64 protein-coding genes, 2 tRNA genes and 2 pseudogenes (1 of these 68 cut by a window edge) are annotated in these 54,931 nt (G+C 59.2%); 56 read left to right on the forward strand and 12 right to left on the reverse strand.

Features of this window, described 5'->3' with window-relative positions; all coding sequences use genetic code 11:
- The 3 genes from N2601_RS05265 to N2601_RS05275 all read left to right on the forward strand — a co-directional run.
- Positions 1-3 (forward strand) — tRNA-Gly (locus tag N2601_RS05265); it begins 71 nt to the left of the window's first position.
- A gap of 451 nt (positions 4-454) precedes the next feature.
- On the forward strand, positions 455-1,630 hold the full coding sequence (gene tuf, locus N2601_RS05270; protein WP_104822771.1) for an elongation factor Tu: 1,176 nt from the start codon (positions 455-457) through the stop codon (positions 1,628-1,630).
- Between the two features lie 77 nt (positions 1,631-1,707).
- Complete coding sequence (locus N2601_RS05275) at positions 1,708-2,226, forward strand: AAA family ATPase (protein WP_104822772.1); 519 nt, start codon at positions 1,708-1,710, stop codon at positions 2,224-2,226.
- A 31-nt stretch (positions 2,227-2,257) separates the two neighbouring features.
- Here the strand turns inward: N2601_RS05275 and N2601_RS05280 are convergent, their stop codons facing one another.
- On the reverse strand, positions 2,258-2,761 hold the full coding sequence (locus N2601_RS05280; RefSeq protein WP_104822773.1) for a GrpB family protein: 504 nt from the start codon (positions 2,759-2,761) through the stop codon (positions 2,258-2,260).
- Positions 2,762-2,905: 144 nt separating this feature from the next.
- Between N2601_RS05280 and N2601_RS05285 the strand changes: the two genes are divergently transcribed.
- The 12 genes from N2601_RS05285 to rpoC all read left to right on the forward strand — a co-directional run bounded on the left by N2601_RS05285 (position 2,906) and on the right by rpoC (position 18,374).
- Entirely contained in the window at positions 2,906-3,799 is an 894-nt protein-coding gene (locus N2601_RS05285) for an NAD-dependent epimerase/dehydratase family protein (RefSeq protein WP_104822774.1), read from the forward strand.
- 335 nt (positions 3,800-4,134) lie between these two features.
- Complete coding sequence (locus N2601_RS05290; RefSeq protein ID WP_104822775.1) at positions 4,135-4,821, forward strand: glycosyltransferase; 687 nt, start codon at positions 4,135-4,137, stop codon at positions 4,819-4,821.
- Between the two features lie 44 nt (positions 4,822-4,865).
- Positions 4,866-5,723: a 3-deoxy-manno-octulosonate cytidylyltransferase gene (locus N2601_RS05295; protein ID WP_199773568.1), complete on the forward strand. Its 858-nt coding sequence runs from the start codon at positions 4,866-4,868 to the stop codon at positions 5,721-5,723.
- 214 nt (positions 5,724-5,937) lie between these two features.
- Positions 5,938-6,013, forward strand: a tRNA-Trp gene (locus tag N2601_RS05300).
- Between the two features lie 197 nt (positions 6,014-6,210).
- Positions 6,211-6,411, forward strand: a complete 201-nt coding sequence (gene secE, locus N2601_RS05305; protein ID WP_028755225.1) for a preprotein translocase subunit SecE — start codon at positions 6,211-6,213, stop codon at positions 6,409-6,411.
- Between the two features lie 18 nt (positions 6,412-6,429).
- The gene (nusG, locus tag N2601_RS05310) at positions 6,430-6,960 is read left to right on the forward strand and encodes a transcription termination/antitermination protein NusG (protein WP_028755226.1); all 531 of its coding nucleotides are present in this window, start codon (positions 6,430-6,432) and stop codon (positions 6,958-6,960) included.
- Between the two features lie 178 nt (positions 6,961-7,138).
- Positions 7,139-7,570, forward strand: a complete 432-nt coding sequence (gene rplK, locus N2601_RS05315; protein ID WP_104822776.1) for a 50S ribosomal protein L11 — start codon at positions 7,139-7,141, stop codon at positions 7,568-7,570.
- A gap of 4 nt (positions 7,571-7,574) precedes the next feature.
- Complete coding sequence (gene rplA, locus N2601_RS05320) at positions 7,575-8,273, forward strand: 50S ribosomal protein L1 (RefSeq protein WP_104822777.1); 699 nt, start codon at positions 7,575-7,577, stop codon at positions 8,271-8,273.
- Positions 8,274-8,605: 332 nt separating this feature from the next.
- Positions 8,606-9,124 carry a 50S ribosomal protein L10 gene (gene rplJ, locus N2601_RS05325; protein ID WP_104822778.1) on the forward strand — a complete coding sequence of 173 codons (519 nt, stop codon included), beginning with the start codon at positions 8,606-8,608 and terminating at the stop codon, positions 9,122-9,124.
- A gap of 58 nt (positions 9,125-9,182) precedes the next feature.
- Positions 9,183-9,566, forward strand: a complete 384-nt coding sequence (gene rplL, locus N2601_RS05330; RefSeq protein ID WP_104822779.1) for a 50S ribosomal protein L7/L12 — start codon at positions 9,183-9,185, stop codon at positions 9,564-9,566.
- A gap of 263 nt (positions 9,567-9,829) precedes the next feature.
- The gene (gene rpoB, locus N2601_RS05335; RefSeq protein WP_104822780.1) at positions 9,830-13,972 is read left to right on the forward strand and encodes a DNA-directed RNA polymerase subunit beta; all 4,143 of its coding nucleotides are present in this window, start codon (positions 9,830-9,832) and stop codon (positions 13,970-13,972) included.
- Between the two features lie 190 nt (positions 13,973-14,162).
- Positions 14,163-18,374 carry a DNA-directed RNA polymerase subunit beta' gene (rpoC, locus tag N2601_RS05340; RefSeq protein ID WP_104822781.1) on the forward strand — a complete coding sequence of 1,404 codons (4,212 nt, stop codon included), beginning with the start codon at positions 14,163-14,165 and terminating at the stop codon, positions 18,372-18,374.
- Between the two features lie 106 nt (positions 18,375-18,480).
- On the opposite strand, the gene N2601_RS05345 is transcribed toward rpoC, so the two are convergent.
- Complete coding sequence (locus N2601_RS05345; RefSeq protein WP_104822782.1) at positions 18,481-18,774, reverse strand: transcriptional regulator; 294 nt, start codon at positions 18,772-18,774, stop codon at positions 18,481-18,483.
- A gap of 507 nt (positions 18,775-19,281) precedes the next feature.
- Between N2601_RS05345 and rpsL the strand changes: the two genes are divergently transcribed.
- The 31 genes from rpsL to rplQ all read left to right on the forward strand — a co-directional run bounded on the left by rpsL (position 19,282) and on the right by rplQ (position 38,455).
- Positions 19,282-19,653: a 30S ribosomal protein S12 gene (gene rpsL / locus N2601_RS05350; RefSeq protein ID WP_003507760.1), complete on the forward strand. Its 372-nt coding sequence runs from the start codon at positions 19,282-19,284 to the stop codon at positions 19,651-19,653.
- A gap of 77 nt (positions 19,654-19,730) precedes the next feature.
- The gene (gene rpsG / locus N2601_RS05355; protein ID WP_028755233.1) at positions 19,731-20,201 is read left to right on the forward strand and encodes a 30S ribosomal protein S7; all 471 of its coding nucleotides are present in this window, start codon (positions 19,731-19,733) and stop codon (positions 20,199-20,201) included.
- A gap of 30 nt (positions 20,202-20,231) precedes the next feature.
- The gene (fusA, locus tag N2601_RS05360; RefSeq protein ID WP_104822783.1) at positions 20,232-22,331 is read left to right on the forward strand and encodes an elongation factor G; all 2,100 of its coding nucleotides are present in this window, start codon (positions 20,232-20,234) and stop codon (positions 22,329-22,331) included.
- A 67-nt stretch (positions 22,332-22,398) separates the two neighbouring features.
- The gene (tuf, locus tag N2601_RS05365; protein ID WP_104822771.1) at positions 22,399-23,574 is read left to right on the forward strand and encodes an elongation factor Tu; all 1,176 of its coding nucleotides are present in this window, start codon (positions 22,399-22,401) and stop codon (positions 23,572-23,574) included.
- A 311-nt stretch (positions 23,575-23,885) separates the two neighbouring features.
- On the forward strand, positions 23,886-24,194 hold the full coding sequence (rpsJ, locus tag N2601_RS05370; RefSeq protein WP_003547547.1) for a 30S ribosomal protein S10: 309 nt from the start codon (positions 23,886-23,888) through the stop codon (positions 24,192-24,194).
- Between the two features lie 39 nt (positions 24,195-24,233).
- Entirely contained in the window at positions 24,234-24,875 is a 642-nt protein-coding gene (gene rplC / locus N2601_RS05375) for a 50S ribosomal protein L3 (RefSeq protein ID WP_028753974.1), read from the forward strand.
- 14 nt (positions 24,876-24,889) lie between these two features.
- Entirely contained in the window at positions 24,890-25,510 is a 621-nt protein-coding gene (gene rplD, locus N2601_RS05380) for a 50S ribosomal protein L4 (RefSeq protein ID WP_104822784.1), read from the forward strand.
- Positions 25,507-25,800 (forward strand): 50S ribosomal protein L23, encoded by a 294-nt coding sequence (locus N2601_RS05385; protein WP_015339600.1) that lies wholly within the window; start codon positions 25,507-25,509, stop codon positions 25,798-25,800. The genes rplD and N2601_RS05385 overlap by 4 nt, the downstream gene beginning before the upstream one ends.
- Before the next feature lie 11 nt (positions 25,801-25,811).
- Positions 25,812-26,648, forward strand: coding sequence for a 50S ribosomal protein L2 (gene rplB / locus N2601_RS05390; RefSeq protein ID WP_104822785.1), 837 nt, complete (start codon positions 25,812-25,814; stop codon positions 26,646-26,648).
- A gap of 15 nt (positions 26,649-26,663) precedes the next feature.
- Positions 26,664-26,942 (forward strand): 30S ribosomal protein S19, encoded by a 279-nt coding sequence (gene rpsS / locus N2601_RS05395; RefSeq protein ID WP_004118389.1) that lies wholly within the window; start codon positions 26,664-26,666, stop codon positions 26,940-26,942.
- Between the two features lie 2 nt (positions 26,943-26,944).
- Positions 26,945-27,334, forward strand: a complete 390-nt coding sequence (gene rplV, locus N2601_RS05400) for a 50S ribosomal protein L22 (RefSeq protein WP_004118391.1) — start codon at positions 26,945-26,947, stop codon at positions 27,332-27,334.
- Complete coding sequence (gene rpsC, locus N2601_RS05405) at positions 27,334-28,059, forward strand: 30S ribosomal protein S3 (RefSeq protein ID WP_104822786.1); 726 nt, start codon at positions 27,334-27,336, stop codon at positions 28,057-28,059. The genes rplV and rpsC overlap by 1 nt, the downstream gene beginning before the upstream one ends.
- Before the next feature lie 36 nt (positions 28,060-28,095).
- The gene (gene rplP / locus N2601_RS05410; protein ID WP_004118395.1) at positions 28,096-28,509 is read left to right on the forward strand and encodes a 50S ribosomal protein L16; all 414 of its coding nucleotides are present in this window, start codon (positions 28,096-28,098) and stop codon (positions 28,507-28,509) included.
- Positions 28,510-28,520: 11 nt separating this feature from the next.
- Complete coding sequence (rpmC, locus tag N2601_RS05415; RefSeq protein WP_007690763.1) at positions 28,521-28,721, forward strand: 50S ribosomal protein L29; 201 nt, start codon at positions 28,521-28,523, stop codon at positions 28,719-28,721.
- 12 nt (positions 28,722-28,733) lie between these two features.
- Complete coding sequence (rpsQ, locus tag N2601_RS05420; RefSeq protein WP_028753969.1) at positions 28,734-28,973, forward strand: 30S ribosomal protein S17; 240 nt, start codon at positions 28,734-28,736, stop codon at positions 28,971-28,973.
- A gap of 225 nt (positions 28,974-29,198) precedes the next feature.
- A complete protein-coding gene (gene rplN, locus N2601_RS05425; protein ID WP_003573790.1) occupies positions 29,199-29,567 on the forward strand; it encodes a 50S ribosomal protein L14 in 369 nt (122 codons plus the stop codon).
- Between the two features lie 11 nt (positions 29,568-29,578).
- Positions 29,579-29,887 (forward strand): 50S ribosomal protein L24, encoded by a 309-nt coding sequence (gene rplX / locus N2601_RS05430; protein ID WP_104822787.1) that lies wholly within the window; start codon positions 29,579-29,581, stop codon positions 29,885-29,887.
- Complete coding sequence (gene rplE, locus N2601_RS05435) at positions 29,880-30,437, forward strand: 50S ribosomal protein L5 (protein ID WP_004118404.1); 558 nt, start codon at positions 29,880-29,882, stop codon at positions 30,435-30,437. The genes rplX and rplE overlap by 8 nt, the downstream gene beginning before the upstream one ends.
- 33 nt (positions 30,438-30,470) lie before the next feature.
- Positions 30,471-30,776, forward strand: coding sequence for a 30S ribosomal protein S14 (rpsN, locus tag N2601_RS05440; RefSeq protein ID WP_028753966.1), 306 nt, complete (start codon positions 30,471-30,473; stop codon positions 30,774-30,776).
- Positions 30,777-30,788: 12 nt separating this feature from the next.
- Complete coding sequence (gene rpsH, locus N2601_RS05445) at positions 30,789-31,187, forward strand: 30S ribosomal protein S8 (RefSeq protein ID WP_104822788.1); 399 nt, start codon at positions 30,789-30,791, stop codon at positions 31,185-31,187.
- A 42-nt stretch (positions 31,188-31,229) separates the two neighbouring features.
- A complete protein-coding gene (rplF, locus tag N2601_RS05450; RefSeq protein WP_104822789.1) occupies positions 31,230-31,763 on the forward strand; it encodes a 50S ribosomal protein L6 in 534 nt (177 codons plus the stop codon).
- 12 nt (positions 31,764-31,775) lie between these two features.
- Positions 31,776-32,138, forward strand: a complete 363-nt coding sequence (gene rplR, locus N2601_RS05455) for a 50S ribosomal protein L18 (RefSeq protein ID WP_104822790.1) — start codon at positions 31,776-31,778, stop codon at positions 32,136-32,138.
- A 128-nt stretch (positions 32,139-32,266) separates the two neighbouring features.
- Entirely contained in the window at positions 32,267-32,836 is a 570-nt protein-coding gene (rpsE, locus tag N2601_RS05460) for a 30S ribosomal protein S5 (protein WP_104822791.1), read from the forward strand.
- Between the two features lie 13 nt (positions 32,837-32,849).
- A complete protein-coding gene (gene rpmD, locus N2601_RS05465; protein WP_007690786.1) occupies positions 32,850-33,062 on the forward strand; it encodes a 50S ribosomal protein L30 in 213 nt (70 codons plus the stop codon).
- A 16-nt stretch (positions 33,063-33,078) separates the two neighbouring features.
- Complete coding sequence (gene rplO / locus N2601_RS05470) at positions 33,079-33,549, forward strand: 50S ribosomal protein L15 (RefSeq protein ID WP_104822792.1); 471 nt, start codon at positions 33,079-33,081, stop codon at positions 33,547-33,549.
- Positions 33,550-33,773: 224 nt separating this feature from the next.
- Entirely contained in the window at positions 33,774-35,114 is a 1,341-nt protein-coding gene (secY, locus tag N2601_RS05475) for a preprotein translocase subunit SecY (RefSeq protein WP_260303841.1), read from the forward strand.
- Positions 35,111-35,770, forward strand: coding sequence for an adenylate kinase (locus N2601_RS05480; protein ID WP_104822794.1), 660 nt, complete (start codon positions 35,111-35,113; stop codon positions 35,768-35,770). The genes secY and N2601_RS05480 overlap by 4 nt, the downstream gene beginning before the upstream one ends.
- Positions 35,771-35,979: 209 nt before the next feature.
- On the forward strand, positions 35,980-36,348 hold the full coding sequence (rpsM, locus tag N2601_RS05485; RefSeq protein WP_004118424.1) for a 30S ribosomal protein S13: 369 nt from the start codon (positions 35,980-35,982) through the stop codon (positions 36,346-36,348).
- A 133-nt stretch (positions 36,349-36,481) separates the two neighbouring features.
- A complete protein-coding gene (gene rpsK, locus N2601_RS05490; RefSeq protein WP_004118426.1) occupies positions 36,482-36,871 on the forward strand; it encodes a 30S ribosomal protein S11 in 390 nt (129 codons plus the stop codon).
- A gap of 103 nt (positions 36,872-36,974) precedes the next feature.
- Entirely contained in the window at positions 36,975-37,985 is a 1,011-nt protein-coding gene (locus N2601_RS05495) for a DNA-directed RNA polymerase subunit alpha (RefSeq protein ID WP_028753958.1), read from the forward strand.
- 47 nt (positions 37,986-38,032) lie between these two features.
- Positions 38,033-38,455, forward strand: a complete 423-nt coding sequence (rplQ, locus tag N2601_RS05500; protein ID WP_104822795.1) for a 50S ribosomal protein L17 — start codon at positions 38,033-38,035, stop codon at positions 38,453-38,455.
- A 94-nt stretch (positions 38,456-38,549) separates the two neighbouring features.
- On the opposite strand, the pseudogene N2601_RS05505 reads toward rplQ, so the two are convergent.
- Positions 38,550-39,128, reverse strand: a pseudogene (locus tag N2601_RS05505) (DUF817 domain-containing protein); the annotation flags it as partial.
- A gap of 87 nt (positions 39,129-39,215) precedes the next feature.
- Here N2601_RS05505 and N2601_RS05510 point away from each other — a divergent pair.
- Positions 39,216-40,159 (forward strand): IS630 family transposase gene (locus tag N2601_RS05510; RefSeq protein WP_260303969.1). Its coding sequence is split into 2 segments (ribosomal slippage): positions 39,216-39,552 and positions 39,552-40,159, totalling 945 coding nucleotides; the frame shifts between segments, so codons are not numbered across the junction.
- Between the two features lies 1 nt (position 40,160).
- On the opposite strand, the pseudogene N2601_RS05515 reads toward N2601_RS05510, so the two are convergent.
- Positions 40,161-40,463, reverse strand: a pseudogene (locus N2601_RS05515) (DUF817 family protein); the annotation flags it as partial.
- 194 nt (positions 40,464-40,657) lie between these two features.
- Between N2601_RS05515 and N2601_RS05520 the strand changes: the two are divergent.
- The gene (locus N2601_RS05520) at positions 40,658-41,071 is read left to right on the forward strand and encodes a ribosomal maturation YjgA family protein (RefSeq protein WP_245463945.1); all 414 of its coding nucleotides are present in this window, start codon (positions 40,658-40,660) and stop codon (positions 41,069-41,071) included.
- A gap of 11 nt (positions 41,072-41,082) precedes the next feature.
- Here N2601_RS05520 and N2601_RS05525 read toward each other — a convergent pair whose 3' ends face one another.
- The gene (locus N2601_RS05525; protein ID WP_158704434.1) at positions 41,083-41,259 is read right to left on the reverse strand and encodes a hypothetical protein; all 177 of its coding nucleotides are present in this window, start codon (positions 41,257-41,259) and stop codon (positions 41,083-41,085) included.
- Positions 41,260-41,329: 70 nt separating this feature from the next.
- Between N2601_RS05525 and N2601_RS05530 the strand changes: the two genes are divergently transcribed.
- The 5 genes from N2601_RS05530 to N2601_RS05550 all read left to right on the forward strand — a co-directional run bounded on the left by N2601_RS05530 (position 41,330) and on the right by N2601_RS05550 (position 45,752).
- Positions 41,330-41,956, forward strand: coding sequence for a TetR/AcrR family transcriptional regulator (locus tag N2601_RS05530; RefSeq protein ID WP_245463946.1), 627 nt, complete (start codon positions 41,330-41,332; stop codon positions 41,954-41,956).
- 146 nt (positions 41,957-42,102) lie between these two features.
- Positions 42,103-42,579 carry a MarR family winged helix-turn-helix transcriptional regulator gene (locus tag N2601_RS05535; RefSeq protein ID WP_104822798.1) on the forward strand — a complete coding sequence of 159 codons (477 nt, stop codon included), beginning with the start codon at positions 42,103-42,105 and terminating at the stop codon, positions 42,577-42,579.
- Positions 42,576-44,648: an FUSC family protein gene (locus tag N2601_RS05540; protein ID WP_104822799.1), complete on the forward strand. Its 2,073-nt coding sequence runs from the start codon at positions 42,576-42,578 to the stop codon at positions 44,646-44,648. The genes N2601_RS05535 and N2601_RS05540 overlap by 4 nt, the downstream gene beginning before the upstream one ends.
- Positions 44,649-44,652: 4 nt before the next feature.
- Positions 44,653-44,862 (forward strand): DUF1656 domain-containing protein, encoded by a 210-nt coding sequence (locus N2601_RS05545; RefSeq protein ID WP_092844950.1) that lies wholly within the window; start codon positions 44,653-44,655, stop codon positions 44,860-44,862.
- The gene (locus N2601_RS05550; protein WP_260303842.1) at positions 44,859-45,752 is read left to right on the forward strand and encodes an efflux RND transporter periplasmic adaptor subunit; all 894 of its coding nucleotides are present in this window, start codon (positions 44,859-44,861) and stop codon (positions 45,750-45,752) included. Before N2601_RS05545 ends, N2601_RS05550 begins: the two co-directional genes overlap by 4 nt.
- Positions 45,753-45,804: 52 nt before the next feature.
- Here N2601_RS05550 and msrQ read toward each other — a convergent pair whose 3' ends face one another.
- Entirely contained in the window at positions 45,805-46,458 is a 654-nt protein-coding gene (msrQ, locus tag N2601_RS05555; RefSeq protein ID WP_445944985.1) for a protein-methionine-sulfoxide reductase heme-binding subunit MsrQ, read from the reverse strand.
- Positions 46,458-47,408, reverse strand: a complete 951-nt coding sequence (gene msrP / locus N2601_RS05560; protein ID WP_104822801.1) for a protein-methionine-sulfoxide reductase catalytic subunit MsrP — start codon at positions 47,406-47,408, stop codon at positions 46,458-46,460. The genes msrQ and msrP overlap by 1 nt, the downstream gene beginning before the upstream one ends.
- Before the next feature lie 343 nt (positions 47,409-47,751).
- Between msrP and ilvD the strand changes: the two genes are divergently transcribed.
- A complete protein-coding gene (gene ilvD, locus N2601_RS05565; protein ID WP_104822802.1) occupies positions 47,752-49,590 on the forward strand; it encodes a dihydroxy-acid dehydratase in 1,839 nt (612 codons plus the stop codon).
- Between the two features lie 60 nt (positions 49,591-49,650).
- Here ilvD and N2601_RS05570 read toward each other — a convergent pair whose 3' ends face one another.
- The gene (locus N2601_RS05570; protein ID WP_104825068.1) at positions 49,651-49,998 is read right to left on the reverse strand and encodes a lysozyme inhibitor LprI family protein; all 348 of its coding nucleotides are present in this window, start codon (positions 49,996-49,998) and stop codon (positions 49,651-49,653) included.
- 175 nt (positions 49,999-50,173) lie between these two features.
- Between N2601_RS05570 and N2601_RS05575 the strand changes: the two genes are divergently transcribed.
- Complete coding sequence (locus N2601_RS05575) at positions 50,174-51,577, forward strand: DegQ family serine endoprotease (protein WP_104822803.1); 1,404 nt, start codon at positions 50,174-50,176, stop codon at positions 51,575-51,577.
- Entirely contained in the window at positions 51,574-52,890 is a 1,317-nt protein-coding gene (locus tag N2601_RS05580; protein ID WP_260303843.1) for a replication-associated recombination protein A, read from the forward strand. Before N2601_RS05575 ends, N2601_RS05580 begins: the two co-directional genes overlap by 4 nt.
- Before the next feature lie 8 nt (positions 52,891-52,898).
- On the opposite strand, the gene N2601_RS05585 is transcribed toward N2601_RS05580, so the two are convergent.
- From N2601_RS05585 to dapA, 4 genes are all read right to left on the reverse strand, one after another.
- Entirely contained in the window at positions 52,899-53,231 is a 333-nt protein-coding gene (locus N2601_RS05585) for a DUF1883 domain-containing protein (RefSeq protein WP_104822805.1), read from the reverse strand.
- Between the two features lie 110 nt (positions 53,232-53,341).
- Complete coding sequence (locus tag N2601_RS05590) at positions 53,342-53,611, reverse strand: hypothetical protein (RefSeq protein ID WP_260303844.1); 270 nt, start codon at positions 53,609-53,611, stop codon at positions 53,342-53,344.
- 30 nt (positions 53,612-53,641) lie between these two features.
- Entirely contained in the window at positions 53,642-53,839 is a 198-nt protein-coding gene (locus tag N2601_RS05595) for a hypothetical protein (RefSeq protein ID WP_104822806.1), read from the reverse strand.
- Between the two features lie 141 nt (positions 53,840-53,980).
- The gene (gene dapA / locus N2601_RS05600; RefSeq protein ID WP_445944986.1) at positions 53,981-54,922 is read right to left on the reverse strand and encodes a 4-hydroxy-tetrahydrodipicolinate synthase; all 942 of its coding nucleotides are present in this window, start codon (positions 54,920-54,922) and stop codon (positions 53,981-53,983) included.
- Positions 54,923-54,931 lie beyond the last annotated feature (9 nt).

A 54,931-nucleotide genomic window follows, 5' to 3' on the forward strand; every position in this document is an offset into this window, starting at 1 on the left:
CCAAGATTTTCAGTCCTTCATCTCCGTCAGGCAGGTCTTGCGACAGACCTGCTGCCCTGAATCCCAGCTTTCCTCTCCGCCATATTCGATTCACATCCTCCGCGTGAGGAATGGCTTATATTCTGGCGGGCGATACATACCTATTCGCGAACCTCTGCAAGATCGGTCTCTGCAGACCTAGTCAATTCCGAGAAGCGGCTTCGGACACCTGGATTATTTCCTCAGCGTGCCTATCTAAGCGTCTGAACCGGCAAATGCTTTTACATCTTTCCGGATCGGCCGGCGAAACCTGCGGGGCGAATCAAAGCCGACGGCGCGCATTGTCCGTCATCGGCTACACTTCGCCAAGAATAGGGCCTGCAATTAAGTCTTGCGCAAATGCGACGAAAGCCTTAAACGGCGGCACTAAACCGGTTCGCCGGGGCCACCATTTACGTTCACAGGAAGCATTCAAATGGCAAAGAGTAAGTTTGAGCGCAATAAGCCGCACGTTAACATCGGCACGATCGGCCACGTTGACCACGGCAAGACGTCTCTGACGGCAGCGATCACGAAGTTCTTCGGTGAGTTCAAGGCGTATGACCAGATCGACGCGGCACCGGAAGAAAAGGCGCGTGGTATCACGATCTCGACGGCACACGTTGAATATGAGACGGCTGCTCGTCACTATGCGCACGTCGACTGCCCCGGCCACGCTGACTATGTGAAGAACATGATCACGGGTGCTGCGCAGATGGACGGCGCGATCCTGGTTTGCTCGGCTGCCGACGGCCCGATGCCGCAGACGCGCGAGCACATCCTGCTCGCCCGCCAGGTTGGCGTTCCGGCGATCGTAGTGTTCCTGAACAAGGTCGACCAGGTTGACGACGCCGAGCTTCTGGAGCTTGTTGAGCTTGAAGTTCGTGAACTGCTGTCGTCCTACGACTTCCCGGGCGACGACATTCCGGTTGTCAAGGGTTCGGCGCTTGCTGCTCTGGAAGACAGCAACAAGGAAATCGGCGAAAACGCGATCCGCGAGCTGATGGCCCAGGTTGACGCCTACATCCCGACGCCAGAGCGTCCGATCGACCAGCCGTTCCTGATGCCGATCGAAGACGTGTTCTCGATCTCCGGCCGTGGTACGGTTGTGACGGGCCGCGTCGAGCGTGGTATCGTCAAGGTTGGTGAAGAAGTCGAAATCGTCGGCATTCGTCCGACGTCGAAGACGACGGTTACCGGCGTTGAAATGTTCCGCAAGCTGCTCGACCAGGGCCAGGCCGGCGACAACATCGGCGCGCTGGTCCGCGGTGTGAACCGTGACGGCGTCGAGCGTGGCCAGATCCTGTGCAAGCCGGGTTCTGTGAAGCCGCACAAGAAGTTCATGGCCGAAGCCTACATCCTGACGAAGGAAGAGGGTGGCCGTCATACGCCGTTCTTCACGAACTACCGTCCGCAGTTCTACTTCCGCACGACGGACGTGACGGGCATCGTGACGCTTCCGGAAGGCACGGAAATGGTTATGCCAGGCGACAACGTCACGGTTGCCGTTGAGCTGATCGTTCCGATCGCGATGGAAGAAAAGCTGCGCTTCGCTATCCGCGAAGGCGGCCGCACCGTCGGCGCCGGCATCGTCGCCTCCATCGTCGAGTAATCCCCGGATTATTCGTGGTTACGAAGGCCCCGCTGGAAACAGCGGGGCCTTTCGCATTTCGGCATGGAGGAGACTGAGTGGATCTGATCATTCTGACAGGCGCATCCGGCTCTGGAAAAACGGCAATCGCCGACGCCATCGCCGAGAGATGTCCGGACGAGTTCGCGATCTATCGGTTCGATAGCATCGGCGTGCCGACGGTGGATACGATGATCAGGGATCACGGTTCGCCGGAGGCCTGGCAGCGGGACAAGACCATCGAATGGATGGCGCGTCTTGCAAAAGTTGCGCAGAGTGGAAAGTCGGTCCTGTTCGAAGGGCAGATGCGGATTTCCTTCATCGCTGAAGCGGCCGCGGCGGCAAATGTCGATAGCTACAGGCTGCTGTTGGTCGATTGCAACGACACAACGAGGGCGCGGCGCTTGACGGTCGGAAGACGCCAGCCGGAGCTCGCGGATCAAAATATGATGGATTGGGCGGCCTATCTGCGCGGGGAGGCCGTTCAGCACGGTTGCGAGATCTTCGATACCAGCGAGCTTTCGCTCGATCAATGCGTTGCGCATGTGCTGGAGCATTTGCGAGAGCAGTCGAGGTGAAGCAATCCATCGACAGTCCCCGGCTGGTGACTTAGCTCCGCTCGGCTAGGGCGCAGCGCAGGACATCGGCAACGAAATCGCTTTTGCCGCCGGTATAGTGATCCCAATTGCCGTTCGCTTCGATGACCAGTCGTCGCTTCAATGCTGCATAATCCCTGGCCGCTTCTGGATGGGCACGAAGATAGTCGCGAAAGAGGATGCGGTCGCGGTGAGCGGGATTGTCGAGGAGGCATAGATAAAGACGAGTTCCGTAAGGTGTTTCGTCTTTGGTGAATATCCATCTGTCCGCGCCATACGGATCGCCATGGAAGGTATAACCGGCCTCCATCAAGCGTTCGGTCGCGAAGAGCCTGTCATCAGCCGTCGTCAGCACTGCGTCGATATCGAGCTTAGGCTTGGCACAGAGCCCGAGGATGGATGTACTGCCTATATGATGGATATCGGCGGGACGGCACAAGAAGGCGGCGATGGCCGTACGGCGGCGCAGGAAGAGAGTGGGCCAGCCCGGATCGTAGTCAACGAGCCTGATCGGCATGGCGCTCTTCAACCTTTCTTTGACGCCCCTGTCTCCAGCAGATCATTCATTTGTGACCGACTGAGGCAATCCGTCCCTGTCGACCGCCTTGCGGAACTGAGGAAAGGGTCTATCTATCGCTCGATTTTACCAGGAGGAGATTGCATGAAAAAGCGCATATTGTTCACGGGTGGCAGCGGCAAGGCCGGGCGTCATACCGTTCCCTGGCTGATCAATGCCGGCTATGAGGTCCACAATGTCGATCTGGTGCCGCTGGACAGCCCCGGCGTCACCAATTTGGTGGCCGATGTCACTGATGCGGGACAAGTCTACAACGTGCTGACCATGCATCGGGATTTCCCGGATCTCGATCAGGGGAAGGGCGTGCAGCCTTACGACGCCGTCGTGCATTTCGCTGCCATTCCGCGCATCCTGATCAAGCCTGATAACGAGACCTTCCGCATCAATACGATGAGCACCTACAATGTCATCGAAGCGGCGGCAAAGCTCGGCGTCAAGAAGATCATTGTCGCCTCCAGCGAAACGACTTATGGCGTTTGCTTTGCCGAGGGCCATCGCGATTTTCATCAGTTTCCGCTGGAGGAAGATTACGATGTCAATCCCATGGATTCCTACGGCCTCTCCAAGGTCCTGAACGAGAAGACGGCGCGCGCCTTCGCCGAGCGTTTCGGCATCGACGTCTATGCGCTGCGCATCGGCAACGTCATCGAGCCTTACGAATATGAGCGCTTCCCGGAATATTTCGCTGACACCGACATCCGTAAGCGCATAGCCTGGAGCTATATCGATGCCCGCGATCTCGGCCAGATCGTCCATCTCTGCATCGAAAAAGGCGGTCTCGGTTTTCAGGTCTTCAACGCGGCCAACGACACGGTATCGGCCAACACGCCGTCCCGGGAACTTGCCGCCAAATACTACCCGAACGTGCCCTTCACCCGCGAGATCGGCGAGTATGAAGGCCTGCTCTCCAACCGGAAGATTCGCGAAGTCCTGGGCTTCAAGGAAGAGCATAACTGGCGCCGTTATGTGAAGGTTTGAGGCTGCGCTGCCAAAAGAACTGAAAGCTGGGCGCCGTCGCGACGCCCGGCCGAAACCCTGCCAAGAGCAGGGATGCCTCTCCATTTGTTACGGAAGAAAACCAAAAATGCTTCCGCAAACACTCGACAAATATCTGGGTTGAAGTAAGTAGGCTTGCGTTTCGCGAGGCGTATCATGGAAATTGCAGTCGCTTTCCACGATACAGTCGGGATTCATTTTGGAATGAGCATCATATCGCCTACGAGCCGGCGGGATGTTCGGCAGCGTAATTTGCGTTGCAATAGAAAGCTATTCAACCGGCTGATCTCTTGAGGGTCAGCCGCTTCGGAGGGACTATGAACGACGGTGTTGCACGTATTTTTGTCGGCTTCGATTCCAAGGAAGTCGTCGCCTATCACGTTCTCGCACAAAGCATAATCGAGCGCTCTTCGATCCCGGTGGTGTTTTCGCCGATCGTTCTCAGCAATCTCGACGGCGTTTTCACGCGCGAGCGCAATCCGCTGCAATCGACCGAATTTTCCTTCTCCCGCTTTCTGGTTCCCTACCTCAGCGATTACGAGGGCTGGAGCATCTTCATGGATTGCGACATGCTCGCCCGCGCCGATATTGCCGAGCTCTGGAAGCTGCGCGACGACCGTTATGCCGCAATGTGCGTCAAGCACGACTACCAGCCGAAGATCGAGACGAAATTCCTCGGCCAGACCCAGACCAAATATGAAAAGAAGAATTGGTCGAGCATGATCCTCTTCAACAATGCCAAATGCCGGGCATTGACGAAGGATTACGTCAATACCGCCACGGGCCTGCAGCTTCACCAGTTTAAGTGGCTGGAGAGCGACGATCAGATCGGGGAGATCCCCGTGACCTGGAATTACCTCGTCAATGAATATGACTACCGGCCGGATGCGCAACTCGTGCATTTCACCGATGGCGGCCCGTATTTCGACGAATATCGCAACGACGACTACGCCGAGGAATGGTTCGCCATGCGTGATCGCATGCTGCACGTCCAGCAGAAGTGACGGGGCTGGATCAGAGCGTGACTTCCGAAACAGGAACCGGCAAGATTGGCTTTCCGGCTGCAGGGGCCGCCGCAGGTTTGACGACCGCCGAAGAATGGCGGTCCATACTGGCGGCCTTCTCCCATATCGTTCTTGTCGCAAACAGCGATGCGGTCGATATCGCCAGCCTTCAGGCGCAGTTTCCGTCCACAGCGCTCTTCATCTTCTTCAATAAGGTCTACAAGGTCCTGGATCGTCCGTTCCACGGCCATTCGCTACTGATTTCGCGCGGACAGCCGCGCGGCGCCAACATCGTCTATCGGGGCGAGGTGGGCGATGTCGTCAAGTTCTTCCCGAAGGACTATTTCCTCGGGATCATGAACATCCGCCTCGGGCCCGAGGAAAAACTGAATCCGGCCGCCGATTTCCAGGGCGCGCCGACCGGCCATCTCGATCTCGTCGGCTTCTGCGGCGATTTCTACACGGAGGCCAAGACGCCGACCAGCGGCTTTGCCATGGCGCTTTGGCTGAGCGACTTGAAATTGCCCGGCGCCATCGTGCTTGCCGGCTTCTCGGCCAAGCGCAGCGAAAAATGGAGGGTGGTGTCGGTTCACGACTGGACCTTCGAGCAGACTTTCCTGCGCCTCTTCGCCCGCTTGGGGAAGATCACCATCCATGGCGGGGTATCGCTAAATCCCTACATCAGGCTCGCCGAGCGCTTCTCTGAGGTTCCCCCGGCCGAAATCGCGCTGGCTGCGGCAGAGGTACTCTCCGAGCGGCTCGGCAATGCTGACGCCGAAGTGGACAAGCTGATCTCCTTGACCAATGTGATTCGCTCGACAGACAATTTCCTGCGTCGTCTCAAACCGAAATTCCTCAAACGGAAGCCCAAGGGAACGCCGGGGGAGCCGAAGGAAGGCTGAGAAGCGCCGGCGCGATGCATTCGGGAGGCGCTGCGAAGCCCGCAATCCCTGTGGTCGGCGGTCTCGTCAATTGCCCGGGGCGCTCGAAGCTGCGGACTCTCTTGGGAAAAAACAAAAAACGCACTTGCCAATCGTTTCGTCCCGTCTTAAAGGAGCGCCATGTTTTCGGAAGGCGCTGGCAGGCAACCGCACGGCGCGGATGATCGAAGCATAAAGGGGTATAGCTCAGTTGGTAGAGCGGCGGTCTCCAAAACCGCAGGTCGTAGGTTCGAGCCCTGCTGCCCCTGCCATTTTCCTTGATTTGACTGGCGCGTCGGTTTCGCTGCTTCTTGGGTTAGGGATTATGCCGGAATGGCAGGCAAATTTTCGAAGGCACCGAATTCCCTCTTGTTAAATTGGGAATCGATGTTTATGTAGGGTTCAACAGACACGCGGTGCGTGGGGCTGATATGTTCAGCTTTACGCGCCGTAATTGCGTGGGCAGTCAATGGCATCCAAAACGAATCCACTTGCGTTTCTGCAGCAGGTCCGCTCCGAGACGTCGAAAATCACTTGGCCGTCCCGCCGCGAGACGATGATCTCGACGGTGATGGTGCTTGTCATGGTCATTTTCGCTTCGTTGTTTTTCTTTGCTGCTGACCAGCTCATAGGCTGGATTCTCGGCTACGTGCTGAATACCGGCAATTGATATCGGGTGGAGATGAACATGGCGGCACGTTGGTACATCGTCCACGCTTATTCTAATTTCGAAAAGAAGGTGGCTGAATCCATCGAGGAGAAGGCCAAGCAGAAGGGTCTCGATCATCTGTTCGAGAAGATCCTTGTGCCGACCGAGAAGGTGGTTGAAGTGCGCCGCGGCCGTAAGGTTGACAGCGAGCGCAAGTTCTTCCCGGGTTACGTGCTGGTGCGCGCCAATCTGACGGATGAAGCCTATCACCTGATCAAGAATACGCCGAAGGTCACTGGCTTTCTCGGCTCCGACAATAAGCCCGTTCCGATTCCGGATTATGAAGCCGAGCGCATTCTCGGTCAGGTCCAGGAAGGTGTCGAGCGGCCGAAGGCTTCTGTATCCTTCGAGATTGGTGAGCAGGTCCGCGTTTCCGACGGCCCGTTCGCATCGTTCAACGGCACGGTTCAGGATGTGGACGAGGAGCGTTCGCGCCTGAAGGTGGAAGTGTCGATCTTCGGCCGCGCTACGCCGGTCGAGCTGGAATACAGTCAGGTCGAGAAGGTCTGATCTTCGTTTGAGTTTGGATGCAAGCAAGTGTTTGCTTGCATCTCGCGGCCATGCCGCAATCCGCGTGGAAGGGCAGGGGTCTTAGCCGGACCTTTTGATCCGCACCACGCAACCGCAGCCGCCGGAGCGATCTGGCATAGTAGACTGGGCAACCGGTCGTGTAGAAAGGCAGAGAGAAATGGCTAAGAAAGTTGCAGGCCAGCTCAAGCTGCAGGTTAAGGCCGGCTCGGCGAATCCGTCGCCGCCGATCGGTCCTGCGCTTGGTCAGCGTGGCATTAACATCATGGAATTCTGCAAGGCGTTCAATGCCGCCACGCAGGAAATGGAAAAGGGTATGCCGATCCCGGTCGTCATCACCTACTACCAGGACAAGTCCTTCACCTTCGCAATGAAGCAGCCGCCGGTCAGCTACTTCCTCAAGAAGGAAGCGAAGATCCAGTCCGGCTCGAAGACCCCGGGCAAGGGTGCCAAGGCTGGCACGCTCACCAAGGCTCAGGTCAAGTCGATTGCCGAAGCCAAGATGAAGGATCTGAACGCCGCCGATATCGAAGGCGCAATGGCCATGATCGAGGGCTCCGCCCGCGCCATGGGCCTGGAAGTGGTAGGTTAAGACCATGGTTGCAAAGCGTATTCAGAAGATCCGCGAAGGCGTTGATCCCACCAAGCTCTATGCTCTGACCCAGGCTATCGGCATGGTCAAGGAGCGGGCCGTCGCCAAGTTCGACGAAACCGTCGAAATCGCCATGAACCTCGGCGTTGACCCGCGTCACGCTGACCAGATGGTCCGCGGCGTCGTCAATCTGCCGAACGGCACCGGCCGTACGGTTCGCGTTGCCGTTTTCGCTCGTGGCGCCAAGGCTGACGAAGCCAAGGCTGCCGGTGCTGACGTCGTTGGCGCGGAAGACCTGGTTGAAATCGTTCAGGGCGGCAAGATCGACTTCGATCGTTGCATCGCTACCCCGGACATGATGCCGCTCGTCGGCCGTCTCGGTAAGGTTCTCGGCCCGCGCGGCATGATGCCGAACCCGAAGGTCGGCACCGTCACCATGGACGTCAAGGGTGCTGTCGAAGCCTCCAAGGGCGGCGCAGTCGAGTTCCGCGTCGAGAAGGCTGGTATCGTCCATGCCGGTATCGGCAAGGCCTCCTTCGATGCCAAGGCTCTGGAAGAAAACATCCGCGCCTTCGCTGACGCCGTCATCAAGGCGAAGCCGGCCGGTGCAAAGGGCAACTACGTCAAGCGCGTAGCCATCTCTTCGACCATGGGCCCGGGCGTCAAGATCGAGCCGTCGACGGTTACGGCGCCGAGCGCCTAATGGTTCTGTCGGGCCTGCTGCCCGGCATTTAAGAATTCCTGGCCCTTCGGGGCCAGGATACCGGAGAAATCCGGAATTCCTGTCCGAGATTGCAGGTGGTTGAGACCTTAATCACTTTGCCTGCATGAGACGGGTAAGACCCGAATTTTGAAGAAGTTCTGCTTCGATAAACTCGGTTCGAGCCTTGGATGCCTTGTGCCTTGGAGCCTTAGGGCTCGAGCGCGAGGGGACAGGATCCTCAAGCGTCGCTTGGGATCTCTTAGCTGATCCCAGGAGGCAAAAGGCAACCCGGCAGGTCCGTTTATCGCGGTCCTGTCAACTGGAGAAAAGCAGTGGAAAGAGCGGAAAAACGCGAATTCGTCACGGAACTGAACGAAGTCTTCAAGGCTTCGGGCTCGGTTGTCGTGGCCCACTATGCTGGTGCCACAGTCGCACAGATGAACGATTTTCGTTCCAAGATGCGCGCTGCTGGCGGCACCGTCAAAGTCGCGAAGAACCGCCTGGCCAAGATTGCTCTTCAGGGCACGGATGCGGAAGGGATTTCCAATCTCTTCACCGGGCAGACGCTGATCGCATACAGCACTGATCCGATTACCGCTCCGAAGGTCGTCGTGGATTTCGCCAAGACCAACGATAAGATCGTTGTTCTGGGCGGCGCCATGGGAACAACCACGCTCAACCCCGAAGGTGTTAAGTCGCTCGCGACCCTGCCTTCGCTGGACGAGCTGCGTGCGAAGCTGCTGGGCATGATCCAGACGCCGGCTACCCGCATCGCAGGTGTGGTTGCAGCACCGGCAAGCCAGCTTGCTCGCGTGTTCTCGGCCTACGCCAAGAAGGACGAAGCCGCGTAAGGCGGTTTTTCGCTGTTCATAATCAACCAGTTCGAACCGAACAAAAGGAACTACAAAAATGGCTGATCTCGCAAAGATCGTTGAAGACCTCTCCTCGCTGACCGTTCTCGAAGCCGCAGAACTGTCCAAGCTTCTCGAAGAAAAGTGGGGCGTTTCCGCCGCTGCTCCGGTAGCTGTTGCTGCCGTTGCCGGTGGTGCTGGCGGCGCTGCTGCTGCTGTTGAAGAAGAAAAGACCGAGTTCGACGTCATCCTCGCGGATGCCGGCGCGAACAAGATCAACGTCATCAAGGAAGTCCGCGCCATCACCGGTCTCGGCCTCAAGGAAGCCAAGGACCTCGTTGAGGCTGCTCCGAAGGCTGTCAAGGAAGGCGTTTCCAAGGCTGAAGCCGCTGACATCAAGAAGAAGCTCGAAGACGCTGGCGCAAAGGCCGACGTCAAGTAAGCTTGAAACTGCTTTGGGAGGTGGCATTTTGCCGCCTCCCATTTGCCGTTTTTCTGAACAAATTACCCAAAAGCCGCGGCTAAAACGGCTTTTGGGTAATGGGTTCTTCAAGAGGATGGTCTGAGACTGAACCGCGACGCAATCCGTGCCGAGCGGTTTTCGGTCAGTTAGACGAGATTGAACTACTCATTGATTGATGGGATCGCCTGGCCAGCGGTTCCCATCCGTTGCAGGCCCGGGTGCAGGATTTTAAAGGAGCGACGATGGCTCAGACCCTTTCGTTCAACGGTCGCAGGCGCGTACGCAAGTTTTTTGGTAAGATTCCGGAAGTCGCAGAGATGCCGAACCTCATCGAGGTTCAGAAGGCGTCCTACGATCAGTTCCTCATGGTCGAAGAGCCCAAGGGCGGCCGCCCTGACGAGGGTCTCCAGGCCGTTTTCAAGTCGGTTTTCCCGATCACCGATTTCTCCGGCGCTTCCATGCTGGAGTTCGTGTCCTATGAATTCGAACCGCCGAAGTTCGACGTCGACGAGTGCCGCCAGCGCGACCTGACCTATGCCGCGCCGCTGAAGGTCACTCTCCGTCTGATCGTGTTCGATATCGATGAGGACACCGGCGCGAAGTCCATCAAGGACATCAAGGAACAGAGCGTTTACATGGGCGACATGCCGCTCATGACGAACAACGGTACCTTCATCGTGAACGGCACCGAACGCGTTATCGTGTCCCAGATGCACCGTTCGCCGGGTGTCTTCTTCGACCACGACAAGGGCAAGAGCCACTCCTCCGGCAAGCTGCTCTTCGCTGCTCGCGTCATTCCGTATCGCGGCTCCTGGCTCGACATCGAATTCGACGCCAAGGACATCGTCTACGCCCGTATCGACCGCCGCCGCAAGATTCCGGTGACGTCGCTTCTGATGGCGCTCGGCATGGACGGCGAAGAAATCCTGTCGACGTTCTACACGAAATCGCTCTACCAGCGCGACGGCCAGGGCTGGCGCATTCCCTTCAAGGCGGAAACGCTGAAGGGCGCCAAGACCGTTTCCGACATGATCGACGCCGATACCGGCGAAGTCGTTGTCGAAGGCGGCAAGAAGCTGACCCCGCGCCTGCTGCGCCAGTTGCAGGAAAAGGGCCTCAAGGCTTTGAAGGCCACCGACGAAGAGCTGTACGGCCTCTTCCTGGCGGAAGACATCGTCAACTTCCAGACCGGTGAGATCTATCTCGAAGCCGGCGACGAAATCGACGAAAAGACACTGCCGATCATCCTCAAGGCCGGTTTCGACGAAATCCCGGTTCTCGGCATCGACCATATCAATGTCGGCGCCTACATCCGCAACACGCTGTCCGCCGACAAGAACGAGAACCGTCAGGACGCTCTGTTCGACATCTACCGCGTCATGCGTCCGGGTGAACCGCCGACCATGGAATCGGCCGAAGCCATGTTCAACTCGCTGTTCTTCGATGCGGAGCGCTACGATCTCTCCGCTGTCGGCCGCGTGAAGATGAACATGCGTCTCGACCTTGACGTCGAAGACACCGTTCGCATCCTGCGCAAGGACGACATCCTGGCCGTGGTCAAGATGCTGGTCGAACTGCGCGACGGCAAGGGCGAAATCGACGACATCGACAACCTCGGCAACCGCCGCGTTCGCTCGGTCGGCGAGCTGATGGAAAACCAGTACCGTCTCGGCCTGCTGCGCATGGAGCGCGCGATCAAGGAACGCATGTCCTCGATCGAAATCGACACGGTCATGCCGCAGGATCTGATCAACGCGAAGCCGGCCGCTGCCGCCGTTCGCGAATTCTTCGGCTCCTCGCAGCTCTCGCAGTTCATGGACCAGGTGAACCCGCTCTCGGAAATCACCCACAAGCGCCGTCTTTCGGCTCTTGGCCCGGGCGGTCTGACCCGCGAGCGCGCCGGCTTCGAAGTCCGCGACGTGCATCCGACCCACTACGGTCGTATTTGCCCGATCGAAACGCCGGAAGGTCCGAACATCGGTCTCATCAACTCGCTGGCAACCTTTGCCCGCGTCAACAAGTACGGCTTTATCGAAAGCCCCTACCGCCGCATCATCGACGGTAAGGTGACCAACGACGTGCTCTACCTCTCCGCCATGGAAGAGGCGAAGTACTACGTTGCTCAGGCCAACGCCGAACTCGACGCCGACGGCTCCTTCATTGAGGAATTCGTTGTTTGCCGTCATGCTGGCGAAGTTATGCTCGCTCCGCGCGACAACATCAACCTGATGGACGTCTCGCCGAAGCAGCTTGTTTCGGTCGCTGCCGCTCTGATCCCGTTCCTGGAAAACGACGACGCCAACCGCGCTCTCATGGGCTCGAACATGCAGCGTCAGGCCGTGCCGCTTCTGCGCGCCGAAGCCCCGTTCGTCGGCACTGGCATGGAGCCGGTTGTCGCCCGTGACTCAGGCGCTGCTATCGGTGCCCGCCGCGGCGGCGTGGTTGACCAGGTCGACGCAACGCGTATCGTTATCCGCGCTACCGAAGACCTCGATCCGTCGAAGTCCGGCGTCGATATCTACCGCCTGATGAAGTTCCAGCGTTCGAACCAGAACACCTGCGTCAACCAGCGTCCGCTGGTCACCGTTGGTGACGTGGTCAACAAGGGCGACATCCTGGCAGACGGTCCGTCGACCGACCTCGGCGATCTGGCGCTCGGCCGTAACGTGCTCGTCGCGTTCATGCCGTGGAACGGCTACAACTACGAAGACTCGATCCTGCTCTCCGAGCGTATCGTTGCCGACGACGTGTTCACCTCCATTCACATCGAAGAATTCGAAGTGATGGCGCGCGACACCAAGCTCGGTCCGGAAGAAATCACCCGCGATATTCCGAACGTTTCGGAAGAAGCGCTGAAGAACCTGGACGAAGCCGGCATCGTTTACATCGGCGCTGAAGTTCAGCCGGGCGATATCCTCGTCGGCAAGATCACGCCGAAGGGCGAAAGCCCGATGACGCCGGAAGAAAAGCTTCTGCGCGCCATCTTCGGTGAAAAGGCGTCCGACGTTCGCGACACCTCCATGCGCATGCCGCCCGGCACCTACGGTACGGTCGTCGAAGTTCGCGTCTTCAACCGCCACGGCGTTGAGAAGGACGAACGCGCAATGGCGATCGAGCGCGAAGAGATCGAACGCCTCGCGAAGGACCGCGACGACGAGCAGGCGATCCTCGACCGTAACGTCTACGGCCGCCTGATCGAAATGCTCCGTGGCCAGGTAGCGCTTGCCGGTCCGAAGAGCTTCAAGAAGGGCACGGAACTGTCCAACGCCGTCGTCTCCGAATATCCGCGCTCGCAGTGGTGGATGTTCGCCGTCGAGGACGAAAAGGTTCAGGGCGAGCTCGAAGCTTTGCGTGGCCAGTACGACGAATCCAAGTCGCGCCTCGAACAGCGCTTCATGGACAAGGTCGAGAAGGTCCAGCGCGGCGATGAAATGCCTCCGGGCGTCATGAAGATGGTCAAGGTCTTCGTCGCTGTGAAGCGCAAGATCCAGCCGGGTGACAAGATGGCCGGCCGTCATGGCAACAAGGGTGTCGTATCGCGCATCGTGCCGGTCGAAGACATGCCGTTCCTCGAAGACGGCACGCATGTCGACATCGTGCTCAATCCGCTCGGCGTGCCGTCGCGCATGAACGTCGGTCAGATCCTTGAGACGCACCTCGGCTGGGCTTGCGCCGGCATGGGTCGTCAGATCGGCGAGCTGATCGAAGCGTATAAGGCAAGCGGCAACATCGAGCCTCTGCGCCAGACGATCGACATGGTCGTCGGCGACGGTCCGAAGAGCGACGACGTTCACGAGTATGACGACGCGTCGGTTCTGCGTCTGGCCGATCAGTGGAAGCGTGGCGTGTCCATTGCGACCCCGGTCTTCGACGGCGCCGGCGAAGTCGATGTTAACGAGATGCTCGCAATGGCAGGTCTGAAGCAGACCGGTCAGTCGACGCTCTATGATGGTCGTACCGGCGAACAGTTCGACCGCCAGGTCACGGTTGGCTACATCTACATGCTGAAGCTGAACCACCTGGTCGACGACAAGATCCACGCCCGCTCGATTGGCCCGTACTCGCTCGTCACCCAGCAGCCGCTGGGCGGTAAGGCGCAGTTCGGCGGTCAGCGCTTCGGCGAAATGGAAGTCTGGGCGCTCGAAGCTTACGGTGCAGCCTACACGCTGCAGGAAATGCTCACGGTCAAGTCGGACGACGTGGCCGGCCGCACCAAGGTCTACGAAGCCATCGTCCGTGGCGACGACACCTTCGAAGCGGGCATTCCGGAGAGCTTCAACGTTCTCGTCAAGGAAATGCGGTCGCTGGGCCTCAGCGTCGAATTGGAAAACTCCAAGGTCGACGATCTGCAGGCAGCGGGCCAGCTTCCGGACGCAGCCGAGTAATAGCCGATAGGGTGCGCGCTGTCCGTCAGCGCGCACCGTTCCCGCCGGTGCCCGAATTCGTGTGGCGCTAGGCAGGGACGATTTCGCCGCATTCTGCGGTTATTGTCGTTTTAAGGCGTCAGTCCGGTTCCCGGGAATTTGCCGGCACTGATCGCAATTCGAGGGCGTTTCGCCCCTAAAGGAGACAGGCATGAACCAAGAGGTCATGAATCTTTTCAATCCGCAGGTGCCTGCACAGAATTTCGATTCCATCCGGATTTCGATCGCATCGCCGGAGAAGATTCTTTCCTGGTCTTATGGTGAGATCAAGAAGCCGGAGACGATCAACTATCGTACGTTCAAGCCGGAACGCGATGGTCTGTTCTGCGCGCGAATCTTCGGGCCGATCAAGGATTACGAATGCCTGTGCGGCAAGTACAAGCGCATGAAGTACAAGGGCATCATCTGCGAAAAGTGCGGCGTCGAAGTAACGCTGTCGCGCGTTCGCCGTGAGCGCATGGGCCATATCGAGCTCGCCGCTCCCGTTGCCCACATCTGGTTCCTGAAGTCGCTGCCGAGCCGCATTTCCACGCTGCTCGACATGACGCTGAAGGATGTCGAGCGCGTTCTCTACTTCGAAAACTACATCGTCACCGAGCCGGGCCTGACCGCGCTCAAGGAGCATCAGCTCCTGACGGAAGAAGAGTACATGCTCGCCGTCGACGAATATGGCGAAGACCAGTTCACCGCCATGATCGGCGCTGAAGCGATCTACGAGATGCTGGCCAGCATGAATCTCGAAAAGATCGCCGGCGACCTGCGCTCTGAGCTTGCCGACACCACGTCGGATCTCAAGCAGAAGAAGCTGATGAAGCGCCTGAAGATCGTCGAGAACTTCATGGAATCCGGCAACCGTCCGGAATGGATGATCATGAAGGTCGTCCCGGTCATCCCGCCGGATCTGCGTCCGCTGGTGCCGCTCGACGGCGGCCGTTTCGCAACGTCGGATCTGAACGATCTGTACCGCCGCGTCATCAACCGTAACAATCGTCTGAAGCGCCTGATCGAACTGCGCGCTCCGGGCATCATCATCCGCAACGAAAAGCGCATGCTGCAGGAATCTGTCGATGCGCTGTTCGACAACGGCCGTCGCGGTCGCGTCATCACCGGCGCCAACAAGCGTCCGCTGAAGTCGCTGTCCGACATGCTGAAGGGCAAGCAGGGCCGCTTCCGTCAGAACCTCCTCGGCAAGCGCGTCGACTATTCCGGCCGTTCGGTCATCGTGACCGGTCCGGAGCTGAAGCTGCATCAGTGCGGCCTGCCGAAGAAGATGGCGCTCGAACTGTTCAAGCCGTTCATCTACGCCCGTCTCGACGCGAAGGGTTATTCCTCGACCGTCAAGCAGGCCAAGAAGCTGGTTGAAAAGGAAAAGCCGGAAGTTTGGGATATCCTCGACGAGGTCATCCGCGAGCATCCGGTTCTCCTGAACCGCGCGCCGACGCTGCACCGCCTGGGCATCCAGGCCTTCGAACCCATGCTGGTTGAAGGCAAGGCGATCCAGTTGCACCCGCTCGTCTGCACGGCCTTCAACGCCGACTTCGACGGTGACCAGATGGCCGTTCACGTGCCGCTGTCGCTCGAAGCACAGCTCGAAGCCCGCGTGCTGATGATGTCGACCAACAACATCCTGCATCCGGCAAACGGCGCGCCGATCATCGTTCCGTCGCAGGACATGGTTCTCGGTCTCTATTATCTCTCGATCCTGAACCAGAACGAGCCGGGCGAAGGCATGGCCTTCTCCGATCTCGGCGAGCTGCATCACGCTCTGGAAAACAAGGTCGTGACGCTGCACTCGAAGATCCGCGGCCGCTTCAAGTCGATCGACGAAGAGGGCAAGCCCTATTCGAAGATCTATGAAACGACCCCTGGCCGCCTGCTGATCGGCGAACTGCTGCCAAAGCACGGCAAGGTGACCTTCGACATCTGCAACCAGGAAATGACCAAGAAGAACATCTCCAAGATGATCGACACGGTCTACCGTCACTGCGGCCAGAAGGACACGGTCATTTTCTGCGACCGCATCATGCAGCTCGGCTTTGCGCATGCCTGCCGCGCTGGCATTTCGTTCGGCAAGGACGACATGGTCATCCCGAACACCAAGGCGAAGATCGTCGGCGATACCGAAGCGCTCGTGAAGGAATACGAGCAGCAGTACAATGACGGTCTGATCACCCAGGGCGAAAAGTACAACAAGGTTGTCGACGCCTGGGGCAAGGCCACGGAAAAGGTCGCCGAAGAAATGATGGCCCGCATTAAGGCCGTCGAATTCGACGAGAAGACCGGTCGTCAGAAGCCGATGAACTCGATCTACATGATGAGCCATTCAGGCGCCCGCGGTTCTCCGAACCAGATGCGTCAGTTGGGCGGCATGCGCGGCCTCATGGCCAAGCCGTCGGGCGAAATCATCGAGACGCCGATCATCTCGAACTTCAAGGAAGGCCTGACCGTGAACGAGTACTTCAACTCGACGCACGGCGCCCGTAAGGGTCTGGCAGACACCGCCTTGAAGACCGCGAACTCCGGCTACCTGACCCGCCGTCTCGTCGACGTCGCGCAGGATTGCATCGTGACGCACGTCGATTGCGGCACCGAAACTGGCCTCACCATGACTGCCATCGTCGATGCCGGTCAGGTCGTTGCCTCGCTCGGCGCCCGCATCCTCGGCCGTACGGCGCTGGATGATATCGATCATCCGGTCACGGGTGAGCGCATCGTCGACGCCGGCAAGATGATCCTCGAGCCGGATGTCATCGAGATCGAAAAGGCTGGTATCCAGTCGATCCGCATCCGTTCGGCGCTGACCTGCGAAATCCAGACGGGGGTCTGCTCTGTCTGCTACGGCCGCGACCTTGCTCGCGGTACGCCGGTCAACATCGGTGAAGCTGTCGGCGTTATCGCCGCTCAGTCGATCGGTGAGCCGGGCACGCAGCTCACCATGCGTACCTTCCACTTGGGCGGCACGGCTACCGTGGTCGACCAGTCGTTCCTGGAAGCCTCGTATGAAGGCACGGTTCAGATCAAGAACCGCAACATGCTGCGCAACTCCGAAGGCAACCTGGTTGCCATGGGCCGCAACATGACGGTTCAGATCTTGGATGAACGCGGCGTTGAACGCTCTTCGCAGCGCGTTGCCTACGGCTCCAAGCTCTATGTCGACGACGGCGACAAGGTGAAGCGCGGTCAGCGTCTCGCAGAATGGGATCCGTATACCCGTCCGATGATGACGGAAGTGGCCGGTACGGTTCACTTCGAAGATGTCGTCGACGGCCTCTCGGTTCTCGAAGCGACCGACGAGTCGACCGGCATCACCAAGCGTCAGGTTATCGACTGGCGTTCGACACCGCGCGGTTCGGATCTGAAGCCGGCGATCGTCGTCAAGGACGCCAGCGGCAATGTCGCCAAGCTGTCGCGTGGCGGTGAAGCCCGCTTCCTGCTCTCGGTTGACGCGATCCTGTCCGTCGAGCCGGGCACGAAGGTGTCGCAGGGCGACGTTCTTGCTCGTTCGCCGCTGGAAAGCGCCAAGACCAAGGACATCACCGGTGGTCTGCCGCGCGTTGCCGAACTGTTCGAAGCCCGTCGTCCGAAGGACCACGCCATCATCGCAGAGATCGATGGTACGATCCGCCTCGGCCGCGACTACAAGAACAAGCGTCGTGTCATCATCGAGCCGGCAGAAGACGGTGTCGAGCCGGTCGAATACCTGATCCCGAAGGGCAAGCCCTTCCACCTTCAGGAAGGCGACTATATCGAAAAGGGTGACTACATCCTCGACGGTAACCCGGCTCCGCACGATATCCTGGCGATCAAGGGCGTGGAGGCTCTGGCTTCCTACCTCGTCAACGAAATCCAGGAAGTCTACCGCCTCCAGGGCGTTGTCATTAACGACAAGCACATCGAAGTGATTGTCCGTCAGATGCTGCAGAAGGTGGAAATCACCGACGCAGGCGACAGCCAGTACATCGTCGGCGACAATGTCGACCGTATCGAACTGGAAGACGCCAACGACCGCCTGATCGAAGAAGGCAAGAAGCCCGCTTACGGCGATCCGGTTCTGCTCGGCATCACCAAGGCGTCGCTGCAGACGCCGTCCTTCATCTCCGCCGCATCCTTCCAGGAAACGACGAAGGTGCTGACGGAAGCTGCGATCGCTGGCAAGACCGATGGTCTGCAGGGCCTGAAGGAAAACGTCATCGTCGGCCGTCTCATCCCGGCCGGTACCGGTGGCACCATGACGCAGATCCGCCGCATCGCGACGGCTCGCGACGAGCTGATCCTGGAAGAGCGCCGCAAGGGCACGGGTGCCGCCGTCGCCACGCCGATGCTGCAGGACATGGCCAACGAGAACGCCCCGGCCGCTGAATAAGCGGCTGGAGTTCGAACAAAATCAAAACCGCCCGGAGCGATCCGGGCGGTTTCTTTTTGCATCTATGTTGTGAAGAGCCGGCGAGGGCGGGACAGCAGGGTCCCGTCTAGCGGAAGCGGATGATCGCCACTTCCCCTTCCAGTGCTCCCTGATAGGCCGAGGCATGAGGCTCCTCATCCGGCACGTCGGTCAGCATGCCGATCTGATCGAGATCAGCCTCGATGAAGCCTTCCTCCGCAAGGGCGTTCAGCGCTTCGCGCACGGCGGTGTCGTCATCCGGCGCCTTCAGCATGACATGCAGATCGACACCTTCGCCGCCGTCGGTTTCATATCCCTTGCCGATGATGATGAAGACCATGGGGCCGTCGAAATTGTTGTCGTTGTCTGGCGCAGTGATCATAAGTCTTCCTTCGGTGGTATCGATTCGGCCGAGCGATTCTCTGAGTTGCTCTTTGCCGTCCGGTGAAATTGTCTTTCTGTGATTCCTTATAGGGATTTTAACGAAATACCCAAGTCCATCTTGCGGAAGCGATGCCATTTCGTCATCTGAGGCGTCAAATGGCTGGTTTGGCCCGTCTTTTCAGGGTTTGTGACAAAGATAATTCTTAACCGGCCTTGACGAACCTGCGGGAAACCAGTAGTACCGCCGCCATCAGGACCCATGTGAGGCATGGCTGTTCGGAGCGACGCGCTCTGGAGTTCACCTCAAACAAGGTTCTAAACGCACGTTGAAGACACGAATGCTGCACGCAAGACGCAATTCAATGCGTCCTCTGCTTTTTTGTGGTCCATCTGCGAAAGCGGATCGGGCCACGTTTTGCGCATTGAGGCGAACGTGTGTCGTTGCCGGAGACGGCGAGAGTTAAGCCCGCAAGGGTGTCGAGACAGATTTACAAGGGATGGTTGAATGCCTACCGTAAACCAGCTAATCCGCAAGCCTCGCCAGGCGCAGGTAAAGCGTAATAAGGTTCCCGCTCTTCAGGAGAACCCGCAGAAGCGTGGTGTTTGCACCCGCGTCTACACGACGACGCCGAAGAAGCCGAACTCGGCTCTGCGTAAGGTCGCAAAGATCCGCCTGACCAACGGCTTCGAAGTCATTGGTTACATCCCGGGTGAAGGTCACAACCTTCAGGAGCACTCTGTCGTCATGATCCGTGGCGGCCGCGTGAAGGACCTTCCGGGTGTTCGCTACCACATCATCCGCGGCGTTCTCGATACCCAGGGTGTCAAGAACCGCAAGCAGCGCCGTTCCAAGTACGGTGCAAAGCGTCCGAAGTAATTCGGTTTCAGATAATCCGGCGCTGCGCGAGGTTCTCCGCGTTGTAAAGCGCCGCTAACAGTTGAGAGACGAGAAGTATGTCCCGACGTCACAGAGCAGAAAAGCGCGAGATCAATCCGGACCCGAAGTTCGGAGATCTGGTCGTCACGAAGTTCATGAATGCCATCATGCTGGACGGCAAGAAGTCCGTAGCTGAAAACATCGTATACGGCGCATTCGACGCCGTGCAGGGCAAGGCAAAGCAGGAGCCGCTCGGCGTGTTCCATCAGGCTTTGGATAACATCGCTCCGCACGTTGAAGTCCGTTCGCGCCGCGTTGGTGGTGCTACGTATCAGGTTCCGGTCGATGTTCGTCCCGAGCGTCGTCAGGCTCTTGCCATTCGCTGGCTGATCGCTGCTGCCCGTAAGCGCAACGAAACCACCATGGTCGACCGTCTCTGCGGCGAACTTCTTGATGCCTCCAATAACCGCGGCTCTGCCGTCAAGAAGCGCGAAGACACGCACAAGATGGCTGATGCCAACCGTGCGTTCTCGCATTATCGCTGGTAATCCCGAACGGTTTCCGAAAGGCAGTCCACTATGGCTCGCGAATATAAAATCGAAGACTACCGCAATTTCGGTATCATGGCGCACATCGACGCCGGCAAGACCACGACCACCGAGCGTATTCTTTACTACACCGGCAAGTCGCACAAGATCGGCGAAGTTCACGACGGCGCAGCCACCATGGACTGGATGGAGCAGGAGCAGGAGCGTGGCATCACGATCACCTCTGCTGCCACCACGACCTTCTGGAAGGGCCGTGACGGCAAGATGCGCCGCTTCAACATCATCGACACCCCTGGCCACGTCGACTTCACCATCGAAGTCGAGCGTTCGCTGCGCGTTCTCGACGGCGCCATCGCGCTGCTCGACGCTAACGCAGGTGTTGAGCCGCAGACGGAAACCGTCTGGCGTCAGGCTGAGAAGTATCATGTTCCGCGCATGATCTTCTGCAACAAGATGGACAAGACCGGTGCTGACTTCTATCGCTCGGTCGAGATGATCAAGTCCCGCCTCGGCGCGACCGCTGTCGTCATGCAGCTCCCGATCGGCGCTGAAAGCGACTTCAAGGGCGTTATCGACCTGATCGAGATGAACGCCCTCATCTGGCGCGACGAGTCGCTCGGCGCACAGTGGGACGTTGTCGAAATCCCGGAAGACATGAAGGCCAAGGCTGAAGAATATCGCGAAAAGCTGATCGAGACGGTTGTCGAGATCGACGAAGCTGCGACCGAAGCCTACCTCGAAGGCAATCTGCCGGACAACGACCAGATCCGTGCGCTCGTCCGTCGCGGCACGATCGACGTCAAGTTCCATCCGATGTTCTGCGGCACCGCCTTCAAGAACAAGGGCGTTCAGCCGTTGCTCGACGCCGTCGTCGATTACCTGCCGTCTCCGATCGACATTCCGGCGATCAAGGGCATTGATGTCAAGACGGAAGCTGAAATCCACCGTCATGCTGACGACGCTGAGCCGCTGTCCATGCTGGCGTTCAAGATCATGAACGACCCCTTCGTCGGTTCGCTGACCTTCGCCCGCATCTACTCCGGCAAGCTCGAAAAGGGCGCGTCGGTCATGAACACGGTCAAGGATAAGCGCGAGCGCGTCGGCCGCATGCTGCAGATGCACTCCAACTCGCGTGAAGACATCGAAGAAGCCTTCGCTGGCGATATCGTTGCTCTGGCCGGCCTCAAGGAAACCACCACTGGCGATACGCTCTGCGATCCGCTGAAGCCGGTTATCCTCGAGCGCATGGAATTCCCGGAGCCCGTCATCCAGATCGCGATCGAGCCGAAGACCAAGGGCGACCAGGAAAAGATGGGCCTCGCGCTCAACCGCCTGGCTGCCGAAGATCCGTCCTTCCGTGTGAAGACCGACCAGGAATCGGGCCAGACGATCATTGCCGGCATGGGTGAACTTCACCTCGACATCATCGTCGACCGCATGCGTCGTGAATTCAAGGTTGAAGCCACCGTCGGCGCGCCGCAGGTTGCTTACCGCGAAACCATCACGCGTCAGACCGAAAAAGACTACACCCACAAGAAGCAGTCGGGTGGTACCGGTCAGTTCGCTCGCGTGAAGATCGTGTTCGAACCGAACCCGGAAGGCGACGATTTCAAGTTCGAGTCCAAGATCGTCGGTGGTGCTGTTCCGAAGGAATACATCCCGGGCGTCCAGAAGGGCATCGAAAGCGTCCTGTCTTCGGGTCCGCTGGCTGGCTTCCCGATGCTCGGCGTCAAGGCGACGCTCATCGACGGTGCCTTCCACGACGTCGACTCGTCGGTTCTAGCCTTCGAAATCGCTGCACGTGCCTGCTTCCGTGAAGCAGCTCGCGAAGCTGGCGCCCAGCTCCTCGAGCCGATGATGAAGGTCGAAGTCGTGACGCCGGAAGATTACGTCGGCGACGTCATCGGCGACCTGAACTCGCGTCGTGGCCAGATCCAGGGTCAGGAAAGCCGCGGTATCGCCGTTGTCATCAACGCGAACGTCCCGCTGGCAAACATGTTCAAGTACGTCGACAACCTGCGCTCGATGTCTCAGGGCCGTGCGCAGTACACCATGACCTTCGATCATTATTCGCCGGTCCCGTCGAACGTCGCACAGGAAATCCAGGCAAAGTATTCCGGTCAGAAGTGACCGGAATACCAATTGACCGATAACAAGAATTGATCCCCTCGGGGACAGGAAAAACGGAGAGCCGAAAATGGCAAAGAGTAAGTTTGAGCGCAATAAGCCGCACGTTAACATCGGCACGATCGGCCACGTTGACCACGGCAAGACGTCTCTGACGGCAGCGATCACGAAGTTCTTCGGTGAGTTCAAGGCGTATGACCAGATCGACGCGGCACCGGAAGAAAAGGCGCGTGGTATCACGATCTCGACGGCACACGTTGAATATGAAACGGCTGCTCGTCACTATGCGCACGTCGACTGCCCCGGCCACGCTGACTATGTGAAGAACATGATCACGGGTGCTGCGCAGATGGACGGCGCGATCCTGGTTTGCTCGGCTGCCGACGGCCCGATGCCGCAGACGCGCGAGCACATCCTGCTCGCCCGCCAGGTTGGCGTTCCGGCGATCGTAGTGTTCCTGAACAAGGTCGACCAGGTTGACGACGCCGAGCTTCTGGAGCTCGTCGAGCTTGAAGTTCGCGAACTGCTGTCGTCCTACGACTTCCCGGGCGACGACATTCCGGTTGTCAAGGGTTCGGCGCTTGCTGCCCTGGAAGACAGCAACAAGGAAATCGGCGAAAACGCGATCCGCGAGCTGATGGCCCAGGTTGACGCCTACATCCCGACGCCAGAGCGTCCGATCGACCAGCCGTTCCTGATGCCGATCGAAGACGTGTTCTCGATCTCCGGCCGTGGTACGGTTGTGACGGGCCGCGTCGAGCGTGGTATCGTCAAGGTTGGTGAAGAAGTCGAAATCGTCGGCATTCGTCCGACGTCGAAGACGACGGTTACCGGCGTTGAAATGTTCCGCAAGCTGCTCGACCAGGGCCAGGCCGGCGACAACATCGGCGCGCTGGTCCGCGGTGTGAACCGTGACGGCGTCGAGCGTGGCCAGATCCTGTGCAAGCCGGGTTCTGTGAAGCCGCACAAGAAGTTCATGGCCGAAGCCTACATCCTGACGAAGGAAGAGGGTGGCCGTCATACGCCGTTCTTCACGAACTACCGTCCGCAGTTCTACTTCCGCACGACGGACGTGACGGGCATCGTGACGCTTCCGGAAGGCACGGAAATGGTTATGCCTGGCGACAACGTCACGGTTGCCGTTGAGCTGATCGTTCCGATCGCGATGGAAGAAAAGCTGCGCTTCGCTATCCGCGAAGGCGGCCGTACCGTCGGCGCCGGCATCGTCGCCTCCATCGTCGAGTAATTCGAAGTCGGCCACTCCATCCGAGTGGCCGATTCGATGACAATAATATGATGCAAGCGGCAGTAGCCGCTTGCTTATGACATGGAAATGTTGCAAATGGCGCGCGAGCGCGATTTGCGCCCTGCTTCGGATAACGAAGCGGCCAATGAGATTAACGATAAGGTGGGCCGAAAGGTCTAAAAAAGTGGATGGGGATGCCGTCGCCGGCGTCCCTCTCGATCTTTGAAACCGGTGGTCCGCCTTAGGAAAAAGAAAAATCCGTGCCCTTTTTGAGCGGCACGCGAGATAACAAAACACAAGGATAACGTCGAATGAACGGCCAAAATATCCGCATTCGCCTGAAGGCGTTCGATCACCGGATTCTCGATGCTTCCACGCGCGAGATCGTGTCGACGGCGAAGCGCACCGGTGCTAGCGTCCGGGGCCCCGTTCCGCTTCCGACTCGTATCGAGAAGTTCACGGTGAACCGGTCCCCGCACATCGACAAGAAGAGCCGCGAGCAGTTCGAGATGCGCACGCATAAGCGCCTTCTCGACATCGTTGACCCGACCCCGCAGACGGTAGACGCGCTGATGAAGCTCGATCTCGCCGCCGGTGTCGATGTTGAGATCAAGCTCTGAGACCTCTGGTCCTCGAGCTGAGTGAGAAGGATTGAACCGATGCGTTCAGGTGTGATTGCACAGAAGGTGGGAATGACCCGCGTCTATAACGACGCCGGCGAGCACGTCCCGGTAACGGTATTGCGTTTGGATGGCTGCCAGGTCGTGGCCCAGCGCACAGTAGAAAAGAATGGCTACACCGCAGTTCAGCTCGGTGCTGGCCAGGCAAAAGTTAAGAACACGACGAAGGCCCTGCGCGGTCATTTCGCCGTTGCCAGCGTTGAGCCGAAGGCCAAGCTCGTTGAATTCCGTGTTACGGACGACAACCTGCTCGAAGTTGGTACCGAGCTCAAGGCCGCTCACTTCACGGCGGGCCAGCTCGTCGACGTGACCGGCACGACGATCGGTAAGGGCTTTGCCGGCGCCATCAAGCGCCACGGCTTCGGCGGTCTGCGCGCCACGCATGGTGTGTCGGTTTCGCACCGCTCGCACGGTTCGACCGGCTCGCGCCAGGATCCGGGCAAGGTGTTCAAGAACAAGAAGATGGCTGGTCACATGGGCCAGACCCGCGTCACGACGCAGAACCTCGAAGTGGTATCGACCGATGAAGATCGCGGTCTGATCCTCGTCAAGGGTGCGGTTCCCGGCTCCAAGGGTGCCTGGATCATCGTACGCGATGCCGTCAAGTCGGCTGCGAAGTAAGGGGAGCCAAACCAATGGAATTGAACGTCAAGACCCTCGAGGGAAAAGACGCTGGGAAGGTTTCCCTTTCTGATGCGATTTTCGGCCTCGAGCCGCGTGAGGACATCCTCGCACGCGTCATTCGCTGGCAGCTCGCCAAGAAGCAGCAGGGCACGCATCAGGCAAAGGGCCGCGCAGACGTAGCGCGCACCGGTGCCAAGATGTACAAGCAGAAGGGTACGGGCCGCGCTCGTCACCATTCAGCTCGCGCTCCGCAGTTCCGCGGCGGTGGTAAGGCTCACGGCCCGGTCGCTCGCAGCCATGAGCACGACCTGCCGAAGAAGGTTCGCGCCCTCGGCCTGCGTCATGCTCTGTCCGCCAAGCTGAAGTCCGAAGACGTCATCGTCATCGACAGCCTGGTTGCAGCCGATGCAAAGACCAAGGCTCTGGCCAGCACTTTCGAGACGCTCGGCCTGACCAATGCACTCTTCATCGGTGGCGCTGAGCTCGACAGCAACTTCAAGCTCGCGGCTCAGAACATCCCGAACATCGATGTTCTGCCGATCCAGGGCATCAACGTTTACGACATCCTGCGCCGCGGCAAGCTCGTGCTGTCCAAGGCTGCAGTTGAAGCTCTAGAGGAGCGATTCAAGTGACGGATCTTCGCCATTATGATGTGATCGTGTCTCCTGCGATCACCGAAAAGTCCACGCTGCTTTCGGACAATAACCAGGTTGTTTTCAACGTTGCCAAGACCGCGACGAAGCCTGAAATCAAGGCTGCCGTCGAAGCGCTCTTCGGCGTCAAGGTGACGGCCGTTAACACTCTGCTGCGCCTCGGCAAGACCAAGCGGTTCAAGGGTCTCGTCGGCAAGCAGAAGGACGTGAAGAAGGCTGTTGTGACGCTCGCCGAAGGCCAGTCGATCGACGTCTCCACCGGTCTCTGAGGAATAAGAAAATGGCATTGAAAACATTCAATCCGACGACCCCGAGCCAGCGTCAGCTGGTCATCGTCGATCGCTCCTCGCTCTACAAGGGCAAGCCGGTCAAGACGCTGACGGAAGGCCTGACCTCCAAGGGTGGCCGCAACAACACCGGCCGCATCACCGTGCGTTTCCAGGGTGGCGGTCACAAGCGCAGCTATCGTCTGGTCGACTTCAAGCGTCGCAAGTTCGACGTTGAAGCATCAGTCGAGCGCATCGAATACGACCCGAACCGTACCGCTTACATCGCTCTGGTGAAGTACACGGACGGCGAACTGGCCTACATCCTCGCTCCGCAGCGCCTCGCTGCTGGCGACAAGGTCGTCGCTTCGGAAAAGGCAGTGGACGTGAAGCCGGGCAACACCATGCCGCTTCAGTTCATCCCGGTCGGCTCCATCATCCATAACGTGGAAATGAAGCCGGGCAAGGGCGGTCAGATCGCTCGTTCTGCTGGCTCCTACGCTCAGCTCGTTGGTCGTGACCAGGGCATGGCGATCCTTCGCCTGAATTCGGGCGAACAGCGCCTCGTACATGGCAATTGCCTTGCAACGATCGGTGCGGTTTCGAACCCGGATCATGCCAACATCAACGACGGTAAGGCCGGTCGTTCGCGTTGGCGTGGCAAGAAGCCGCATAACCGCGGCGTTGTCATGAACCCGGTTGACCATCCGCACGGCGGTGGTGAAGGCCGCACCTCCGGTGGTCGCCATCCGGTGACCCCATGGGGTAAGCCGACCAAGGGCAAGCGTACGCGGTCGAACAAGTCGACCGACAAGATGATCATGCGCTCGCGCCATCAGCGCAAGAAGTAAGAGAGGAAGTCTCAAGTGGCTCGTTCAGTATGGAAAGGTCCGTTTGTTGACGGCTATCTTCTCAAGAAGGCTGAGAAGGTGCGCGAAGGCGGACGTAGCGAAGTAATCAAGATGTGGAGCCGTCGCTCCACGATCATGCCGCAGTTCGTTGGTCTCACCTTTGGTGTTTACAACGGCAGCAAGCACATTCCGGTCAGCGTCAACGAAGACATGGTCGGTCACAAGTTCGGCGAGTTCGCCCCGACCCGTACCTATTATGGTCACGGTGCGGACAAGAAGGCGAAGAGGAAGTAACAATGGGCAAGGCAAAAACCGAACGCCGGCTGAAGGACAATGAGGCGCAGGCAGTTGCGCGCACGCTCCGTGTCAGCCCGCAGAAGCTCAACCTGGTCGCGGCTTCGATCCGCGGCAAGAAGGTTGACCGCGCGCTCGCAGAGCTGGAATTCTCGCGCAAGCGTATTGCTGGCGCCGTGAAGAAGACGCTCGAATCTGCGATCGCCAACGCTGAGAACAACCATGATCTCGACGTTGACTCGCTGGTCGTGGCGGAAGCCTACGTCGGCAAGTCGATCGTCATGAAGCGTTTCCACGCTCGTGGCCGTGGCCGCGCGTCTCGTATCGAGCGCCCGTTTGCGCACCTGACGATCGTCGTTCGTGAAGTGGAAGCTCAAGGGGAGGCCGCATAATGGGTCAGAAAATCAATCCAATCGGTTTTCGTCTTGGCATCAACCGTACTTGGGATAGCCGCTGGTTTGCGGACAATGCCGAGTATGGCCAGCTCCTCCACGAAGACCTGAAGATGCGCAAGTTCGTCATGAACGAACTGAAGCAAGCCGGTATCTCCAAGGTGGTCATCGAGCGCCCGCACAAGAAGTGCCGCGTCACGATCCACTCGGCTCGTCCGGGCCTGATCATCGGCAAGAAGGGCGCTGATATCGACAAGCTCCGCAAGAAGCTGTCGGACATGACGAATTCCGAAACGCACCTCAACATCGTTGAAGTTCGCAAGCCGGAAATCGACGCGACGCTGGTTGCCCAGTCGATCGCTCAGCAGCTCGAGCGCCGTGTAGCTTTCCGTCGCGCCATGAAGCGCGCCGTTCAGTCCGCGATGCGTCTTGGCGCCGAAGGCATCAAGATCACCTGCGCCGGCCGTCTCGGTGGTGCGGAAATCGCTCGTACGGAATGGTACCGTGAAGGTCGTGTGCCGCTGCATACGCTGCGCGCCGACATCGACTACGGTACGGCTGAAGCAGAAACCGCTTTCGGTATCTGCGGCATCAAGGTCTGGATCTTCAAGGGCGAAATCCTTGAGCACGATCCGATGGCCTCCGAACGCCGCGCGCTCGAAGGCGACGCCCAGGGTCCGGCTAGCCGCGATCGCGATAGAGACCGCCGCCGCGAAAACGCTTGATAGCGTTCGTGGCAGATAAGTTCGGAGAATAAGAAAATGTTGCAGCCAAAGCGTACGAAGTACCGCAAGCAATTTAAGGGCCGCATCAAGGGCGTTGCCAAGGGTGGTTCTGACCTCGCATTCGGCGAATTCGGTCTGAAGTCGCAGGAGCCCAACCGCGTCAACGCTCGTGAGATCGAAGCGGCTCGCCGCGCGATCACGCGTTATATGAAGCGTGCCGGCCGTGTATGGATCCGCGTGTTCCCGGATGTTCCGGTAACCGCAAAGCCGACCGAAGTCCGCATGGGTAAAGGTAAAGGCTCTGTCGAATACTGGGCATGCAAGGTCAAGCCCGGCCGTATGATGTTCGAGATCGATGGTGTGAGCGAGGAAATCGCTCGTGAGGCTCTGCGCCTCGGCGCCGCCAAGCTCTCGGTCAAGACGCGCTTCGTGCAGCGCATTGCAGAGTAAGGAAGAAGCTCATGAAAGCCGCAGATGTTCGCGCCCTGAGCGCCGACCAACTCAAGGACGAGCTTGCCAAGCTGAAGAAGGAGCAGTTCAACCTGCGCTTTCAGAAGGCGACCGGCCAGCTTGAGAAGTCCTCGCGCATCAACGAAGTCCGCAAGGACATCGCCCGCGTGAAAACCATTGCCCGCCAGAAGGCGGCAGAAGCAAAGGCCTAAAGGAAGAATAACATGCCGAAGCGCATTCTGCAGGGCGTCGTGGTCAGCGACAAGAACGAGAAGACGGTAGTTGTCCGCGTGGAGCGTCGTTTCGCTCACCCGCTGCTTCAGAAGACCGTTCGTCGTTCCAAGAAGTACAAGGCTCACGACGAAAACAATCAGTACAAGGTCGGCGACGTCGTTTCCATCGAGGAATGCGCGCCGATCTCCAAGGACAAGACCTGGACGGTCGTTTCCGCCCAGGCCAAGTAACAGAATTTCGCTCAGGCCCTTGCGCTTGGGCGAAATATCTGTATGAAGCACGAGCTTGGAAGCAGGACGCTCGAGAACGGGCGTTCTTTTGCTTTATTGATGGCCGGCGAAGGTGACCCAGGTGGTCCTGACTGCCGGAGAAATCAGACAAGACACTAGTCCATAAGCCGGGGTAGGGGGCTGTTTAGCCCAACCATTCCGGTAACAACAAGAAGGCGACCTGACATGATTCAGATGCAAACAAACCTCGACGTGGCGGATAATTCCGGCGCACGTCGTGTCATGTGCATCAAGGTGCTGGGCGGCTCGAAGCGCAAGTATGCCTCGATCGGCGACGTCATCGTCGTTTCGATCAAGGAAGCCATTCCGCGCGGCCGCGTGAAGAAGGGTGACGTGATGAAGGCGGTTGTCGTTCGCACCGCCAAGGACATCCGTCGTCCGGATGGCAGCGTCATCCGCTTCGATACCAACGCAGCAGTCCTCATCGACAACAAGAAAGAGCCGATCGGCACCCGTATCTTCGGACCGGTTCCGCGCGAACTTCGCGCCAAGAACCACATGAAGATCATCTCGCTGGCTCCAGAAGTACTGTAAGGAGCGGAGCGATGCAAAAGATCCGTAAAGGCGACAAGGTTGTCGTATTGGCCGGCAAGGACAAGGGCCGTACCGGCGAAGTCATTCAAGTGCTGCCGAAGGAAGACCGCGCGGTCGTCCGTGGCGTCAACGTCATCAAGCGCCACCAGCGCCAGACGCAGACCCAGGAAGCCGGCATCATCAGCAAGGAAGCCCCGCTTCACCTGTCCAACATTGCGATCGTCGACAAGGACGGCAAGCCGACCCGCGTCGGTTTCAAGGTTGTAGATGGCAAGAAGGTCCGTGTGGCCAAGACCTCGGGAGAAGTGATCGATGGCTGAGGCAAAGTACGAGCCGCGGCTCAAGAAGGAATATGTCGCCCGCATTCGCGCAGCGATGCAGGAGAAGTTCTCCTACGCCAACGAAATGCAGATCCCGAAGCTGGACAAGATCGTGATCAACATGGGCGTTGGCGAAGCAACGGCTGATTCGAAGAAGCCGACCGTTGCTGCTGCCGACCTCGCAGCGATCGCCGGCCAGAAGCCGGTCATCACCCGCGCGCGCAACTCCATCGCTGGCTTCAAGGTCCGCGAAAACATGCCGATCGGCGCCAAGGTGACGCTGCGCGGCGCCCGCATGTATGAGTTCCTGGATCGTCTGGTCAACATCGCGCTCCCGCGCGTTCGCGACTTCCGCGGCCTGAACCCGAAGAGCTTTGACGGTCGTGGCAACTTCGCCATGGGCATCAAGGAGCACATTGTGTTCCCTGAGATCAACTACGACAAGGTTGATCAGATGTGGGGCATGGACATCATCGTTTGCACGACGGCGACGACCGACGACGAAGCACGGGCTCTTCTGAAAGAGTTCAACTTCCCGTTCCGTCAATAACCGTAACGACGAGCGTAGAAAAGGAACCCTGATATGGCGAAGACAAGCGCAGTCGAAAAGAACAAGCGCCGCCGCAATACGGTTGCCAACCAGTCCGCGAAGCGGGCTGCCCTGAAGGCAATCATCATGAACCAGTCTCTTCCGATCGAAGACCGGTTCAAGGCCACTCTGAAGCTGGCATCGCTCCCGCGCGATGGATCGAAGACCCGCATTCGCAACCGTTGCGAAGTATCTGGTCGCCCGCGCGCCTATTACCGCAAACTGCGCATGTCGCGTATCGCGCTGCGTGAACTCGGCAATCTCGGCAAGGTGCCGGGTATTGTCAAGTCGAGCTGGTAAGGAGCAGATTAGATGACTATGACTGATCCTTTGGGTGATATGCTCACCCGCATCCGCAACGGCGCTTCCCGCCGCAAGTCGTCGGTTTCGACGCCTGCGTCCAAGCTTCGTGCGCGTGTTCTCGATGTTCTGCAGGCTGAAGGCTACATCCGTGGCTACTCCGTCGTCGATTTCGGCAACGGCAAGTCTGAGCTCAACATCGAGCTCAAGTACTATGAAGGCTCTTCGGTGATCCGTGAGATCGGCCGTGTGTCCAAGCCGGGCCGCCGAGTTTATGTCTCGGTCAAGTCCATTCCGCAGGTCGCGAACGGCCTCGGCATCACCATCCTTTCGACTCCGAAGGGTGTGATGGCCGATCACCAGGCTCGCGAACAGAATGTTGGTGGCGAGGTTCTCTGCTCGGTCTTCTAAGATCGAACAGAGATCTCCCTCGAAACAGACAGGTTTGAAAAAATGTCTCGTATCGGTAAGAAGCCCGTTCAGGTGCCTGCAGGAATCACGGCCTCGGTTGATGGCCAGAAGGTGACTGCTAAGGGCCCCAAGGGCGAACTGGTTTTCGTCGCTAACGACGAAATCGGTCTCAAGCTGGAAGATAATGCAATTGTCGTGACGCCGCTCAACGACTCCAAGGATGCTCGCGCAAAGTGGGGCATGTCCCGCACGATGATCGAGAACATCCTGAAGGGTGTTAAGGACGGCTACGAGCGCAAGCTCGAAATCAACGGCGTCGGCTACCGTGCCTCCATGCAGGGCAAGAACCTGCAGCTCGCGCTCGGCTTCAGCCACGACGTGGTTTATGAGCCGCCGGTCGGCATCACGATTGCTGTGCCGAAGCCGACGGAAATCGTCGTCTCCGGCATCAACAAGCAACAGGTCGGCCAGGTTGCCGCTGAAATCCGCGAATATCGCGGTCCTGAGCCCTACAAGGGCAAGGGCGTCAAGTATGCCGACGAGCGGATCGTCCGCAAAGAAGGCAAGAAGAAGTAAGGATCACGCGAAATGGCTAGCAGGAAAGAAGCACTTGCACGTCGTGCCAACCGCGTGCGCCGTCAACTCAAGTCGGTGGCCAATGGCCGTCCGCGCCTGTCGGTTCATCGCTCGTCGAAGAACATCTACGCCCAGATCATCGATGATGTGGCTGGTAAGACGCTTGCGTCTGCCTCCACCCTCGACAAGGATCTTCGCGGTTCTCTGAAGACCGGTGCCGACACCGCAGCCGCTGCTCTTGTAGGTAAGCTCGTCGCCGAGCGTGCCTCCAAGGCCGGCGTTAAGGAAGTCGTGTTCGACCGCGGCGCCTTCATCTACCACGGCCGCATTAAGGCCCTGGCCGATGCAGCCCGCGAAGGCGGCCTGACCTTCTGATCAAGTTTCCGGCCGGCAGCTTTCGAGCGCCGGCCGGATATCACCGGACCGCTGATCTCCTTCGGGAGGTCGATGCGGTCTTCGTTTTGTTTGCCGATTGCACCCGGAAAAGAAAAAGGAAGAGGACAATGGCACAGGAAAAGAGGGCTCCGCGGGAAGACCGCCAGAGCCGTGAAGAGCGCGATAGCGAATTCGTCGACAAGCTGGTCGCGATCAACCGCGTCGCCAAGGTTGTAAAGGGTGGCCGCCGTTTCGGTTTCGCCGCTCTCGTCGTCGTCGGTGACCAGAAGGGCCGCGTAGGCTTTGGTCATGGCAAGGCACGCGAAGTGCCGGAAGCGATCCGCAAGGCAACCGAAAGCGCCAAGCGCGACATGATCTTCGTACCGCTGCGTGACGGCCGTACGCTGCATCACGACGTTCATGGCCGCCATGGCGCCGGCAAGGTTCTGCTGCGCTCGGCCAAGGTCGGTACCGGTATCATCGCCGGCGGCCCGATGCGCGCCGTTTTCGAAACGCTCGGCGTTCACGACGTCGTTGCCAAGTCGACCGGTTCGTCGAACCCGTACAACATGGTTCGCGCCACGTTCGACGCCCTGAAGCACCAGGTTCACCCGAAGGACATCGCAGCTCAGCGCGGCATCAAGTATGCCACTCTGCAGGCTCGCCGCGCGTCCTCGGGCAACGCCTCCGAAGAATAAGGGAGTTTGACCTATGGCCAAGACGACCAAGAAGGCTGAAGCCAAGGCGACCGTTACGGTCGAGCAGATTGGCAGCCCGATCCGCCGTCCGGATGTTCAGCAGAAGACGCTGATCGGTCTCGGACTGAACAAGATGCACCGTCGCCGCACGCTGGAAGACACTCCGGCTGTTCGTGGCATGATCCGTGCTGTCCAGCATCTCGTTCGCGTTGTCGACGAGAAGTGAGCCGGAGGTATTCGCTATGAAACTGAATGAGATCAAGGATAACGAAGGCTCGACCCATAGCCGCAAGCGCCTCGGCCGCGGCATCGGCTCCGGCTCCGGCAAGACCGGCGGCCGTGGTGTGAAGGGTCAGAAGTCCCGTTCGGGCGTTGCCATCAACGGCTTCGAAGGCGGTCAGATGCCCATCTACCGTCGCCTGCCGAAGCGCGGCTTCACCAACATCTTCGCTGCCGACTACGTCGTTGTGTCGCTGGCTCGCATCCAGGCTGCCGTCGATGCCGGCAAGCTCGATGCCAAGGCAACCGTCGACGCAGCAGCCCTGAAGGCTGCGGGCGTGATTCGCCGCGTCAAGGACGGCGTTCGTGTTCTCTCGGACGGCGAACTGAAGGCGAAGCTTTCGCTGGAAGTTGCAGGCGCCTCCAAGCCGGCGGTCGAAAAGATCGAAAAGGCTGGCGGTTCCATCAAGCTGCTCGCTTCTGTCGCAGAATAATCTTATCAATAAATCGCCCGGGGTGCTTCACACCGGGCGATTTTGCTCCCATATGTGAGCCTCACGAACCTGAGCGATGCAGCAGTGTCTTTTCAGGGAATAACGGGAATCAAGGGTGAGGCATCCGATTGCAGTGCAATCCGTCCAAAACCCGGCTTTTGAACAATTAAAGACTGATTCCGGACCCGGCCGATTATGCCGGAATTGGTAATGCGGAGATTTGCATGGCTTCTGCAGCGGAACAATTGGCATCCAATCTCAATTTTTCGACCTTTGCCAAAGCCGAGGATCTCAAGAAGCGACTGTGGTTCACGCTCGGCGCTCTCCTCGTCTACCGTCTGGGTACCCACATCCCGCTTCCGGGCCTCAATCCGGTGGCCTATGCCCAGGCCTTTCAGAATCAGTCCGGCGGCATCCTCGGCCTTTTCAATATGTTTTCCGGCGGCGCCGTGCAGCGCATGGCGATTTTCGCGCTCGGCATCATGCCCTATATTTCCGCTTCGATCATCGTGCAGCTCATGACCTCGGTCGTGCCGGCGCTCGAAAACCTGAAGAAGGAAGGCGAGCAGGGGCGCAAGATCATCAACCAGTACACCCGTTACGGCACGGTGTTGCTCGGCGCCTTGCAGGCCTATGGCATTGCGATCGGCCTTGAGCACGGTAATGGCGTGGTTCTCGACCCAGGCTGGTTTTTCCGCCTTTCGACGGTCGTCACGCTGCTCGGCGGCACGATGTTCCTGATGTGGCTTGGTGAACAGGTTACCTCGCGCGGCATCGGCAACGGTATTTCGCTGATTATCTTCGCAGGCATCGCAGCCGGTCTGCCGACCGCGCTTGCCGGTACGCTGGAACTCGGCCGCACGGGCGCTCTGTCGACCGGCCTCATTCTGGCTGTGCTTGTCGTTGCTGTCCTGGTCATCGGGCTTATCGTCTTCGTTGAGCGCGCCCAGCGCCGCCTCTTGATCCAGTATCCGAAGCGCCAGGTTGGCACCCGCATGTTCCAGGGCGATACCTCGCACCTGCCGCTGAAGCTCAACACATCAGGCGTTATTCCGGCGATCTTCGCATCTTCGCTGCTGCTGCTGCCTGCGACCGTCGCCGGTCTCGGCAACAACACGGCCCTGCCGACCTGGGTTACCTCCATCGTCGCGGCCCTTGGCCATGGTCAGCCGATCTACATGGTGCTCTACGGTGCCTTGATCGCCTTCTTCGCTTTCTTCTACACGGCGCTGGTCTTCAATCCGAAAGATACGGCCGACAATCTGAAGAAGCATGGCGGCTTCATTCCGGGCATCCGCCCGGGTGAGCGCACTGCCGAATATATCGATTATGTGCTGACCCGAATCACGGTGATTGGCGCGATCTATCTTGTCTTCGTCTGCATTCTGCCCGAAATTCTCGTGTCCCAGACCGGTATTCCGCTGTCTCTGGGTGGCACTTCGCTTCTGATCGTGGTTAGCGTAACGCTGGATACGGTGGCGCAGATTCAGGGTCACCTGATTGCACAGCAATATGAAGGCCTGATCAAGAAATCGAAGCTGCGTGGAGGAAAGAGGGGGCGATGAGATTAATACTTTTGGGGCCGCCGGGCGCAGGTAAGGGGACCCAGGCCCAGCGTATCGTGGAAAAGTACGGCATTCCGCAGCTTTCCACGGGCGATATGCTGAGGGCTGCGGTGGCGGCCGGGACTGAAGTGGGCAAGCGCGCCAAGGCCGTCATGGATGCCGGCAAGCTTGTTTCAGACGAAATCGTCAATGCCATCGTGTCCGAGCGCATCGATCAACCGGATTGCGCCAAGGGCTTCATTCTTGACGGTTATCCGCGCACGCTCATTCAGGCCGACGCGACCGAGGAAATGTTGAAGGCGAAAGGCCTCAACTTGTCCGTCGTGATCGAGATCAAGGTTGATGACGCCGTGCTCGCCGATCGTATTTCGGGCCGTTATACCTGCGCCAACTGCGGCGCCGGCTATCACGACGAAAACCTGAAGCCGAAGGTGGAAGGCGTATGTGACCGTTGCGGTTCCACGCACTTCAAGCGCCGTGCCGACGACAACAGGGAAACGGTGGTCGAGCGCCTGCAGGTCTACTACAAGGAAACCTCGCCGCTCATCGGTTACTACTACGCCAAGGGCAAGCTTCAGTCGGTCGACGGAATGGCCGATATCGAGCATGTGACCACCGATATCGATGCCATCCTGTCCAAGCTTTGGATGGCCTAAAATAAACTTGCCGGGGCGGTTGCTTTTTTGCGCTGATTCCGCTAAACACCGCGCCAACTCGCGACATGCCATGCGATCGGCGCGGATTTCCGTAGGGAGGTCCGGGTACGGTCGTTTTGACGTGTTACGGACCCAAGTTTGAACAAGCAGCTCCAGGGCTGCATAACAAAACCTTTTGCTCAGGCAGAGGGAATGCAAGGAGAACAGGCGTGGCTCGTATCGCTGGCGTCAACATCCCGACTGCAAAGCGCGTTGTAATTGCGCTTCGCTACATTCACGGGATCGGACCTAAGTTTGCACAGGAAATCTGCGAGAAGGTCGGTATCCCGGCCGAGCGTCGCGTCAACCAGTTGACGGATGCTGAAGTTCTGCAGATCCGCGAAACCATCGACCGCGACTATCAGGTCGAAGGCGACCTTCGTCGCGAAACCGCGATGAACATCAAGCGTCTGATGGACCTTGGCAGCTACCGCGGCCTGCGTCATCGTCGCGGCCTCCCGGTTCGCGGCCAGCGCACCCATACCAATGCCCGCACCCGCAAGGGTCCGGCAAAGGCTATTGCTGGTAAGAAGAAGTAATTTCCGGGAAACCGGATTTGGGAGGCTGGCGGTCTGCGCCGGCCTCTTTTGAGTTTGGAGCGGGACCATGTAGGTGCCGTTCCGGTGTAGCCGCTGGCATTACGGCGGTGAAGAGATCCAAGAAAGGACTACCATGGCCAAGGAAGCCGTCCGCGTTCGCCGTCGCGAGCGCAAGAATATCACGTCGGGCGTTGCGCACGTCAATTCGACCTTCAACAACACGATGATCACCATCACCGATGCACAGGGCAACGCGATTGCCTGGTCGTCCGCTGGTGCCAAGGGCTTCAAGGGTTCGCGCAAGTCGACCCCGTTCGCTGCTCAGATCGCTGCTGAAGACTGCGCCAAGAAGGCCCAGGAACATGGCATGAAGTCGCTGGAAGTCGAAGTTTGCGGCCCGGGCTCCGGCCGTGAATCCGCTCTGCGCGCGCTCCAGGCTGCCGGTTTCATGATCACGTCCATTCGCGACGTGACCCCGATCCCGCACAATGGTTGCCGCCCGCGCAAGAAGCGCCGCGTCTGATCATCGCCACTCACGACACCGGCCGGCGCATATGCGTCCGGCTTGGTGCTTCTCAAGCTCGGTTGTCACGATTGGATGGTGGCAACGAACGGAAGGCAAGAACATGATTCAGAAAAACTGGCAGGAACTGATCAAGCCAAACAAGGTCGAGTTTTCCTCGAGCGGCCGCACCAAGGCTACGCTCGTGGCAGAACCGCTGGAGCGTGGCTTCGGTCTCACCCTCGGCAACGCGCTGCGCCGCGTTCTGCTGTCCTCTCTGCGCGGCGCCGCTGTGACGGCCGTGCAGATCGACGGCGTGCTGCATGAGTTCTCCTCTATCCCGGGTGTTCGGGAAGACGTGACGGACATCGTGCTGAACATCAAGGAAATCGCCATCAAGATGGATGGCGATGACAGCAAGCGCATGGTCGTCCGCAAGCAGGGCCCAGGCGTAGTAACGGCTGGCGACATCCAGACGGTCGGCGACATCGAAATCCTCAATCCCGAGCATGTCATCTGCACGCTCGACGAGGGCGCCGAAATCCGCATGGAATTCACCGTCAACAACGGCAAGGGCTACGTCCCGGCCGAGCGCAATCGTGCGGAAGATGCTCCGATCGGCCTCATCCCGGTCGACAGCCTTTATTCGCCGGTCAAGAAGGTGTCCTACAAGGTTGAAAACACCCGCGAAGGACAGGTTCTCGACTACGACAAGCTGAGCATGTCGATCGAAACCGATGGCTCGATCACCGGCGAAGATGCCGTCGCTTTCGCGGCTCGTATCCTCCAGGATCAGCTTGGCGTCTTCGTCAACTTCGACGAGCCGCAGAAGGAAGCCGAAGAAGAAGCAGTCACCGAACTTGCTTTCAACCCGGCGCTCCTCAAGAAGGTGGACGAACTGGAACTGTCTGTTCGCTCGGCAAACTGCCTGAAGAACGACAACATCGTCTATATCGGCGACCTCATTCAGAAGACCGAAGCAGAAATGCTCCGCACGCCGAATTTTGGTCGCAAGTCGCTGAACGAAATCAAGGAAGTTCTCGCTTCCATGGGCCTGCACCTCGGCATGGAAGTGCCGGCATGGCCGCCCGAGAACATCGAAGATCTCGCTAAGCGTTACGAAGACCAATACTAACCAACAAACTGCAGGCGAGCGATGCCTGCAAGTGAAGGAGAATAGCCATGCGCCACGGTAAAGCCGGCCGCAAGCTGAATAGAACCGCTAGCCACCGTAAGGCGATGTTCGCCAACATGGCGGCTTCGCTCATCACCCATGAGCAGATCGTCACCACGCTCCCGAAGGCGAAGGAAATTCGTCCGATCGTCGAGAAGCTGGTTACCCTCGGCAAGCGCGGCGACCTGCACGCTCGTCGTCAGGCCATCTCGCAGATCCGCGACGCCGCTGTCGTCTCGAAGCTCTTCGATGCGATTGCAACGCGTTACGCCACCCGCAACGGCGGCTACCTGCGCATCATGAAGGCAGGCTTCCGCCAAGGCGACAATGCCGCCCTCGCAGTTGTCGAATTCGTTGATCGCGATATCAATGCCAAGGGCGCAGCCGACAAGGCTCGCGTTGCTGCTGAAGAAGAAGCTGCCGCCGCTTAAGGCCAGCTTCGCATACAAGATTAAAAGGCCGGATGAGCGATCATCCGGCCTTTTGTCGTTTACGACTTTGAAATGCCAGCTTTGATGCGCGCCCTTACTCCGGAATATGGACGTGCTGTTTGATGTGCTTCAGATTGGCGACAATGGTGAAGGTCATGATGACGAGAAGGCACCATGAACTCCACTTGCCGATGTGTACCATCGACCAAGCACCGAGCTGATTTGGATATTTCCATATGCCGAGAAAGGTGCTGATATTTTCCGCCAGCCAAATGAAGAAGCCGATCAGGACGAATGACAGTAAGAGCGGCATCCGCCGGTCACGATCATAAGGGCGGAATATCACCGTCGAGCGCGCATAAAGGCCCATGAGGCAAGCGGCAATATACCAGCGATAGTCACCAATATAGTGATGCGTGAAGAAATTGGCGTAGATCACCAAGGCTGATGCACCGGCCATCCAATAGGGCGGGTGATGTTTGATGCGAAGATCGAAAAGCCGCCAAGCCTGAATGATGTAGCTGCCAACCGCGGCGTACATGAAGCCCGAGAACAACGGAACACCAAGCAGCTTCGTGTAGGCATGATCCGGATAGGCCCAGGATTGTATGTTGCCGGAGGTTTTGAAGACTTCGAGTGCAAAGCCAACGACATGAAAGAGACAAACGGCTTTTAGAGCATGTCCTGCGATTGATGAATCGATTGTGAGGTGACGGGGCCGGTCGAAGCTGATTCAACATCCACAGCGGAGAGGTGGATGATGGGACAGGCCCTGAGCGATGATCTCCGAATACGAGTTTTGAAAGCGTCTGCGTCGGGCATGTCGGCTCGGCAGGCTGCGGCTCGTTTCGGTGTTGGGATTTCGACAGCGATCCGCTGGATCGCAAGAGCGAAAGAGGGTGAGTTAACTGCTCGGCCACAGGGCTGGAGACGACCTTCGGCAGTGGATGCACACGAGGAATTCGTTGTCGCGTTGATCGACGAGCGTAGGGATGTGACGCTCGATGAGATGGTTGAGCGCTTGTCCTTCGAGCGGCAGGTGAAGATCAGCCGCAGCGCACTTGGCGCCTGGCTCCGAGGCCGTGGGTGGACCTTTAAAAAAAGACCGCACACGCACTGGAGCAGGACCGACCGGACGTCCTGAAGCGCCGGCGCGCCTGGTTCGATGGTCAATTGGACCTCGATCCGGAGAAACTGATCTTCATCGACGAAACCGGCCTCTCGACCAAGATGTCACGTCTGCGCGGACGTGCATTGCGAGGTGAGCGTTGCCGTGCCGGCGTGCCGCACGGCCATTGGAAAACAACGACTTTCACCGGTGCGTTGCGGCTCAGCGGAATGACCGCACCATTCGTCTACGATGGCGCGATGAACGGCAACGTCTTCCTTGCTTATGTCGAACAGGTGCTGGTGCCGACCCTGGAGATCGGCGACGTGGTCATTATGGATAACCTGCCTGCACACAAGATAGCCGGTGTCCGCGATGCCATCGAACGTGCCGGCGCCAAGCTCATGTTCCTTCCGCCCTATAGCCCGGACTTCAATCCAATCGAGAACGCATTCTCGAAGCTGAAAGCCATGTTGCGAGGCCGAGCCGAGCGAAAGATCGATGCTCTATGGGATGCGGTCGGGGCCTTGATGCCTCGCTTCACTGCGGCAGAATGCGCAAACTACTTTAAGGCCGCTGGATATGACCCAGATTGAACAGGATTTGCTCTAGCTCATCAAAGCTTTCAAGCTTTGCCCAAACCATCCAAATCTGGATGGCCAGCGCAATGATCAGCAACACATCGTAGCGCGGAATATGAAGAAGCCCGGCGCGGGGAACTGTGAAGACCGCCAGAAAGAACAATCCCGCGAAGAGACAGGCGCGGGCCTCTTTCAGCCCGAAGAAAAGGAATTCGATTGCAAAACGATGAAGGCCTGTCAGGTCGGAAGGGCGCGGATTTGGATCAAGGCAGCTATCGCCGTCCGGCGTGCGATTTTCCCATGAAACGACTTTGGCCATCAAATGCTCCCCCGCGGCGCCGGTGAATCGCCGGACTGATTGCTGACACGAGGAGCATGGCAAAATTACAGCTTAACCTTGTATTGGCGCGATCTATCTCTTCCGTTGAAAATCGGCGAAGGGCATTGCTTTTCCCGGCTGCCGCGGCAAACGTGCCCTGAAACTCATGTCCGTTTTCGCGGGATGGAGCCGCATTGAAAGCTTTGACACCATATAGAGGGAAAAGGATCCTGCTGTGCTCAGCCTTGTTGCTGACATTAGCCAGCGGCCTCGCGCTCCGGCGCTATGGTTATGCGATGCATCTGCCTTTCGTCGCAGTCAAATATGGTGGCTCATTATTGTGGGGAGCGATGGTCTACTGGCTTTTGGCTACCCTTTTCGTTGCGACAGGGCGTTTCAGGATCGCCGCAGCGGCGCTGATCGTTGCTGTCCTTGTCGAGCTTTTCAGGCTTTGGCACACGCCGACGCTGGATGCATTTCGGCTGACCACCGCCGGAGCCCTGTTGCTGGGACGAGTCTTTTCGCTCTGGAATATCCTGGCCTATGCCGCCGGTATCGCGGCGGCACTGGTGCTTGATTACGCGCTGTCGAGGCCAGCTTCGGTTTGAATCCTAGCGTCTTATTCGGCGGCTGCGGCTATCCGCGCGACTACCAGCGAATGATTCATCAAGCGCATAGAGACATGGCGTTCGTTGCCATGCTCGGCAGGGTCGAGGTGGCCGATGCTATCGAGCAGTTCCTCATTCGCCCAGGCCTGATAGCGGAAAAGAGTCTGCAGTAATGACGATTCGCTCATAATGACGTTGCCCTTTTCGTCGGCGGAAAAATGCGAGTAGAATGTTCACATTTTATGGAGTGGGGAGCGCGTGTCTACTCGCATTCAAAAGTCGCGTTTACCGATGCGCAAAGAGCCGAGCCAGGCGCGTTCGCGGGCAACGGTCGATGCGATTATCGAGTCGGGTGCTCGCATTTTGGGTGATCGCGGATGGGTCGGGTTCACGACGAATACCGTCGCGGCCGTTGCCGGCATCAGCATCGGTTCGCTCTATCAGTATTTTCCGGACAAGCTCTCTTTGGTCGAAGCCATAAGGCGCCGCCATTTCGACGAGGTCCTGGCCTTCCTGCGCCAGGCGGTCGCCAGCGATTTGCCGCTGCGGCAGAGTGTCGAAGCTCTTGTCCAGGGGATGATCGCTGCGCATAGCGTCAATCCCGACCTTCATAGGGTGTTGCTGGATGAGGTGCCGGGGCTTGAGGGGTCGAGGTCGGCCCATGATGCCTTCCTGGCAGATTATCAAAATCATTACAGGGCTTTTGTTGCAGCACATCGAAGTGCCGATGCCGGGCCTTCCAACGATGTCCTTGCACAGCTTCTATCCGGCGTCGTCGAAGGCGTGATCCATAATGGAGCCAGAAAGGGCACATTGGATTCGCCGGAGTTGAAGCAGGAACTAATCAAGATGATCTGCACTTATCTTGGCGGCGTCGATCGATAGGAAGTGATTCGAGCGACGAGGCGGCCCCGCTACCTAGCGGGAATACAGTCTCTCCTCGCTATTCGCATGGCTGCATTTCGCATTTCAAATACCACTTCGGATCATAATAATTTGAATTCTAATTAGTTTAGTGCTAATGGAATTTCATGAAATCGCTAAACGCTCTGCAACGCATATTCACCGCCAATCTGCTGACGACCGGCCGCCAATGGCGCCGGGTCGTCGATCTTGCGCTGAGCTCCTATGGCATATCGGAGGCCGCGGCCGCGCCGCTGCTTTGGATCGGCCGTCTGGGGGGAGGCGTGCGGCAGGTGGCTCTCGCCACCTATGTCGGCATCGAAGGCCCGTCTCTCGTCCGGTTGCTCGATCAGCTCGAAAGCATGGATCTCGTCATCCGCAAGGATGATCCGACAGATCGGCGTGCTAAAAGTCTGTGGCTGACGCCGGAGGGCGAAAAGCTGGCTTCCCGTATGGAAGATGCGCTCGACGAGCTGCGCGGCAACATTCTGGCCAATGTGGACCCGGCCGATATCGAAGCTGCCATTCGCGTCCTGAAGGCTTTTGAGGAATTCGAGCCGCCGAAGGCGGCTGACGCCGAGCAGGAACGGGAGAAGGTCTTATGAGCATTCCCTCCTGGCGTGACTGGCTGTTTTCGGTCAAAGCCTTCATTGCGGCAATCATGGCGCTGTTCATAGCGCTGTCGCTGGATTTGCCGCGCCCCTATTGGGCGATGGCCGCCGTTTATGTCGTCGCCAATCCCCTTGCCGGGGCAACCAGCTCCAAGGGGCTCTATCGTGCCTTGGGTACGCTCCTCGGCGCCACCGCGTCGGTGATCCTTGTCCCGCTCTTCGTCAATGCGCCGGAATTGCTGTCCGTCGTCGTCGCGCTCTGGACCGGCACCTTGCTGTTCATCTCCATGCTCGATCGCACCTCGCGCAGCTATGTCTTCATGCTGGCCGGCTATTCGCTGCCGCTGATCGCGCTGCCGACCGTCGGCGCGCCCGAAACCGTCTTCGATGTGGCGCTTGCCCGCTCCGAGGAGATCATCATTGGCATCGTCTGCGCGAGCGTTGTCAGCGCTATCGTCTTTCCGAGCAGTGTCGGTCCGGCACTTGGCCAGCGCATCAGCTCCTGGTTGGATGATGCCGGCATCTGGGCGGACGAGATTCTGCGCGGCGAAGGGGCTTCTCCCGCAACGCCCCTGAAGCGGCAGAAGCTCGCCGCTGACGTCTCCGGCCTTGATCTCGTCATCAGCCAGTTGCGCTATGATGCAGGCAGCCGCGATATCGTCAGGCATTCGCGCGAGCTGCGCGGCCGTCTGTTGATGCTGTTGCCGCTCTTCTCGTCTCTTGCCGATCGCCTGCATGCGCTGAAAGCCGGTGGAAAGCCGCTGCCGCAGGAACTGGTCACGGTGCTCAATGAAGTGGCCGATTGGCTAGGGCAGGGCGGTCGCGGCAAGGCCGACGATACCGCCGATAGCTTGCTCAAAAAGATTGGCGACTTGCAACAGGATGATCTGAATCTCAGTTGGGACGATCTCGTCCGGTCGAGTGCGCTCGATCGCCTCAAAGAAATCGTCGATCTCTGGCAGGATTGCCTGACGCTGCGCGACCAGATCGTGTCCGGCCGGCAGGTGGGCACATGGCGGCCCGCCTTTCGTCACCGCAATGTCGTTGGGCGCAGCCGGCACTATGACTATGCCTTGCTTGCTTTCTCGGCCGGTGCAGTCGTCGTCGGTATCGCCGTCGCCTGCTTCTTCTGGATCTATTCCGGATGGCAAGACGGCGCCGGCTTCGTCACCATGGCGGCCGTCGCCTGTTCGTTTTTCGCCTCGCTTGATCGGCCTGCACCCTTCATCACCTCGATGTTCATCTGGTGCGCCATGAGCCTGCTCATCGCCTGCGTCTATATCTTCGGCATCTTGCCGTCGATCTCCGGTTTCGAAATGTTGGTACTGGTCTTCGCGCCGCCTTTCCTGGTGATGGGCCTGTTGATCCCGCGCCCGCAAACCAACATGCTCGCCATGCTGCTGGCGGTGAATGGCGCGACCTTCATAGCGCTGCAGGACCGCTATACGGCCGATTTCGCCAGCTTCGCCAACAGCGCGATCGCGGCTCTGGCGGGTGTCGGCTTTGCCCTGGTCTGGACCTTGCTCACCCGTCCCTTCGGCGCAGAACTTGCCGCCTGGCGGTTGGTTAGAGCCGGCTGGACCGATCTCGCCGAAACCGCGGCTGGCATCCGCCGCGCGGATCACGAGCGACTTTCCGGCCGCATTCTGGATCGCCTCGGGCAACTTGTGCCGCGCCTTGCAGGCATCGAAGATCGCGAATTGAAGAAGGTCGACGGTTACGCCGATGTCCGCCTCGGCTTCAACGTGCTGATGCTGCAGAAGGAGCGTGGGCAACTGAGCGCTGCTGCCGCCGCATCCGTCAGTGAAGTCCTGATCGGCGTTTCGGATTTCTATCGCTCGAGGCTAAAGGCCAAGCGTGCGGTGGATCCCTCCAACGAATTGCGCGTGTCGATCGACCATAGTCTCGAAGCGGTCGCGCAGGAAAAGCGGCATTCCGGCCGGGCGAGCCTCGATGCGCTCGTCGGCCTTCGCAGGGCGCTTTTCCCCCATGCCGAGCCGCCGGCGAGCTGGCGGCCGCCCCTATCGGATACAACTCAACCTCTTCCCATTGCCGCCGAGTAATATCATGCCCGCAGAATTCGATCTCTATGGCGTCTACATCCCACGCCTTCTCGTTCTCATGCTCGTGACGCTGTTTGCCGTCATCATTCTTCGACGCCTGCTCGCATGGATCGGAGCCTACACTCTGGTCTGGCATCGCGGTCTTTTCGATCTCGCGCTTTACGTCTTGCTGCTCGGCGCCGTCTCCTCTGTCTCTCGTTGGTATTTTACATGAACGCGTTCAAACTCATCGGCCGTGTGGCCGTCACTCTCATCTTCGTCGTTGCCGCCGTCTATGTCGGCCGCCAGCTCTGGGGCCATTACATGGACGAACCCTGGACGCGCGATGCGCGCCTGAGGGCTGATGTCGTCGGTATTGCGCCCGATGTTTCCGGCTTGGTGAGCGATGTGCTCGTCAAGGACAACCAGACCGTCAAGAAGGGCGATGTCCTTTTCCGTGTCGATCGCGATCGTTTCGCTATCGCTCTCGAGCAGGCGGATGCTGCGCTCGCCAGCAGCAAAGCGGCTCTCGATCAGGCCCGCCGCGAAAGCCAGCGCCAGGAACGCCTCGGCGATGCCGCTTCCCTGCAGCAGAAGGAGCAGGCGCAGACCACCGAGCAGCAGGCCGAAGCCTCTCTCCGGCAGGCAACCGCAAATCGCGAACTCGCTCAGTTAAACCTCGACCGTTCCGAGGTCCGCGCTACTGTCAATGGTACGATCTCGAACCTCACCCTGCGCCCAGGTGACTATGTCTCTGCCGGCACCGCCAAGGTAGCGTTGATCGACACCGATTCCCTGCGCGTCGAAGGCTATTTCGAAGAAACCAAGCTGCCGCGCATCCATGTCGGCGACGAAGTTTCCATTCATCTGATGGGGCAGGTCGAGAAGCTGACAGGCCATGTCGACAGCATCGCCTATGGAATCGAGGATCGCGAACGCACCTCGGGCAGCTTGCTCGCCAATATTACCCCGACCTTTAGTTGGGTCCGCTTGGCACAGCGCGTACCCGTGCGCATCGCTCTCGACAAGGTGCCTGACGGCACGAAGCTGATCGCTGGCCTGACGGCGACGGTGGAGGTTTCGCAGCAGCAAAGCAAGGTCGCCCTCGGGTCGGCCATCGAATAACGAATGGATGCCCCGGATGGCTGCCGCTCACCATCCGGCTTCAACTCCAATCTTAAGCTGCTTTGGAGCGGGAAAGCGCGGCCGGTGTCCGCGCCGCTCTGCGCTTCTCCATCATGATCGGGCGATACGACCGATAGAGGATCATCGCCATCAGCAGGCCGATATAGATATATTGCTCCAGCGAGAGCACCTTGGTCGACAGCGCGAAATGCAGCGCGCCGCAGGCGGCGATGATATAGACCAGCCGATGCAGCCAGATCCATTTCTTGCCCAAACGCTTGATGGAAAAATTGTTGGAGGTCACGGCCAGTGCCAGCAGCATCACCAGCCCGGCCATGCCGAACATGATGAAAGGCCGCTTCAGCACGTCGTTGATGACAGCCTGCACGTCGAGCGCCTGGTCGAGGACCATGTAGACCGCCAGATGCATCAGCACGTAGTAGAAACAGAGCAGGCCGAGCGCCCGGCGGTAGCGCAGGTAGTTCCAGCCGAACAGATCGCGCGCCGGGGTGACGGCGAGTGTCAAGAGCAGGAAGCGGATTGCCCAGAGTCCAAGGAAGAGCTCGAAAGTCTTGACCGCGTCGGCGCCGAGCTGGTCCGTGGCGCCGAGATAGAATTCCCATGCGGCCGGTATCAGGCCGACGACGTAAAGCGCCCAGACGGAAGCAGGTTGCCAGCGTTTGGGCAAGGCGAGGGAAAGAGCCATCAGAAATTCGCCCTCAAGTCCATGCCGGCATAAAGGCTTGCGACCTGATCGGCATAGCCGTTGAAGGGCAGGGTGGGGTGGCGGTTGGCGCCGAAGAAGCCGCCTTCGCCGATGCGGCGTTCGGTCGCCTGGCTCCAGCGCGGATGATCGACCGCCGGATTGACGTTGGCATAGAAGCCATATTCCTGGCTGTTGGTCGCCTGCCAGGTGTTCAGCGGCTGCTTGTCGGTGAGCGTGATGCGCACAATCGACTTGATGCCCTTGAAGCCGTATTTCCATGGCACGACCAAACGGATCGGAGCGCCGTTCTGGTTCGGCAGTGTCTCGCCATAGAGACCTACGGCGAGCAGCGTCAGCGGATTACGCGCTTCATCGAGCCGCAGGCCTTCGACATAGGGCCAGTTGAGGGACTGGAAAACGCCTGACTGCCCCGGCATCTCTTCCGGCCGCACAACCGTCTCGAAGGCGACGAATTTGGCGCTGCCGAGCGGCTCGACTTTGTCGAGCAGTGCGGAAAGAGGAAAGCCGTCCCAGGGAATGACCATCGACCAGGCCTCGACGCAGCGCATGCGGTAGACGCGTTCTTCCGGCGGAAATTCCTTGATCAGCGCGTCGATATCGAATGTGCCGGGCTTGCCGACCATGCCATCGACCTTGACGGTCCAGGGCCGTGGCTTGAACTTGCTGGAGAGGTTGGCCGGGTCGGACTTGTCGAGACCGAATTCGTAGAAATTATTGTAGGTGGTGACATCCTTGATTGGCGTCAGCTTCTCGTCGACCGTATAGTTGCTTTTGGTCGCTGTCAGCGCCTCGGCCATTGCGGTCTTGCTGCCGATGGCCGCCATGCCGATACCGGCGGCCGCTGCCGTCAGGAATTCGCGGCGCTTGAGATACACCGAGCGCGGCGTGATCTCGGAAGAGGCGATCTTCGGCGGGCGATAGGAAGGCATTACGATATTCCTTTCTACGATCGTAGAGATGATACGATCTCTACGCGGGAGAAGCACGGTTTGTTACCGTCTTACGACGTTATTTCTTTTGAACGGAAACCAACTTTTTGTGTTGGTTCGTGATGGAATAAACGGCCTTCTGCGTTGTCCGTATCATCTGGCTGATGATTGAGCTCGAGGCTATGTTCGCCCCTACGGCGTACCGGATTCGATCGAGTTGATAGTGACAGTCCAGTGCGATTGGATTAGGACAATTTCAAAAAGCAGGAATGTCGGCGCTCCCTTCGGCGCAAAGCCCAGGCCGGCCGACGCCTCACATTTCCAAGACGACGAGGAAGACACCATGCCAGCTTATCGTTCCAGAACCACGACCCATGGCCGCAATATGGCGGGTGCGCGCGGCCTTTGGCGCGCGACGGGTATGAAGGACAGCGATTTCGGCAAGCCCATCATTGCGGTGGTGAACTCCTTCACCCAGTTCGTGCCAGGCCACGTCCACCTCAAGGATCTCGGCCAGCTCGTCGCGCGCGAAATCGAAGCTGCCGGCGGTGTCGCCAAGGAATTCAACACGATCGCCGTCGATGACGGTATCGCCATGGGCCATGACGGCATGCTCTATTCGCTGCCTTCGCGCGAGCTGATCGCCGACAGCGTCGAATATATGGTCAATGCTCATTGCGCCGACGCCATGGTCTGCATCTCCAATTGCGACAAGATCACCCCCGGCATGCTGATGGCCTCGCTGCGCCTCAACATCCCGACTGTTTTCGTCTCCGGCGGCCCGATGGAAGCCGGCAAGGTGGTCCTGCACGGCAAGAAGCATGCGCTCGATCTGGTCGACGCCATGGTTGCCGCTGCCGATGACAAGATCAGCGACGAGGATGTGCAGGTTATCGAACGCTCGGCCTGTCCGACCTGCGGCTCCTGCTCGGGCATGTTTACCGCCAATTCGATGAACTGCCTGACGGAAGCGCTTGGTTTGTCGCTGCCCGGCAACGGCTCGACGCTCGCCACCCATGCCGACCGCAAGCGTCTCTTCGTCGAGGCCGGCCATCTGATCGTCGATCTCGCCCGGCGCTATTACGAGCAGGAGGATGCTTCCGTCCTGCCGCGCACCGTCGCTTCGAAGCAGGCCTTCGAGAACGCCATGGCGCTCGATATTGCCATGGGCGGCTCCACCAACACGGTTCTGCATATTCTCGCGGCCGCGCATGAAGGCGAAGTCGATTTCACCATGGCTGACATCGATGCGTTGTCGCGCCGCGTGCCTTGTCTGTCGAAGGTTGCACCGGCCAAGAGCGACGTTCACATGGAAGATGTGCACCGTGCCGGCGGCATCATGTCGATCCTCGGCGAACTCGACAAGGGCGGCCTCATCAACCGCGATTGCCCGACCGTTCACGCCGAAACTCTCGGGGACGCCATCGACCGCTGGGACATCACCCGCACCAACAGCGAAAGCGTGCGTGAATTCTTCCGCGCCGCACCGGGCGGCATTCCGACCCAGGTTGCCTTCAGCCAAAACGCCCGTTGGGAAGAACTCGACACCGATCGTCAGAACGGTGTTATCCGCTCCGTTGAGCATCCCTTCTCCAAGGATGGCGGTCTCGCCGTTCTCAAGGGCAATCTGGCGCTGGACGGCTGCATCGTGAAGACGGCCGGCGTCGATGAATCGATCTTGAAATTCTCCGGTCCGGCCAGGGTCTTCGAAAGCCAGGACGCATCCGTCAAGGCCATCCTCAGCAACGAGATCAAGGCCGGCGACGTTGTCGTCATCCGCTATGAAGGCCCGAAGGGCGGCCCCGGCATGCAGGAAATGCTCTATCCGACGAGCTATCTGAAGTCGAAGGGCCTGGGCAAAGCCTGCGCGTTGATCACCGACGGCCGCTTCTCCGGCGGCACCTCTGGCCTCTCCATCGGCCACGTTTCGCCTGAAGCGGCAAACGGCGGCATGATCGGCCTGGTGCGCGAAGGCGACATGATCGATATCGACATCCCGAGCCGTACCATCAGCCTGCGCGTCGACGACAAGGAACTTGCCGCTCGCCGCGAAGCTCAGAACGCCAGCGGTTGGCATCCGGTCGAAGCACGCAAGCGCAATGTCACCACGGCGCTGAAGGCCTATGCTGCTTTCGCGACCAGCGCTGACCGGGGTGCTGTTAGAGATCTCGGCGGGAAGTAATCAAACCCCTTCGCCCCGTCATGAGCTTGTCGAAGGGATGGGGAGAAGGTGGCATATGCTTTATAGCGGCCGATTGATCCGCTTATACGTCTCCTCCAGCGCTTTCAGCCGCTCGTCATAAGCGCCCTTGATGCAGGCGGCATCCGCGCCACAGGCCTGCCGCTTCTTCAGCCAGGCTGTCTGCTCGTCCTGCAATGTGCCGCGCGAGCCCATGGCCAGCAGGCCGGAGAGCAGGTCGAAGGTCGTCACCATCTTCACGTCGGCATCGTTGAGCGCCCTGTTATCGCAGATCGTCTTCTCGTCCGGCTGAAGGTTCGGCGACTCGCAATTGAAGCTCGCGGCCTGGGATGTGTTGGCCGCGGTGAGAGAGGTAACGAGAAAGATTGCCGCAAGGCTGGTTGATCGCATGCTTTTGCTCCATCTGCCGGTTTCCGAAACGAAATGCGCGATCACGCGTTTTTGTTCACAACGCCTGTTCTTCATGCGCGCAAGCGACCAATTATACTTCATGCTTCCGCCCTCTTTCCTTTCTAGCGTCGGACGCTACAACGTTGTTTCAAGAGCATTAAAGAAGGAAAATTCCATGCAGGTCCTGCTGAAGCGCACCGCCGTTTCGATGATCGCCCTCATCATGACGATGCCGCTTTCCGCCGAGGCGCAGACTGCGAAGTCTGTGCCGCAGAGCCAGATGCAAATGCAGCTTTCGTTTGCGCCGCTTGTCAAGCAGACGGCCGGCGCCGTGGTCAATGTCTATGCCGAGCGGATGGTGCAGCGGCAGTCGCCCTTTGCTGGCGATCCCTTCTTCGAACAGTTCTTCGGCCAGCGCATGCCGAATCGCACCGAGAAGCAGTCTTCGCTAGGGTCCGGCGTGATCGTCGAGGCGAATGGCACGGTCATCACCAACAATCACGTCGTCGACGGCGCTGACGATATCAAGATCGCGCTGTCGGACGGCCGCGAATTTCCCTGCGACGTCGTGCTGAAGGATGATCGGGTCGATCTCGCCGTTCTGAAGATCAAATCCAAGAACCAGAACTTCCCCGTCCTGCCGATCGGCAATTCCGATGCCGTCGAAGTGGGCGATCTCGTGCTGGCGATCGGCAATCCCTTCGGCGTCGGCCAGACGGTGACGAGCGGCATCGTGTCGGCGCTTGCCCGCAACCAAGTGAAGAACCAAGTCGGTTTCTTCATCCAGACTGACGCTTCGATCAATCCTGGCAATTCCGGCGGCGCTTTGACGAACATGACGGGCGAGCTGATCGGCCTCAACACCGCAATCTTTTCCCAGGGCGGGGGCTCGAATGGCATCGGCTTTGCCATCCCCGCCAATCTGGTCAAGGTTTTCCTCGCAGCCGCCGATCGTGGCGACAAGACCTTCGATCGCCCCTATATCGGCGCTTCCTTCGAACCGGTGACATCAGACGTTGCCGAAGCGCTCGGGCTGGACAAGGTGCGCGGTGCGCTGGTGACCAAGGTGGTCGATGGTGGGCCTGCAGCGAAGGCTGGCCTGAAGGCCGGCGAGGTCGTCACGGCCATCAACAATATCCCGGTCGAGCATCCGGACGCGCTTGGCTATCGCCTGACGACGGCCGGCCTCGGCGCCACCGTTGCTTTGACCGTTCTCGACAATGGCAAAGAGCATCAGGAGAGCATGACGCTTGCCGCGGCACCGGAATCCACGCCGCGGAACGAGAAGCTGATCCAGGGCAACAATCCCTTCTCGGGTGCGACCGTCGCCAACCTCTCGCCGCGCGTCGCCGATGAACTGCACCTGCCGGCGGATACGAACGGTGTCGTCGTCGAGAACCTGAAGGCGGATTCGCCGGCCGAGCGCCTTGGCTTTGCGCCGAAGGATATCGTCGTTTCCGTCAATGGCGTCGCGATCACCTCGACGGACGTGCTGCAGCAGGCCGTTACTGGCAGTCCGAGCTTCTGGCGCGTCGAAATCGAGCGTGACGGCCAACGCATCCGGCAGTTCTTCCGATGAGTGACGATCTGTTTGCACCAAGGATACCGGAGGAGGTCGCCAAGAGGCGGCCTCTTGCCGATCGTCTGCGGCCGCAAACCTTGGCCGATATCACCGGCCAGCCACATCTGACGGGCGAGGACGGCGCGCTGCGGCGGATGATCGACTCCGGCTCGCTCGGCTCGATGATCTTCTGGGGGCCGCCCGGCACCGGCAAGACGACGGTGGCGCGGCTGCTATCGGGCGAGGCGGGCCTTGCCTTCGAGCAGATATCGGCAATCTTCTCCGGCGTTGCCGATCTGAAGAAGGTGTTCGAAACCGCGCGTCTGCGCCGCATGGATGGCCGCCAGACGCTGCTCTTCGTCGACGAGATCCATCGCTTCAACCGCGCCCAGCAGGATAGCTTCCTGCCCGTCATGGAGGACGGTACCGTCATTCTGGTCGGCGCGACCACCGAGAACCCGTCTTTCGAGCTGAATGCCGCTCTCCTGTCCCGCGCGCGCGTCCTGACATTTCGCCCGCATGACGAGGAAAGCCTGGAGGAGTTGCTGCGCCGCGCCGAGACGGCGGAGGGCCGGCCGCTGCCCTTGACCGAGGATGCTCGCGCCAGCCTCATCCGCATGGCCGATGGCGATGGCCGCTCCGTGCTGACGCTCGCCGAAGAAGTCTGGCGCGCCGCGCGCAAGGACGAGCTCTTCGATCCCGATGCGCTGGTCAAAATCGTGCAGCGCCGTGCGCCGGTCTACGACAAGGCGCAGGACGGCCACTACAATCTGATTTCGGCTCTGCATAAGTCGGTGCGCGGCTCTGACCCCGACGCGGCGCTCTACTATCTCGCTCGCATGTTCGATGCCGGCGAAGACCCGCTATATCTTGGAAGGCGGCTGGTGCGCATGGCGGTGGAGGATATCGGCCTTGCCGATCCGCAGGCGCTGGTCATCTGCAACGCTGCCAAGGACGCCTATGACTATCTGGGGTCGCCGGAAGGTGAATTGGCGCTGGCGGAAGCCTGCGTCTATCTCGCCACCGCCCCGAAGTCGAACGCCGTCTATACCGCCTTCAAGGCTGCCACACAGGCTGCCAAGCAGAACGGCTCGCTGCTGCCGCCCAAGCATATCCTCAATGCGCCGACGAAGCTGATGCGCACGGAGGGTTACGGCGACGGTTATCGCTATGATCACGACGAGCCCGATGCTTTTTCAGGCCAGAATTATTTTCCGGAGAAAATGGGCCGTCAGACCTTCTATGATCCGCCCGAGCGTGGTTTCGAGCGCGAAATCCGCAAGCGGCTGGATTGGTGGGCAAAGCTGCGCAAGGAGCGTGGTGAAGAGTAGATCCGATATCACCGAGCGGTGATGTTTTCCGAGGCGGCCTTCTGTATGCGCGGCGCGGGGGCCTTGTCGATCATCTTGACGCTCGATTCCGCCATGCCGTTATGGCCTTCCATATCGACCACCAGATGCCAATGGCCCGACTCGGGAATGGACAGCCGGATGGGCGATTTCTTGGCGACGCCGCCAAGGAACTGGTGCTTCAGAGTTTCCGTAAAGCGCTCGAAATTCGAGCTGTTCATCAACCGGACATTGGCGATGGCCGACAGCGTGATTTCGATCACGGTTCCGGCGCGCTGCTCGTTGAGATCATAGTGGCTGTAACGGAAGGCAGGCTTCGACATTGCTCTTTTACTCTGGTGACACCCGGCCGATATTCTACCCAAGCGTGGGTTAAGGAAGCGTTGGGCCGGGTGCATCTGGGACGGTCGAAGGCTGTTCGAATTGCTACGCCTTAATGCAGGTTTGGAAATGGCGTTGCGAAGCCGTCGAGATCGAGCACCGAGCCTTCGGGTGCGAGGCAGATATCGGCGGGATTATGATTGCACTCTTCGGCGGCAAAGTGCACTGCGGCCGCTTCGTTGGTGAAGAGCCCGCCGACGAGACCTTGCCGGTCCTGGACGATCCAGGCGCCGCGCCGGTCGCGGCCGACTGTGAAGCGGGCGGGGGCCGGCGAGGCTGCGATGTGAGCCGAGCGGCGTTGAATATGCTGTGTGTCTGCCATGTGTTTTCCCTCGTAGATGGCTTCGTGTGCTCAATTGCCGGCCCAGTGCACCAGCATCTGGATGATGGCAGCGGCGAAGAAGACGAACGCCAGGCGCGGCGCGATGGCGCGCAGGCCGTTTAGCAGCGCATGCGAAGGGGTCGGACGCTTGGCGCCTCCGAGGGCAGCGGTACGAGGGCGTTGGAGCGGGTCGGCAGCAGTGCCGTATTGCATGTAGCGTGACATCATAGTTCCTTTCCAAGTGTCACTGGCGCTACGGTCGATTTTGAACGACGCAAGCGCCATGCAAATAAACTATGAGTGATCGGGTATGATTTCCATTTGGCAGGAAAGGCTAAAATATAAAAATCTCATAGGGATAGAGCGTTTTTATAATCCCAGGCGGAAAGTCAGCGGCGAGGGCGCGTGTCTATGGCAGCCAGCTTGAAGTAACGCCATCGTCGCCTGGATCACCGTATCCGTCTCGGTCTCGACGCCGGTTAGCGGCAGGCGCACGTCCGGGCTCATGTGCCGCATCAGAGAAAGGGCATGCTTTACCGTCGCCGGTTCGGGTTCGCGCGCAAGCGCCTTGAACAACAACCGAAACCGATCGTCGATCAGCCGTGCCGCCGCCATATGGTCGCATCCGGCCGATAGCTGCATGGAATGGAAAAGCCGCGGCGCGATGTTGGCGGCGCTTGAAAACGAACCGCGTCCGCCGGCCATGGTGAAGGCGAGGGCGCTCGCATCATGGGCCGAATAGAGCGCGATCCTTTCCGGCAGCAAAGCACGCCATGCGCCGACGCGGGCGACGTCGCCGCTGCCGTCGGCAATGCCGATGATGGTCGGGATTTCCGCCAGCCGCGCGATTGTCGCCGGCATCAGGTCGATGGCGGTATGGGCAGGCAGGTTATGGATGATCAGCGGCAGATCGGTGCTGCCCGCCAACTGCTCGAAGTGATGGACTACGCCCTTCTGGCTTGGCTTGGAATAATAGGGAAGAGTGACGAAAGCGGCGTCGGCGCCGAGTTTCTGGGCTTGCCGCGTCTCCTTGATCGTCGCCGCCGTGTCATTGGTACCGGTGGCGACGATGACGGGGACCTTGCCCTCCGCCAGCTCGACGCAGATCTCGATGATCCGCACCCGCTCTGCTTCGGTTAGCGCAGGTCCTTCACCGGTCAAAGAGCAGGCAAGCAAACCGTCGATGCCGCTTAGCAATTGCCATTCCACATGCGCCATCAGGCCGACGGTATCGATCGCACCGCCGCGAAATGGCGTGACGAGTGCCGTGATCGCGCCGCCGATGCGCCTTTGCAAGGCCGGTCTCATCATCTCTTTGGC

Source organism: Rhizobium sp. CB3060, assembly GCF_025200735.1.
GTDB lineage: Bacteria > Pseudomonadota > Alphaproteobacteria > Rhizobiales > Rhizobiaceae > Rhizobium.

Coding starts and splice junctions, on each gene's coding strand:
- tuf (WP_104822771.1), top strand. CDS start 455: ATGGCAAAGAGTAAGTTTGAGCGCAATAAGCCGCACGTTAACATCGGC.
- N2601_RS05280 (WP_104822773.1), bottom strand. CDS start 2,761: ATGCCGATCAGGCTCGTTGACTACGATCCGGGCTGGCCCACTCTCTTC.
- N2601_RS05285 (WP_104822774.1), top strand. CDS start 2,906: ATGAAAAAGCGCATATTGTTCACGGGTGGCAGCGGCAAGGCCGGGCGT.
- N2601_RS05290 (WP_104822775.1), top strand. CDS start 4,135: ATGAACGACGGTGTTGCACGTATTTTTGTCGGCTTCGATTCCAAGGAA.
- secE (WP_028755225.1), top strand. CDS start 6,211: ATGGCATCCAAAACGAATCCACTTGCGTTTCTGCAGCAGGTCCGCTCC.
- nusG (WP_028755226.1), top strand. CDS start 6,430: ATGGCGGCACGTTGGTACATCGTCCACGCTTATTCTAATTTCGAAAAG.
- rplK (WP_104822776.1), top strand. CDS start 7,139: ATGGCTAAGAAAGTTGCAGGCCAGCTCAAGCTGCAGGTTAAGGCCGGC.
- rplA (WP_104822777.1), top strand. CDS start 7,575: ATGGTTGCAAAGCGTATTCAGAAGATCCGCGAAGGCGTTGATCCCACC.
- rplL (WP_104822779.1), top strand. CDS start 9,183: ATGGCTGATCTCGCAAAGATCGTTGAAGACCTCTCCTCGCTGACCGTT.
- rpoB (WP_104822780.1), top strand. CDS start 9,830: ATGGCTCAGACCCTTTCGTTCAACGGTCGCAGGCGCGTACGCAAGTTT.
- rpoC (WP_104822781.1), top strand. CDS start 14,163: ATGAACCAAGAGGTCATGAATCTTTTCAATCCGCAGGTGCCTGCACAG.
- N2601_RS05345 (WP_104822782.1), bottom strand. CDS start 18,774: ATGATCACTGCGCCAGACAACGACAACAATTTCGACGGCCCCATGGTC.
- rpsL (WP_003507760.1), top strand. CDS start 19,282: ATGCCTACCGTAAACCAGCTAATCCGCAAGCCTCGCCAGGCGCAGGTA.
- rpsG (WP_028755233.1), top strand. CDS start 19,731: ATGTCCCGACGTCACAGAGCAGAAAAGCGCGAGATCAATCCGGACCCG.
- fusA (WP_104822783.1), top strand. CDS start 20,232: ATGGCTCGCGAATATAAAATCGAAGACTACCGCAATTTCGGTATCATG.
- tuf (WP_104822771.1), top strand. CDS start 22,399: ATGGCAAAGAGTAAGTTTGAGCGCAATAAGCCGCACGTTAACATCGGC.
- rpsJ (WP_003547547.1), top strand. CDS start 23,886: ATGAACGGCCAAAATATCCGCATTCGCCTGAAGGCGTTCGATCACCGG.
- rplC (WP_028753974.1), top strand. CDS start 24,234: ATGCGTTCAGGTGTGATTGCACAGAAGGTGGGAATGACCCGCGTCTAT.
- rplD (WP_104822784.1), top strand. CDS start 24,890: ATGGAATTGAACGTCAAGACCCTCGAGGGAAAAGACGCTGGGAAGGTT.
- rplB (WP_104822785.1), top strand. CDS start 25,812: ATGGCATTGAAAACATTCAATCCGACGACCCCGAGCCAGCGTCAGCTG.
- rplV (WP_004118391.1), top strand. CDS start 26,945: ATGGGCAAGGCAAAAACCGAACGCCGGCTGAAGGACAATGAGGCGCAG.
- rpsC (WP_104822786.1), top strand. CDS start 27,334: ATGGGTCAGAAAATCAATCCAATCGGTTTTCGTCTTGGCATCAACCGT.
- rplP (WP_004118395.1), top strand. CDS start 28,096: ATGTTGCAGCCAAAGCGTACGAAGTACCGCAAGCAATTTAAGGGCCGC.
- rpmC (WP_007690763.1), top strand. CDS start 28,521: ATGAAAGCCGCAGATGTTCGCGCCCTGAGCGCCGACCAACTCAAGGAC.
- rpsQ (WP_028753969.1), top strand. CDS start 28,734: ATGCCGAAGCGCATTCTGCAGGGCGTCGTGGTCAGCGACAAGAACGAG.
- rplN (WP_003573790.1), top strand. CDS start 29,199: ATGATTCAGATGCAAACAAACCTCGACGTGGCGGATAATTCCGGCGCA.
- rplX (WP_104822787.1), top strand. CDS start 29,579: ATGCAAAAGATCCGTAAAGGCGACAAGGTTGTCGTATTGGCCGGCAAG.
- rplE (WP_004118404.1), top strand. CDS start 29,880: ATGGCTGAGGCAAAGTACGAGCCGCGGCTCAAGAAGGAATATGTCGCC.
- rpsN (WP_028753966.1), top strand. CDS start 30,471: ATGGCGAAGACAAGCGCAGTCGAAAAGAACAAGCGCCGCCGCAATACG.
- rpsH (WP_104822788.1), top strand. CDS start 30,789: ATGACTATGACTGATCCTTTGGGTGATATGCTCACCCGCATCCGCAAC.
- rplF (WP_104822789.1), top strand. CDS start 31,230: ATGTCTCGTATCGGTAAGAAGCCCGTTCAGGTGCCTGCAGGAATCACG.
- rplR (WP_104822790.1), top strand. CDS start 31,776: ATGGCTAGCAGGAAAGAAGCACTTGCACGTCGTGCCAACCGCGTGCGC.
- rpsE (WP_104822791.1), top strand. CDS start 32,267: ATGGCACAGGAAAAGAGGGCTCCGCGGGAAGACCGCCAGAGCCGTGAA.
- rpmD (WP_007690786.1), top strand. CDS start 32,850: ATGGCCAAGACGACCAAGAAGGCTGAAGCCAAGGCGACCGTTACGGTC.
- rplO (WP_104822792.1), top strand. CDS start 33,079: ATGAAACTGAATGAGATCAAGGATAACGAAGGCTCGACCCATAGCCGC.
- secY (WP_260303841.1), top strand. CDS start 33,774: ATGGCTTCTGCAGCGGAACAATTGGCATCCAATCTCAATTTTTCGACC.
- N2601_RS05480 (WP_104822794.1), top strand. CDS start 35,111: ATGAGATTAATACTTTTGGGGCCGCCGGGCGCAGGTAAGGGGACCCAG.
- rpsK (WP_004118426.1), top strand. CDS start 36,482: ATGGCCAAGGAAGCCGTCCGCGTTCGCCGTCGCGAGCGCAAGAATATC.
- N2601_RS05495 (WP_028753958.1), top strand. CDS start 36,975: ATGATTCAGAAAAACTGGCAGGAACTGATCAAGCCAAACAAGGTCGAG.
- rplQ (WP_104822795.1), top strand. CDS start 38,033: ATGCGCCACGGTAAAGCCGGCCGCAAGCTGAATAGAACCGCTAGCCAC.
- N2601_RS05525 (WP_158704434.1), bottom strand. CDS start 41,259: ATGAGCGAATCGTCATTACTGCAGACTCTTTTCCGCTATCAGGCCTGG.
- N2601_RS05535 (WP_104822798.1), top strand. CDS start 42,103: ATGAAATCGCTAAACGCTCTGCAACGCATATTCACCGCCAATCTGCTG.
- N2601_RS05540 (WP_104822799.1), top strand. CDS start 42,576: ATGAGCATTCCCTCCTGGCGTGACTGGCTGTTTTCGGTCAAAGCCTTC.
- N2601_RS05545 (WP_092844950.1), top strand. CDS start 44,653: ATGCCCGCAGAATTCGATCTCTATGGCGTCTACATCCCACGCCTTCTC.
- N2601_RS05550 (WP_260303842.1), top strand. CDS start 44,859: ATGAACGCGTTCAAACTCATCGGCCGTGTGGCCGTCACTCTCATCTTC.
- msrQ (WP_445944985.1), bottom strand. CDS start 46,458: ATGGCTCTTTCCCTCGCCTTGCCCAAACGCTGGCAACCTGCTTCCGTC.
- msrP (WP_104822801.1), bottom strand. CDS start 47,408: ATGCCTTCCTATCGCCCGCCGAAGATCGCCTCTTCCGAGATCACGCCG.
- ilvD (WP_104822802.1), top strand. CDS start 47,752: ATGCCAGCTTATCGTTCCAGAACCACGACCCATGGCCGCAATATGGCG.
- N2601_RS05570 (WP_104825068.1), bottom strand. CDS start 49,998: ATGCGATCAACCAGCCTTGCGGCAATCTTTCTCGTTACCTCTCTCACC.
- N2601_RS05575 (WP_104822803.1), top strand. CDS start 50,174: ATGCAGGTCCTGCTGAAGCGCACCGCCGTTTCGATGATCGCCCTCATC.
- N2601_RS05580 (WP_260303843.1), top strand. CDS start 51,574: ATGAGTGACGATCTGTTTGCACCAAGGATACCGGAGGAGGTCGCCAAG.
- N2601_RS05585 (WP_104822805.1), bottom strand. CDS start 53,231: ATGTCGAAGCCTGCCTTCCGTTACAGCCACTATGATCTCAACGAGCAG.
- N2601_RS05590 (WP_260303844.1), bottom strand. CDS start 53,611: ATGGCAGACACACAGCATATTCAACGCCGCTCGGCTCACATCGCAGCC.
- N2601_RS05595 (WP_104822806.1), bottom strand. CDS start 53,839: ATGATGTCACGCTACATGCAATACGGCACTGCTGCCGACCCGCTCCAA.
- dapA (WP_445944986.1), bottom strand. CDS start 54,922: ATGATGAGACCGGCCTTGCAAAGGCGCATCGGCGGCGCGATCACGGCA.